The organism is Arthrobacter sp. Soil761 (assembly GCF_001428325.1).
GTDB lineage: Bacteria > Actinomycetota > Actinomycetes > Actinomycetales > Micrococcaceae > Arthrobacter.
Genome location: NZ_LMSF01000004.1, coordinates 1 through 56,327, shown reverse-complemented (window position 1 = coordinate 56,327; position 56,327 = coordinate 1). Strand labels below are relative to the sequence as shown.

At 65.6% G+C, this 56,327-nt stretch carries 55 protein-coding genes, 1 tRNA gene and 1 pseudogene; 20 read left to right on the top strand and 37 right to left on the bottom strand.

Annotation, left to right across the window (positions count from 1 at the left end; translation table 11 throughout):
• Positions 1 to 357: 357 nt before the first annotated feature.
• Complete coding sequence (locus ASG79_RS04875; protein ID WP_018769132.1) at positions 358 to 1,794, top strand: GH1 family beta-glucosidase; 1,437 nt, start codon at positions 358 to 360, stop codon at positions 1,792 to 1,794.
• A gap of 36 nt (positions 1,795 to 1,830) precedes the next feature.
• Here ASG79_RS04875 and ASG79_RS04870 read toward each other — a convergent pair whose 3' ends face one another.
• From ASG79_RS04870 to ASG79_RS04835, 9 genes are all read right to left on the bottom strand, one after another.
• Complete coding sequence (locus ASG79_RS04870) at positions 1,831 to 3,081, bottom strand: Nramp family divalent metal transporter (protein ID WP_026265740.1); 1,251 nt, start codon at positions 3,079 to 3,081, stop codon at positions 1,831 to 1,833.
• Between the two features lie 109 nt (positions 3,082 to 3,190).
• A complete protein-coding gene (locus ASG79_RS24285) occupies positions 3,191 to 3,316 on the bottom strand; it encodes a hypothetical protein (protein WP_018769130.1) in 126 nt (41 codons plus the stop codon).
• 101 nt (positions 3,317 to 3,417) lie between these two features.
• A complete protein-coding gene (tuf, locus tag ASG79_RS04865) occupies positions 3,418 to 4,608 on the bottom strand; it encodes an elongation factor Tu (protein ID WP_056334246.1) in 1,191 nt (396 codons plus the stop codon).
• 257 nt (positions 4,609 to 4,865) lie between these two features.
• A complete protein-coding gene (gene fusA, locus ASG79_RS04860) occupies positions 4,866 to 6,980 on the bottom strand; it encodes an elongation factor G (RefSeq protein WP_056388927.1) in 2,115 nt (704 codons plus the stop codon).
• Between the two features lie 69 nt (positions 6,981 to 7,049).
• On the bottom strand, positions 7,050 to 7,520 hold the full coding sequence (gene rpsG / locus ASG79_RS04855; protein WP_003803829.1) for a 30S ribosomal protein S7: 471 nt from the start codon (positions 7,518 to 7,520) through the stop codon (positions 7,050 to 7,052).
• A 1-nt stretch (position 7,521) separates the two neighbouring features.
• The gene (gene rpsL, locus ASG79_RS04850) at positions 7,522 to 7,896 is read right to left on the bottom strand and encodes a 30S ribosomal protein S12 (RefSeq protein ID WP_009358312.1); all 375 of its coding nucleotides are present in this window, start codon (positions 7,894 to 7,896) and stop codon (positions 7,522 to 7,524) included.
• Positions 7,897 to 8,280: 384 nt separating this feature from the next.
• Positions 8,281 to 12,180, bottom strand: a complete 3,900-nt coding sequence (locus ASG79_RS04845) for a DNA-directed RNA polymerase subunit beta' (protein WP_018769128.1) — start codon at positions 12,178 to 12,180, stop codon at positions 8,281 to 8,283.
• 103 nt (positions 12,181 to 12,283) lie between these two features.
• On the bottom strand, positions 12,284 to 15,793 hold the full coding sequence (gene rpoB, locus ASG79_RS04840; RefSeq protein ID WP_018769127.1) for a DNA-directed RNA polymerase subunit beta: 3,510 nt from the start codon (positions 15,791 to 15,793) through the stop codon (positions 12,284 to 12,286).
• A gap of 309 nt (positions 15,794 to 16,102) precedes the next feature.
• On the bottom strand, positions 16,103 to 16,591 hold the full coding sequence (locus tag ASG79_RS04835) for a hypothetical protein (protein ID WP_321165441.1): 489 nt from the start codon (positions 16,589 to 16,591) through the stop codon (positions 16,103 to 16,105).
• Positions 16,592 to 16,846: 255 nt separating this feature from the next.
• On the opposite strand from ASG79_RS04835, the gene ASG79_RS04830 reads away from it, so the two are divergent.
• Entirely contained in the window at positions 16,847 to 18,046 is a 1,200-nt protein-coding gene (locus tag ASG79_RS04830; RefSeq protein ID WP_026265738.1) for an acetyl-CoA C-acetyltransferase, read from the top strand.
• Positions 18,046 to 18,543 carry an aminoacyl-tRNA deacylase gene (locus tag ASG79_RS04825; protein WP_056388921.1) on the top strand — a complete coding sequence of 166 codons (498 nt, stop codon included), beginning with the start codon at positions 18,046 to 18,048 and terminating at the stop codon, positions 18,541 to 18,543. The genes ASG79_RS04830 and ASG79_RS04825 overlap by 1 nt, the downstream gene beginning before the upstream one ends.
• 72 nt (positions 18,544 to 18,615) lie before the next feature.
• Here the strand turns inward: ASG79_RS04825 and rplL are convergent, their stop codons facing one another.
• The 9 genes from rplL to ASG79_RS04780 all read right to left on the bottom strand — a co-directional run bounded on the left by rplL (position 18,616) and on the right by ASG79_RS04780 (position 25,124).
• Positions 18,616 to 18,993 (bottom strand): 50S ribosomal protein L7/L12, encoded by a 378-nt coding sequence (rplL, locus tag ASG79_RS04820; RefSeq protein ID WP_018769123.1) that lies wholly within the window; start codon positions 18,991 to 18,993, stop codon positions 18,616 to 18,618.
• A 78-nt stretch (positions 18,994 to 19,071) separates the two neighbouring features.
• Positions 19,072 to 19,653, bottom strand: coding sequence for a 50S ribosomal protein L10 (gene rplJ / locus ASG79_RS04815; protein WP_018769122.1), 582 nt, complete (start codon positions 19,651 to 19,653; stop codon positions 19,072 to 19,074).
• 297 nt (positions 19,654 to 19,950) lie between these two features.
• The gene (locus tag ASG79_RS04810) at positions 19,951 to 21,069 is read right to left on the bottom strand and encodes a GNAT family N-acetyltransferase (RefSeq protein ID WP_056388918.1); all 1,119 of its coding nucleotides are present in this window, start codon (positions 21,067 to 21,069) and stop codon (positions 19,951 to 19,953) included.
• 7 nt (positions 21,070 to 21,076) lie between these two features.
• Positions 21,077 to 22,174 (bottom strand): GNAT family N-acetyltransferase, encoded by a 1,098-nt coding sequence (locus ASG79_RS04805; RefSeq protein ID WP_056388915.1) that lies wholly within the window; start codon positions 22,172 to 22,174, stop codon positions 21,077 to 21,079.
• 131 nt (positions 22,175 to 22,305) lie between these two features.
• On the bottom strand, positions 22,306 to 23,013 hold the full coding sequence (rplA, locus tag ASG79_RS04800; protein ID WP_018769119.1) for a 50S ribosomal protein L1: 708 nt from the start codon (positions 23,011 to 23,013) through the stop codon (positions 22,306 to 22,308).
• Between the two features lie 177 nt (positions 23,014 to 23,190).
• Positions 23,191 to 23,622 carry a 50S ribosomal protein L11 gene (rplK, locus tag ASG79_RS04795; protein ID WP_003803853.1) on the bottom strand — a complete coding sequence of 144 codons (432 nt, stop codon included), beginning with the start codon at positions 23,620 to 23,622 and terminating at the stop codon, positions 23,191 to 23,193.
• A gap of 128 nt (positions 23,623 to 23,750) precedes the next feature.
• Entirely contained in the window at positions 23,751 to 24,569 is an 819-nt protein-coding gene (gene nusG / locus ASG79_RS04790) for a transcription termination/antitermination protein NusG (protein ID WP_018769118.1), read from the bottom strand.
• Positions 24,570 to 24,684: 115 nt separating this feature from the next.
• The gene (gene secE / locus ASG79_RS04785; RefSeq protein WP_056388913.1) at positions 24,685 to 24,969 is read right to left on the bottom strand and encodes a preprotein translocase subunit SecE; all 285 of its coding nucleotides are present in this window, start codon (positions 24,967 to 24,969) and stop codon (positions 24,685 to 24,687) included.
• Between the two features lie 82 nt (positions 24,970 to 25,051).
• Positions 25,052 to 25,124, bottom strand: a tRNA-Trp gene (locus ASG79_RS04780).
• A gap of 276 nt (positions 25,125 to 25,400) precedes the next feature.
• On the opposite strand from ASG79_RS04780, the gene ASG79_RS04775 reads away from it, so the two are divergent.
• The gene (locus ASG79_RS04775; protein WP_018769116.1) at positions 25,401 to 26,618 is read left to right on the top strand and encodes a pyridoxal phosphate-dependent aminotransferase; all 1,218 of its coding nucleotides are present in this window, start codon (positions 25,401 to 25,403) and stop codon (positions 26,616 to 26,618) included.
• A gap of 155 nt (positions 26,619 to 26,773) precedes the next feature.
• Here ASG79_RS04775 and ASG79_RS04770 read toward each other — a convergent pair whose 3' ends face one another.
• Both ASG79_RS04770 and ASG79_RS04765 read right to left on the bottom strand, forming a co-directional pair.
• Positions 26,774 to 27,463 carry a LuxR C-terminal-related transcriptional regulator gene (locus ASG79_RS04770; protein WP_018769115.1) on the bottom strand — a complete coding sequence of 230 codons (690 nt, stop codon included), beginning with the start codon at positions 27,461 to 27,463 and terminating at the stop codon, positions 26,774 to 26,776.
• Positions 27,460 to 28,827, bottom strand: coding sequence for an ATP-binding protein (locus ASG79_RS04765; RefSeq protein ID WP_056388911.1), 1,368 nt, complete (start codon positions 28,825 to 28,827; stop codon positions 27,460 to 27,462). The genes ASG79_RS04770 and ASG79_RS04765 overlap by 4 nt, the downstream gene beginning before the upstream one ends.
• A gap of 125 nt (positions 28,828 to 28,952) precedes the next feature.
• On the opposite strand from ASG79_RS04765, the gene ASG79_RS04760 reads away from it, so the two are divergent.
• From ASG79_RS04760 to ASG79_RS04740, 5 genes are all read left to right on the top strand, one after another.
• Positions 28,953 to 30,653, top strand: a complete 1,701-nt coding sequence (locus ASG79_RS04760) for a PspC domain-containing protein (RefSeq protein WP_056388910.1) — start codon at positions 28,953 to 28,955, stop codon at positions 30,651 to 30,653.
• A gap of 1 nt (position 30,654) precedes the next feature.
• The gene (locus tag ASG79_RS04755; protein ID WP_018769112.1) at positions 30,655 to 30,912 is read left to right on the top strand and encodes a hypothetical protein; all 258 of its coding nucleotides are present in this window, start codon (positions 30,655 to 30,657) and stop codon (positions 30,910 to 30,912) included.
• A gap of 3 nt (positions 30,913 to 30,915) precedes the next feature.
• On the top strand, positions 30,916 to 31,173 hold the full coding sequence (locus tag ASG79_RS04750) for a PspC domain-containing protein (RefSeq protein ID WP_018769111.1): 258 nt from the start codon (positions 30,916 to 30,918) through the stop codon (positions 31,171 to 31,173).
• A 238-nt stretch (positions 31,174 to 31,411) separates the two neighbouring features.
• Positions 31,412 to 32,437, top strand: coding sequence for an ATP-dependent 6-phosphofructokinase (locus ASG79_RS04745; RefSeq protein ID WP_018769110.1), 1,026 nt, complete (start codon positions 31,412 to 31,414; stop codon positions 32,435 to 32,437).
• 27 nt (positions 32,438 to 32,464) lie between these two features.
• Positions 32,465 to 33,181, top strand: a complete 717-nt coding sequence (locus ASG79_RS04740; RefSeq protein ID WP_056388907.1) for a GNAT family N-acetyltransferase — start codon at positions 32,465 to 32,467, stop codon at positions 33,179 to 33,181.
• On the opposite strand, the gene ASG79_RS04735 is transcribed toward ASG79_RS04740, so the two are convergent.
• From ASG79_RS04735 to ASG79_RS04710, 6 genes are all read right to left on the bottom strand, one after another.
• On the bottom strand, positions 33,143 to 34,666 hold the full coding sequence (locus tag ASG79_RS04735; RefSeq protein WP_018769108.1) for a DHA2 family efflux MFS transporter permease subunit: 1,524 nt from the start codon (positions 34,664 to 34,666) through the stop codon (positions 33,143 to 33,145). The genes ASG79_RS04740 and ASG79_RS04735 overlap by 39 nt on opposite strands.
• 51 nt (positions 34,667 to 34,717) lie before the next feature.
• Positions 34,718 to 35,149 carry an ankyrin repeat domain-containing protein gene (locus tag ASG79_RS04730; RefSeq protein ID WP_018769107.1) on the bottom strand — a complete coding sequence of 144 codons (432 nt, stop codon included), beginning with the start codon at positions 35,147 to 35,149 and terminating at the stop codon, positions 34,718 to 34,720.
• Positions 35,149 to 36,231 (bottom strand): YgfZ/GcvT domain-containing protein, encoded by a 1,083-nt coding sequence (locus tag ASG79_RS04725; RefSeq protein ID WP_056388904.1) that lies wholly within the window; start codon positions 36,229 to 36,231, stop codon positions 35,149 to 35,151. Before ASG79_RS04725 ends, ASG79_RS04730 begins: the two co-directional genes overlap by 1 nt.
• A gap of 22 nt (positions 36,232 to 36,253) precedes the next feature.
• Positions 36,254 to 36,988: a flavodoxin family protein gene (locus ASG79_RS04720; RefSeq protein ID WP_056388901.1), complete on the bottom strand. Its 735-nt coding sequence runs from the start codon at positions 36,986 to 36,988 to the stop codon at positions 36,254 to 36,256.
• 16 nt (positions 36,989 to 37,004) lie between these two features.
• Positions 37,005 to 37,613 (bottom strand): FABP family protein, encoded by a 609-nt coding sequence (locus tag ASG79_RS04715; protein ID WP_018769104.1) that lies wholly within the window; start codon positions 37,611 to 37,613, stop codon positions 37,005 to 37,007.
• Between the two features lie 173 nt (positions 37,614 to 37,786).
• Entirely contained in the window at positions 37,787 to 38,554 is a 768-nt protein-coding gene (locus tag ASG79_RS04710) for a hypothetical protein (protein WP_043424912.1), read from the bottom strand.
• A 339-nt stretch (positions 38,555 to 38,893) separates the two neighbouring features.
• Between ASG79_RS04710 and ASG79_RS04705 the strand changes: the two genes are divergently transcribed.
• The 10 genes from ASG79_RS04705 (at position 38,894) to ASG79_RS04660 (ending at position 46,726) form a co-directional block, all read left to right on the top strand.
• On the top strand, positions 38,894 to 39,592 hold the full coding sequence (locus ASG79_RS04705; protein WP_018769102.1) for a winged-helix domain-containing protein: 699 nt from the start codon (positions 38,894 to 38,896) through the stop codon (positions 39,590 to 39,592).
• Between the two features lie 34 nt (positions 39,593 to 39,626).
• Positions 39,627 to 40,595 (top strand): mycothiol synthase, encoded by a 969-nt coding sequence (gene mshD / locus ASG79_RS04700; RefSeq protein WP_018769101.1) that lies wholly within the window; start codon positions 39,627 to 39,629, stop codon positions 40,593 to 40,595.
• Positions 40,596 to 40,726: 131 nt separating this feature from the next.
• Positions 40,727 to 42,976 carry an RNA degradosome polyphosphate kinase gene (locus ASG79_RS04695; RefSeq protein WP_018769100.1) on the top strand — a complete coding sequence of 750 codons (2,250 nt, stop codon included), beginning with the start codon at positions 40,727 to 40,729 and terminating at the stop codon, positions 42,974 to 42,976.
• 9 nt (positions 42,977 to 42,985) lie between these two features.
• The gene (locus ASG79_RS04690; RefSeq protein ID WP_056388897.1) at positions 42,986 to 43,954 is read left to right on the top strand and encodes an NUDIX hydrolase; all 969 of its coding nucleotides are present in this window, start codon (positions 42,986 to 42,988) and stop codon (positions 43,952 to 43,954) included.
• Between the two features lie 20 nt (positions 43,955 to 43,974).
• Positions 43,975 to 44,778: a thymidylate synthase gene (locus ASG79_RS04685; RefSeq protein ID WP_018769098.1), complete on the top strand. Its 804-nt coding sequence runs from the start codon at positions 43,975 to 43,977 to the stop codon at positions 44,776 to 44,778.
• Positions 44,775 to 45,359, top strand: a complete 585-nt coding sequence (locus ASG79_RS04680) for a dihydrofolate reductase (protein ID WP_018769097.1) — start codon at positions 44,775 to 44,777, stop codon at positions 45,357 to 45,359. Before ASG79_RS04685 ends, ASG79_RS04680 begins: the two co-directional genes overlap by 4 nt.
• Before the next feature lie 4 nt (positions 45,360 to 45,363).
• The gene (locus ASG79_RS04675; RefSeq protein WP_018769096.1) at positions 45,364 to 45,582 is read left to right on the top strand and encodes an NF038396 family protein; all 219 of its coding nucleotides are present in this window, start codon (positions 45,364 to 45,366) and stop codon (positions 45,580 to 45,582) included.
• A gap of 91 nt (positions 45,583 to 45,673) precedes the next feature.
• Positions 45,674 to 46,000, top strand: a complete 327-nt coding sequence (locus ASG79_RS04670; RefSeq protein WP_156400170.1) for a hypothetical protein — start codon at positions 45,674 to 45,676, stop codon at positions 45,998 to 46,000.
• A 40-nt stretch (positions 46,001 to 46,040) separates the two neighbouring features.
• Positions 46,041 to 46,445: a VOC family protein gene (locus ASG79_RS04665; RefSeq protein WP_056388894.1), complete on the top strand. Its 405-nt coding sequence runs from the start codon at positions 46,041 to 46,043 to the stop codon at positions 46,443 to 46,445.
• A complete protein-coding gene (locus tag ASG79_RS04660; protein ID WP_056388893.1) occupies positions 46,442 to 46,726 on the top strand; it encodes a winged helix-turn-helix transcriptional regulator in 285 nt (94 codons plus the stop codon). Before ASG79_RS04665 ends, ASG79_RS04660 begins: the two co-directional genes overlap by 4 nt.
• A 266-nt stretch (positions 46,727 to 46,992) precedes the next feature.
• Here ASG79_RS04660 and ASG79_RS04655 read toward each other — a convergent pair whose 3' ends face one another.
• Complete coding sequence (locus tag ASG79_RS04655; protein WP_056388892.1) at positions 46,993 to 47,916, bottom strand: phosphotransferase family protein; 924 nt, start codon at positions 47,914 to 47,916, stop codon at positions 46,993 to 46,995.
• Positions 47,917 to 48,166: 250 nt separating this feature from the next.
• On the opposite strand from ASG79_RS04655, the gene asd reads away from it, so the two are divergent.
• Positions 48,167 to 49,297 (top strand): aspartate-semialdehyde dehydrogenase, encoded by a 1,131-nt coding sequence (gene asd / locus ASG79_RS04650; protein WP_056388890.1) that lies wholly within the window; start codon positions 48,167 to 48,169, stop codon positions 49,295 to 49,297.
• A gap of 59 nt (positions 49,298 to 49,356) precedes the next feature.
• Here asd and ASG79_RS04645 read toward each other — a convergent pair whose 3' ends face one another.
• From ASG79_RS04645 to ASG79_RS23440, 10 genes and pseudogenes are all read right to left on the bottom strand, one after another.
• On the bottom strand, positions 49,357 to 49,926 hold the full coding sequence (locus tag ASG79_RS04645) for a hypothetical protein (protein ID WP_082581679.1): 570 nt from the start codon (positions 49,924 to 49,926) through the stop codon (positions 49,357 to 49,359).
• Entirely contained in the window at positions 49,896 to 50,258 is a 363-nt protein-coding gene (locus ASG79_RS23005) for a type IV toxin-antitoxin system AbiEi family antitoxin domain-containing protein (protein WP_082581678.1), read from the bottom strand. The genes ASG79_RS04645 and ASG79_RS23005 overlap by 31 nt, the downstream gene beginning before the upstream one ends.
• A 130-nt stretch (positions 50,259 to 50,388) precedes the next feature.
• Positions 50,389 to 51,492 carry a winged helix DNA-binding domain-containing protein gene (locus ASG79_RS04640; protein ID WP_056388885.1) on the bottom strand — a complete coding sequence of 368 codons (1,104 nt, stop codon included), beginning with the start codon at positions 51,490 to 51,492 and terminating at the stop codon, positions 50,389 to 50,391.
• 72 nt (positions 51,493 to 51,564) lie between these two features.
• Positions 51,565 to 52,632 carry a UDP-N-acetylmuramate dehydrogenase gene (locus ASG79_RS04635; protein ID WP_056388883.1) on the bottom strand — a complete coding sequence of 356 codons (1,068 nt, stop codon included), beginning with the start codon at positions 52,630 to 52,632 and terminating at the stop codon, positions 51,565 to 51,567.
• Between the two features lie 22 nt (positions 52,633 to 52,654).
• Positions 52,655 to 53,929, bottom strand: coding sequence for an MFS transporter (locus ASG79_RS04630; protein ID WP_056388882.1), 1,275 nt, complete (start codon positions 53,927 to 53,929; stop codon positions 52,655 to 52,657).
• 30 nt (positions 53,930 to 53,959) lie between these two features.
• The gene (locus tag ASG79_RS04625) at positions 53,960 to 54,397 is read right to left on the bottom strand and encodes a MaoC family dehydratase (RefSeq protein ID WP_018769086.1); all 438 of its coding nucleotides are present in this window, start codon (positions 54,395 to 54,397) and stop codon (positions 53,960 to 53,962) included.
• A 2-nt stretch (positions 54,398 to 54,399) separates the two neighbouring features.
• Positions 54,400 to 54,861: an FAS1-like dehydratase domain-containing protein gene (locus ASG79_RS04620; protein ID WP_056388879.1), complete on the bottom strand. Its 462-nt coding sequence runs from the start codon at positions 54,859 to 54,861 to the stop codon at positions 54,400 to 54,402.
• Positions 54,862 to 54,927: 66 nt separating this feature from the next.
• Positions 54,928 to 55,152: a DUF3188 domain-containing protein gene (locus ASG79_RS04615; protein ID WP_018769084.1), complete on the bottom strand. Its 225-nt coding sequence runs from the start codon at positions 55,150 to 55,152 to the stop codon at positions 54,928 to 54,930.
• Positions 55,153 to 55,187: 35 nt separating this feature from the next.
• Positions 55,188 to 56,165, bottom strand: a complete 978-nt coding sequence (locus ASG79_RS04610; protein WP_082581677.1) for a DUF2797 domain-containing protein — start codon at positions 56,163 to 56,165, stop codon at positions 55,188 to 55,190.
• Positions 56,166 to 56,192: 27 nt separating this feature from the next.
• A pseudogene (locus ASG79_RS23440) lies at positions 56,193 to 56,327 on the bottom strand (CoA ester lyase); the annotation flags it as partial.

The following is a 56,327-nucleotide window of genomic DNA, read 5'->3' as shown; positions in this document are numbered from 1 at the left end:
GCTGCCCTGTTCACTTACTCGTTGTATGGCTGCCGAAGCATTTGAGGTCGTAACCACCATCCGCCGCACAAACTGAATCCGGATGAATCCGGGTTCCTCACCTTGCCGGCGTAACCGACCCCCGCGGTCGGGCGTGTCGCGCTGGGCGCACATATGAATCCGCAGTTCCATGGGGGTGGGTTATGTTTGGTCTTCAGCTTGGACCCTGCACCCGGCATTATCCGGATCGGGACGCGAAGAAGCGCTTGAACAACTCATCTAGTATGCCGGAAATCCGCGGCAGATGCGAATCGGCTCCGGGTCCGGGCTGGTCACCGGCCATTGCCGCGGACCCGAACGCGCTGGATGATAGGGAGCATGACCCTGGAAGGCACTGAATCGGTGACCGAACTGGCCGGACGCGTTCCGCCGTCGTTCACGCTTGGCGTCGCGGCGGCGGCGTTCCAAATTGAAGGCGCACTCAAGGCCGGGGGCCGTGGGCCATCGGGGTGGGATGCCTTTGCGGAGAAGCCCGGCGCCATCCAGGACGGACACTCCCCCGCCGTGGCCTGCGACCATTACAACAGGTTGCCCGAGGATGTGGCGCTGCTCAAGGAACTGGGCGTTGACTCATACCGGTTCTCGCTGTCCTGGCCACGCATCCAGCCGGATGGCCAGGGCGGCTTCAATCCCGAGGGCCTGGACTTTTACGACCGGCTGATCGACCAACTCCTTGAGGCCGGCATCTCCCCCATGGCAACGCTCTACCACTGGGACACCCCGTTGCCCCTGGAACACCGCGGCGGCTGGCTGAACCGTGACACCGCGGAGCGGTTTGGCGAGTATGCCAGGGCTGCCGGCGAGCGGTTCGGCGACCGTGTGGCGCAGTGGGTCACCCTCAACGAACCGGTCTCGGTCACCCTGAACGGCTATGCCCTTGGAGTGCACGCACCGGGGCGCCGGTTGATGTTTGACGCCCTTCCCGCCATCCATCACCAGCTCCTGGCGCACGGGCTCGGCGTGCAGGCACTGCGGGCCGCCGGCGTGGCGGGCGGCATCGGCCTGACCAACCTGCACTCCCCCGTCAGGCCCGCCACCAGGAAGCTTGGCGACCGGCTGGTGGCCCATCTCTACGACCTGCTCATGAACAGGATCTATGCCGACCCCGTCCTGCTGGGCCAATACCCCTCGCTGCCGCTGTACGCTAAGCCCTGGCTGCGGTCAATCGGCAGGATTTCCGATGCGGACCTCCGGACCATCCACCAGCCGCTGGACTTCTACGGACTGAACTACTACTTCCCCGTCAAGGTGGCCCTGGGGCCGGGCATCACTCCCCTGCCTGCGGATATGCACAAGCAACTCGCCAAGCTGCCCTTCCACGAGGTTGGCTACTCCGAGTTCGACAGCACAGGATTCGGCTGGCCCGTGGCACCAGACCATCTGGGAATCCTGCTGCGGGAAATGCGGGACCGGTACGGAGCGGCCCTCCCGCCGGTGTACATCACCGAGGGCGGTGCCAGCTTCCCCGAACCCGACCGTATCGCCGGCACACTGGAAGACACCGACCGCGTGGAGTACCTTGCCGCACATCTGACGGCAGCGCTTGACGCCACCGCCCCCGGCGGCCACGCCGAGGGCGTGGATCTCCGGGGCTACTACGTCTGGACGCTGATGGACAACTTTGAGTGGGCGGCCGGCTACTCACAGCGTTTTGGGCTGGTGCACGTGGACTTCGAGACACTGGAGCGGACGCCCAAGCGGTCCTTCTACTGGTACCAGGCGTTGTCCAGGGCACGGCGCCACCGGCCACATTAGTGGCGCGCCACCGGCACCGTAGCGGCGGCCGCGGGTTCAGCCGTGTCCCAACACCGTGAGGAAGATCAGCACGCAGTTCAAGCCCACGATCAGGGTGGCGCTGGTCCACCCGGCGATCTTGAGCGGCTTTGAATCGGCGTGGATGCCCATCACCTTGCGGCTGCCGGTGAGCCGGATCAGGGGGATCAGCGCGAACGGGATGCCGAAACTCAGGAGGACCTGGCTCAGGACCAACGCCAGCGTCGGTTCAATCCCTGCGCCCAGGACCGCCAGCGCGGGAATCAGGGTGACGGTCCGCCGGACCAGCAGGGGAATCCGCACCTTGAGGAGGCCGCCCATGATGGTGGCCCCGGCGTAGCATCCCACCGAGGTGGACGCCAGGCCGGAGGCCAGCAGGCCCACAGCGAAAACGACGCCGATCACAGGGCCCAGTGCGGACGTCACGGCAGCGTGCGCGCCGGCAATGGTGTCAGTACCCTCCACGCCGCGAAGGCTGGAGGCAGCCAGCAGCAGCATGGCAATGTTGACGACGCCGGCGAGCAGCAGAGCGCCGGCGACATCCACGCGCGTGGTTCGGATCAGCCGGGTCCTGACCGCCGGATCTTCGGAGAATCCGTGGCGGTCGCGGGCAAGGGCGGAATGCAGGTAGATGGCATGCGGCATAACCGTGGCACCGAGCATGCTCGCCGCGAGCAGCACGGTGTCGGTTCCCTCGAAGCGGGGCACCAGTCCGGCCAGGGCGCCGCCGGCGTCAGGCGGTGCGACGAAGAGGCCCGAAACGAACCCGACAGCAATGACGCCCAGCAGGGTAAGAATGGCAAATTCGAAGGATTTCTGGCTGCGGTGCGACTGGAGCGCCAGCAGCAGCATGGACGCCAGGCCGATAATGACGCCGCCGGTCAGCAGGGGCAGGCCGAACAACAGGTTCAGTGCCACTGCCCCACCGATAACCTCGGCCATGTCAGTGGCCCCGGCAACGATCTCGGCCTGCACCCAATAGGCGCGGCGGCGCCGCGTGCCCAGGCGCTTGCCGAGGATTTCGGGCAGGCTCATGCCGGTGGCGAGCCCCAGCTTGGCTGACTGGTACTGGATCAGTACGGCCATGCCATTGGCTGCAACGAGGACCCAGACCAGGAGGTAGCCGAAGCTGGCGCCGGCGGTCAGGTTGGCGGCGACATTTCCCGGGTCGACGTAGGCAATGGCAGCTACGAATGCCGGCCCGAGCAGGAGCAGGCGGGACCAGATCCTGGGGGTGGCGGATTCTGCCGTCATTGTTGAAACAGCCATTGCGTGTCCTCGTCGTTGCGGGCGTCGATATGACGAGGATACCCCGAATTTAGGTATACCGAAAAGTAGGAGTAAGGACTACCGGCAGATCGCTGTGCTCACGCCGTTGCTACTGGTTTTTGTTTGCCCTGTTGATCCGCTTGGCCCGGTCAATCTCGCGCCGGAAGTACTTCCTGGTCCAGAACACCCCGGCTACAACGGCAACCGCGATGATCAGGAAAATAAGCCATCCCATGATGAACTCCTTTCAGTGGTGCAACAGTACCAGTGGCCCCTTAACGAAAAAGGACAGCCCCGCTGCTACTGCAGCGGGGCTGTCCTTTAGGTCAGCAAGTACTACTTGATGATCTTGGTAACACGTCCCGAACCAACGGTGCGGCCGCCTTCGCGGATTGCGAAGCCGAGGCCCTCTTCCATAGCGATCGGCTGGATGAGCGCAACGGTCATCTCAGTGTTGTCGCCAGGCATAACCATTTCCGTGCCCTCGGGCAGGGTGATAACGCCGGTTACGTCCGTGGTACGGAAGTAGAACTGCGGGCGGTAGTTGGAGTAGAACGGGTTGTGACGTCCGCCTTCGTCCTTGGAGAGGATGTAGACGTTGGCCTCGAAGTCGGTGTGCGGGGTGATGGAACCCGGCTTGACGACAACCTGGCCACGCTCGACATCGTCGCGCTTCAGACCGCGGAGCAGGAGGCCACAGTTCTCGCCGGCCCATGCTTCGTCGAGCTGCTTGTGGAACATCTCGATACCGGTAACCGTGGTCTTCTGGACCGGGCGGATGCCGACGATCTCGACCTCGGAGTTGATGGCGAGGGTTCCACGCTCGGCGCGGCCCGTAACAACGGTGCCACGACCGGTGATGGTGAAGACGTCCTCGATCGGCATCAGGAACGGCTTGTCGCGGTCACGTACGGGGTCCGGAACGGACTCGTCGACTGCTGCCATCAGGTCCTCAACGGACTTGACCCACTCGGGGTCGCCTTCCAGGGCCTTCAGGCCGGAAACGCGGACGACGGGAGCTTCGTCACCATCGAAGCCCTGAGAGCTCAGGAGCTCACGAACTTCCATTTCAACGAGGTCCAGCAGTTCCTCATCGTCAACCATGTCGGCCTTGTTCAGGGCGACCAGCAGGTAGGGAACACCAACCTGGCGAGCGAGCAGAACGTGCTCGCGGGTCTGAGCCATCGGGCCGTCGGTAGCGGCAACCACGAGGATTGCGCCGTCCATCTGGGCAGCACCGGTGATCATGTTCTTGATGTAGTCAGCGTGGCCGGGGGCGTCAACGTGTGCGTAGTGACGCTTCTCGGTCTGGTACTCCACGTGGGAGATGTTGATGGTAATACCGCGCTGACGCTCTTCGGGTGCAGAGTCAATCGACGCGAAGTCACGCTTCTCGTTGAGATCCGGGTACTTGTCGTACAGCACCTTGGAAATGGCGGCCGTCAGCGTCGTCTTACCGTGGTCAACGTGACCAATGGTGCCGATGTTGACGTGCGGCTTAGTCCGCTCGAACTTTGCCTTTGCCACAGGTTCCTCCTAGAACGTTTTCAAATAGCTTGCCCTCCAGCCGCGCTTATCGCGGTAGAACTCAGGCAAGTCTACTTGGGGGGCTTTGGATTGGTGAAATTGCAGATTCAGGAACTAATACTAATCCCCTGAGCCTGTTCGTGCAGGGGCCGGACCGGCTTGCCGGATAAATCCGGCCGGCCCGGCCACCTGCACCGGCTGCGCTGTCCGCTGGCGGACTGCCCAACCGAGGTGTTCGCTTTGAAAGTCCGGAAGGACTACTCGCCGCGGGACTTCTGGATGATCTCGTCGGCAACTGCCTTCGGGACCTCGGCGTAGCTGTTGAACGTCATGGAGTACACAGCGCGGCCCTGGGTCTTGGAGCGCAGGTCACCGATGTAGCCGAACATGCCGGACAGCGGAACGTGCGCACGGATGACCTTGACGCCCTGTGCATCTTCCATGGACTGCATCTGGCCACGGCGGGAGTTGAGGTCACCAATAACTTCACCCATGTATTCCTCAGGGGTGCGGACCTCGACATCCATCAGTGGTTCGAGCAGAACCGGGTTCGCCTTGCGTGCAGCTTCCTTGAAAGCCATACGGCCGGCGATCTTGAACGCCATTTCCGAGGAGTCAACATCGTGGTACGCGCCGTCGATCAGCGTGGCCTTGATGCCGACAACCGGGTAGCCGGCCAGGACGCCGTCGTTCAGTGCATCCTGGATGCCCGCGTCAACGGACGGGATGTATTCGCGCGGAACGCGGCCACCGGTGACCTTGTTCTCGAACTCGTACAGCTCGCCTTCGGCGGTGTCCAGCGGCTCGATGGCGATCTGGATCTTTGCGAACTGGCCCGAACCACCGGTCTGCTTCTTGTGCGTGTAGTCGTGGCGTTCGACGGCGCGCTTGATGGTTTCGCGGTAGGCAACCTGGGGCTTGCCCACGTTTGCCTCGACCTTGAATTCGCGGCGCATGCGGTCCACCAGGATGTCCAGGTGGAGCTCGCCCATGCCGGCGATGATGGTCTGGCCGGTGTCTTCGTTGAGGGACACCTGGAAGGTGGGGTCCTCAGCGGAGAGCTTCTGGATGGCCGTGGAGAGCTTCTCCTGGTCACCCTTGGTGTTCGGCTCGATGGCAACCGAGATCACGGGCTCCGGGAAGCTCATGGACTCAAGCACGATCTGGTTGTTGGCATCACACAGGGTGTCACCCGTGGTGGTGTCCTTCAGGCCAATGGCTGCGTAGATGTGGCCGGCGGTAGCGCCCTCAACGGGCATTTCCTTGTTGGCGTGCATCTGGAACAGCTTGCCGATGCGCTCCTTCTTGCCCTTGGTGGAGTTGACCACCTGGGCGCCTGCTTCCACGTGACCGGAGTACACGCGGATGAAGGTGAGCTGGCCGAAGAAGGGGTGCGCAGCAATCTTGAACGCCAGAGCCGAGAAGGGCTCTTCCGAGGAAGGCTTGCGCGTCAGTTCCTTCTCTTCGTCGCGAGGATCGTGGCCGACCATCGGGGGGACGTCGAGCGGGTTCGGCAGGTAGTCCACAACTGCGTCGAGCATGGGCTGAACGCCACGGTTCTTGAAAGCGGAACCGCAGAAGATCGGGTACAGCTCGGAGTTGATGGTCATCTTGCGGATGCCGGCCTTGAGCTCGTCGATCGAGATCTCTTCACCCTCGAGGTACTTGTCCATGAGTTCCTCGGAGGACTCAGCGACAGTCTCAACGAGGGTCGCGCGGTATTTCTCAGCCTTTTCCTGGAGGTCAGCCGGGATCTCGCGGATCTCGTACTTGGCACCCATGGTCACGTCACCCTTGGCATCGCCGGGCCACACCAGGGCGCGCATGTAGAGCAGGTCAACGACGCCGATGAAGTCGTTCTCGGCACCGATGGGCAACTGCATGACCAGCGGCTTGGCACCGAGGCGGCTGATGATGGTGTCTACGGTGAAGTAGAAGTCAGCACCGAGCTTGTCCATCTTGTTGACGAAGCAGATACGCGGAACGTTGTACTTGTCAGCCTGGCGCCAAACAGTCTCGGACTGCGGCTCAACGCCTTCCTTGCCATCGAAGACGGCGACTGCACCGTCGAGGACGCGCAGGGAGCGCTCAACCTCAACCGTGAAGTCAACGTGGCCGGGGGTGTCGATGATGTTGATCTGGTTGTTTTCCCAGAAGCAGGTCACGGCGGCAGACGTGATGGTGATGCCGCGTTCCTTTTCCTGTTCCATCCAGTCGGTGGTCGAAGCGCCGTCGTGCGTTTCGCCGATCTTGTGGTTCACACCCGTGTAGAACAGGATGCGCTCGGTGGTGGTGGTCTTGCCGGCATCAATATGGGCCATGATGCCGATGTTGCGGACCTTACTAAGGTCGGTAAGCACGTCCTGTGCCACGGGGTCTCCTTTTGGGATGGACTACGCGTTCGCCGCCGGCTCTGTTGAGCCGGCGGCGTCCGGGGAGTATTACCAGCGGTAGTGTGCGAAGGCCTTGTTGGACTCGGCCATCTTGTGGGTGTCTTCGCGACGCTTCACAGCGGCACCGAGACCGTTGGACGCATCCAGGATTTCGTTCTGGAGACGCTCGGTCATCGTCTTCTCGCGGCGGGCCTTGGAGTAGCCAACCAGCCAGCGCAGGGCGAGTGCGGTGGAGCGGCCGGGCTTGACCTCAACCGGAACCTGGTAGGTGGCGCCACCGACACGGCGGGAGCGGACCTCGAGGGAAGGCTTGACGTTGTCCATGGCCTTCTTCAGGGCGGCAACGGGGTCGCCGCCGGACTTGGCGCGTGCGCCTTCGAGTGCACCGTAGACAATGCGCTCTGCCGTGGACTTCTTGCCGTCAACGAGCACCTTGTTGATGAGCTGGGTTACCAGCGGGGAACCGTATACCGGATCCGAAACGAGCGGCCGCTTGGGGGCCGGACCCTTGCGAGGCATATTACTTCTTCTCCATCTTTGCGCCGTAGCGGCTGCGGGCCTGCTTACGGTTCTTCACACCCTGGGTATCGAGGGCGCCACGGACGATCTTGTAGCGGACACCCGGGAGGTCCTTCACACGACCACCGCGAACGAGCACAATGGAGTGCTCCTGCAGGTTGTGGCCAACACCGGGGATGTAGGCGGTAACTTCCACGCCGCCGTTGAGGCGCACACGTGCCACCTTACGCAGAGCCGAGTTCGGCTTCTTCGGGGTGGTGGTGTAGACGCGGGTGCAGACACCGCGGCGCATGGGGCTGCCCTTAAGCGCGGGAGCCTTGGTCTTTGAGACCTTAGGCGTGCGGCCCTTACGGACCAGCTGGTTAATCGTAGGCACTCTCGTGTTCTCCGTTTTATCCGGAGTGGCTGTTTCCGGCCACTCTCCTGTTGCGTTGCCCCGCCGCCCGGGCCTTGAAGAAGATCTCCAGGGCGGCGAAGGCGAAGCCTTAATAGTCGGATCGCATTCCCGGGGGCGACTGGCGTCGGACAAGTCCCTAGGCATGCAAAAATGTGGCATACGTTGCACAAGAACCCTGCAAACCGGAAACGTCGCTCTGGTCCAGCTTTTCAGCTGATACCGGCGCTCTCATCCACTGCCACAATAACAATTGGTAACAAGTCTAGCACGGACAGGCTCCATGCCTTAATCGGGGGGTTAAAGCGGATGGTCCCCCACCTTTCGGTGCGGGACCATCCCCTCGTAAGGCTCTACCGGAGTTGGTTACCGGAAGTCGTTGCCCAGGTCGTAGTCATCCAGCGGGATGGCGTGGAACTCGGGGGCTCCGTCACCGCCCAGGGTGTCGTACGAGAAGTCACTGAATGCGCTGGGGCCGGTGAACAGGTTGGCCTTTGCTTCCTCAGTGGGCTCGACGGTGACCTCGGTGTAGCGCGGGAGGCCCGTGCCGGCCGGGATCAGCTTACCGATGATGACGTTTTCCTTCAGGCCCAGCAGCGGATCGCTCTTGCCTTCCATGGCCGCCTGCGTCAGGACGCGGGTGGTCTCCTGGAAGGAAGCTGCGGACAACCAGGACTCGGTGGCCAGCGACGCCTTGGTGATGCCCATGAGCTCGGGACGTCCGGAAGCCGGAGTCTTGCCCTCGGACACGACGCGGCGGTTCGCTTCCTCAAACCGGCTGCGCTCGGCGAGCTCGCCGGGCAGCAGGTCCGATTCGCCGGACTCGATGACCGTGACGCGGCGCAGCATCTGGCGGACGATAACCTCGACATGCTTGTCGTGGATACCGATGCCCTGGCTGCGGTACACGCCCTGGACCTCGTCCACCAGGAACTTCTGTGCCGCACGCGGACCCATGATGCGCAGGACCTGCTTGGGGTCCACCGGGCCGTTGATCAGCTTCTGTCCGACGGAGACGTGGTCGCCGTCTTCGATCAGCAGGCGTGAACGGCGCAGGACCGGGTAAGCGATCTCTTCCGTTCCGTCATCCGGGGTGATGACCAGGCGCATCTGGCGCTCGGACTCTTCGATGGTGATGCGGCCGGCTGCTTCAGCAATCGGGGCGACACCCTTCGGAGTACGGGCTTCGAAGAGCTCCTGGATACGGGGCAGACCCTGGGTGATGTCGTCGCCGCCGCTGGCGGAAACTGCACCACCAGTGTGGAACGTACGCATGGTCAGCTGGGTACCGGGTTCACCGATGGACTGTGCGGCGATGATGCCCACGGCCTCGCCGATGTCCACGGTCTTGCCGGTGGCAAGCGAACGGCCGTAGCACAGGGCGCAGGTGCCGACGCTGGACTCACAGGTGAGAACGGAGCGGACCTTGACCTCGGTGATGCCTGCCTTGAAGAGCTCGGCGATGACGACATCGCCGCAGTCGGTGCCGGCGGCTGCGAGGACGTTGCCCTCGGAGTCCACGACGTCGACGGCGAGCGTACGTGCGTAGGCGCTGTTCTCGACGTTCTCGTCCAGGACGAGTTCACCGTTGGAGTCGGCGACGGCGATCGGCGTAACCAGGCCACGCTCGGTGCCGCAGTCCTCTTCGCGGACGATGACGTCCTGCGAGACGTCCACCAGACGACGGGTCAGGTAACCCGAGTTGGCGGTACGCAGAGCGGTATCGGCCAGGCCCTTACGGGCACCGTGCGTGGCGATGAAGTATTCCAGCACCGACAGGCCCTCACGGTAGGAGGACTTGATGGGGCGCGGGATGATCTCACCCTTCGGGTTGGCCACCAGGCCACGGATACCCGCGATCTGGCGGACCTGCATCCAGTTACCACGTGCACCGGAGGACACCATGCGGTTGATGGTGTTCATCGGCGACAGGCTGTCACGCATTGCCTGGGCGATCTCGTTGGTTGCCTTGTTCCAGATCTCGATCAGTTCCTGGCGGCGCTCGTCGTCGTCGATCAGGCCCTTGTCGTACTGGCCCTGGATCTTGGCGGCCCGCTCTTCGTACCCGGCAAGGATTTCCGGCTTGGCGGCCGGGACCTCGATGTCGGAGATGGCGACGGTGACGCCCGAACGGGTGGCCCAGTAGAAACCGGCATCCTTCAGGTTGTCCAGCGTTGCTGCGGTGACGACCTTCGGGTAGCGCTCGGCAAGGTCGTTGACGATGCGGGACAGTTCGCCCTTGTCGGCAACAGCCTCAACCCAGGGGTAGTCCTCGGGCAGGGTCTCGTTGAAGAGGACCTGGCCCAGGGAGGTCTGGACGAGTGCGGGCTGACCCGGCTCCCAGCCTTCCGGAGCTTCCCAGCCGGCGTAGGGCACGAAGCCTTCGAGGCGGATCTTGACCTGCGAGTTCAGGTGCAGCTCGCGGGCATCGAACGCCATGATGGCTTCCGAAACCGAACCGAAGATGCGGCCTTCGCCGGCTGAACCGACACGCTTGGTGGTCAGGTGGTAAAGGCCGATGATCATATCCTGCGAAGGCAGGGTGACCGGGCGTCCGTCGGAGGGCTTCAGGATGTTGTTCGAGGACAGCATCAGGATGCGGGCCTCAGCCTGCGCCTCGGGGCTCAGCGGCAGGTGCACTGCCATCTGGTCGCCGTCGAAGTCGGCGTTGAACGCGCCACAAACCAGCGGGTGCAGCTGGATCGCCTTGCCTTCGACAAGCTGCGGCTCGAACGCCTGGATGCCCAGGCGGTGCAGGGTAGGTGCACGGTTGAGCAGCACCGGGTGTTCGGTGATGATCTCTTCGAGCACGTCCCAGACCTGCGGGCGGTAGCGCTCCACCATCCGCTTGGCCGACTTGATGTTCTGGGCGTGGTTGAGGTCAACCAGGCGCTTCATCACGAACGGCTTGAAGAGCTCCAGGGCCATCTGCTTGGGCAGGCCGCACTGGTGCAGCTTCAGCTGCGGGCCGACGACGATGACCGAACGGCCGGAGTAGTCGACGCGCTTGCCGAGGAGGTTCTGGCGGAAACGGCCCTGCTTGCCCTTGAGCATGTCGCTCAGGGACTTCAGCGGACGGTTGCCCGGTCCGGTGACCGGACGGCCGCGGCGGCCGTTGTCGAAGAGGCTGTCAACAGCTTCCTGAAGCATGCGCTTTTCGTTGTTGACGATGATCTCCGGAGCACCCAGGTCAAGCAGGCGCTTGAGGCGGTTGTTGCGGTTGATCACGCGGCGGTAGAGGTCGTTGAGGTCGGAGGTCGCGAAGCGGCCACCGTCCAGCTGGACCATGGGGCGCAGTTCCGGCGGGATCACCGGGACGGCGTCGAGGACCATGCCAAGCGGGCTGTTGTTGGTGGTCAGGAACGCGTTGACCACCTTCAGGCGCTTGAGGGCGCGGGTCTTGCGCTGGCCCTTGCCGTTGGCGATGACGTCGCGCAGCAGGTCGGACTCGGCCTGCATGTCGAAGTTCTCAAGGCGCTTCTTGATGGCTTCGGCACCCATGGAGCCCTCGAAGTACATGCCGTAGCGGTCGCGCAGTTCGCGGTACAGGCCTTCGTCACCTTCGAGGTCGGCGACCTTCAGGTTCTTGAAGCGGTCCCAGACCTGCTCGAGGCGCTCGATGTCGGCGTCGGCACGCTTGCGCACGTTGGCCATCTGGCGGTCGGCGGAGTCGCGGGCCTTCTTCTTGTCGGCAGCCTTGGCGCCTTCGCCTTCGAGGCGTGCGATTTCGCCTTCGAGGTCGCGGGCGATCGCGGCGATGTCGGCATCGCGGTTGTCGATCAGCTGCTTCTTCTCGATGTCGTGCTCAACCTGCAGGTTGGGCAGTTCCTCGTGGCGGGCAGCTTCGTCGACGCTGGTGATCATGTAGGCGGCGAAGTAGATGACCTTTTCGAGGTCCTTCGGGGCCAGGTCAAGCAGGTAGCCCAGGCGGGACGGAACACCCTTGAAGTACCAGATGTGCGTGACGGGGGCGGCCAGTTCGATGTGGCCCATGCGCTCACGGCGGACCTTGGCGCGGGTGACTTCAACGCCACAGCGCTCACAGATGATGCCCTTGAAGCGCACGCGCTTGTACTTGCCGCAGTAGCATTCCCAGTCCCGGGACGGGCCGAAGATCTTCTCGCAGAAGAGGCCGTCCTTCTCGGGCTTGAGCGTGCGGTAGTTGATGGTTTCCGGCTTCTTAACCTCGCCGTACGACCAGCCGCGGATGTCTTCCGCGGTGGCGAGGCCGATCTGCATGAGGCCGAAGGAGGATTCGCTGGACATATGGTCCCTGTTCTCTCTTGTTCTCTAAATTCTGAAGTCTTGGTGCGGGATGAGGGAGGGGGCGTACGACGGCGGGTGGTCACCCGCCGTCGCAAACCTCCTGCTAGACCTCTTCTACGGAGCTGGGCTCTGCGCGAGACAGATCGATGCCCAGTTCCTCCGCAGCCGTGAAGACTGCGTCATCAGAGTCACGCATTTCAATTGTGGTTCCGTCCGTGGAAAGGACTTCCACGTTCAGGCACAGCGACTGCATTTCCTTGATCAAGACCTTGAAGGATTCGGGAACGCCCGGCTCGGGGATGTTCTCGCCCTTGACGATTGCTTCGTAGACCTTCACACGACCGTGGATGTCATCCGACTTGATCGTGAGGAGTTCCTGGAGCGTGTAGGCGGCGCCGTAAGCTTCGAGCGCCCACACTTCCATTTCACCGAAGCGCTGGCCACCGAACTGTGCCTTACCACCCAGCGGCTGCTGCGTGATCATGGAGTACGGGCCGGTGGAGCGTGCGTGGATCTTGTCGTCCACCAGGTGGTGGAGCTTCAGGATGTACATGTAGCCGACCGAGATCGGATCCGGGAACGGCTCGCCGGAGCGGCCGTCAAACAGGCGGGTCTTGCCGGAGGAGTTGATCAGGCGCTCACCATCGCGGGTCACGTTGGTGGAATCCAGCAGGCCCGTGATTTCCTCTTCGCGGGCACCGTCGAACACCGGCGTCGCAACAGTGGTGGGGCCACTCTCGCGCGGCAGGTTCGGCAGCTGCTTGACCCACTCAGGCTCGCCTTCGATCTTCCAACCGGTCTTGGCAACCCAGCCAAGGTGGGTTTCGAGCACCTGCCCCACGTTCATACGGCCCGGAACACCCAGCGGGTTCAGGACGATGTCAACGGGGGTGCCGTCGGCAAGGAAGGGCATGTCCTCAACGGGGAGGATCTTGGAGATAACACCCTTGTTGCCGTGGCGGCCGGCGAGCTTGTCGCCGTCGGTGATCTTGCGCTTGGCGGCCACGTAGACGCGGACCAGCTGGTTCACGCCCGGGGGCAGCTCGTCGTCGTTGTCGCGGTCGAAGACGCGGACGCCGATGACGGTGCCGGACTCGCCGTGGGGCACCTTCAGGGAGGTGTCGCGGACTTCGCGGGACTTCTCACCGAAGATGGCGCGCAGCAGGCGCTCTTCCGGGGTCAGTTCGGTTTCACCCTTCGGGGTGACCTTTCCAACCAGGATGTCCCCTGCTTCAACCTCGGCACCGATGTGGATGATGCCGCGCTCGTCCAGGCCTGCCAGGACTTCCTCGGACACGTTGGGGATGTCACGGGTGATCTCCTCGGCACCAAGCTTGGTGTCGCGGGCATCGATCTCGTGCTCCTCGATGTGGATGGAGGAAAGGACGTCCTCGGCAACGATGCGCTGCGAGAGGATGATGGCGTCCTCGAAGTTGTGGCCTTCCCATGACATGAATGCCACGAGCAGGTTCTTGCCCAGTGCGAGCTCGCCCTGGTCCGTTGCCGGGCCGTCGGCGATGATGCCGCCAACTTCCAGGCGCTGGCCTTCGTTCACCAGGACGCGGTGGTTGTAGCAGTTGCCCTGGTTGGAGCGGGCGAACTTGTTGATGCGGTAGTTGGTCTCGGTGCCGTCGTCGTTGAGCATGATGACGAGCTCGGCGGAAACCTCGGTGACCACACCGGCCTTCTTGGCGATGACAACGTCACCGGCGTCGACGGCGGCAGCGCGCTCCATGCCGGTGCCCACGAACGGGGCCTCGGAACGGACCAGCGGCACAGCCTGGCGCTGCATGTTGGCACCCATGAGTGCGCGGTTGGCGTCGTCGTGCTCCAGGAACGGGATCAGGGCGGTAGCCACGGACACCATCTGGCGCGGGGAGACGTCCATGAACTCAACGTCCGCGGCCGGAACCAGGACGGGCTCGCCCCCACCACCACGGGCACGGACCAGCACGGTGTCTTCAGCGAACTTGTTGTTCTCGTCCAGCGGCGCGTTGGCCTGGGCGATCAGGACCTCGGCCTCGTCGTCGGCTGTCAGGTACTGGACGTCGTCGGACACGACGCCGTCCTTGACCAGGCGGTACGGGGTTTCGATGAACCCGAACGGGTTGATGCGTCCGTAGGATGCCAGCGAACCGATCAGGCCGATGTTGGGGCCTTCAGGGGTTTCGATGGGGCACATACGTCCGTAGTGGGACGGGTGCACGTCACGGACTTCCATGCCGGCGCGGTCACGGGACAGACCACCGGGGCCAAGGGCCGACAGGCGGCGCTTGTGGGTCAGGCCCGAGAGCGGGTTGTTCTGGTCCATGAACTGCGACAGCTGGGAGGTTCCGAAGAACTCCTTGATGGCTGCGACCACGGGGCGGATGTTGATCAGGGTCTGCGGCGTGATGGCCTCGACGTCCTGGGTGGTCATACGCTCGCGGACAACGCGCTCCATGCGGGACAGGCCCGTGCGGACCTGGTTCTCGATGAGCTCGCCGACGGCGCGGATGCGGCGGTTGCCGAAGTGGTCGATGTCGTCGATTTCGACGCGCAGGTCCACTTCCTGGCCATCGCGGGTGCCCTTGATGGTCTTCTCGCCGGCGTGCAGCGCGACGAGGAACTTGATCATGGCGACGATGTCTTCAACGTGCAGGACAGAAGCTTCCTTGTCGCCAAGGGAGCGGTCGATGCCCAGCTTGCGGTTGATCTTGTAGCGGCCAACCTTGGCCAGATCGTAGCGCTTGGAGTTGAAGTACAGGTTGTCCAGCAGGGACTGGGCAGCCTCGACGGTGGGCGGCTCGCCCGGACGCAGCTTGCGGTAGATGTCCAGCAGGGCGTCTTCGCGGGTCTCGGTGGCGTCCTTCTCCAGGGTTGCCCGCATGGAGTCGTACTGGCCGAACTCTTCCAGGATCTGGCCTTCGGTCCAGCCAAGGGCCTTCAGCAGGACGGTGACGGACTGCTTGCGCTTGCGGTCGAGGCGGACACCGACCTGGTCGCGCTTGTCGATCTCGAGCTCAAACCAGGCACCGCGGGACGGGATGATCTTCGCGGTGAAGATGTCCTTGTCGCTGGTCTTGTCAGCGGCGCGCTCGAAGTAGGCGCCCGGGGAACGGACCAGCTGGGAGACGACGACACGCTCGGTGCCGTTGACGACAAAGGTGCCCTTCTCGGTCATCAGCGGGAAGTCACCCATGAACACGGTCTGCTGCTTGATTTCGCCCGTGTTGTTGTTCATGAACTCGGCCTTGACGTACAGCGGAGCCGAGTACGTTGCGTCCCGGTCCTTGCATTCGGCCATGGTGTACTTGGGGTCAGCGAACTCCGGATCGGAGAAGCTCAGGGACATAGTGCCCTGGAAATCCTCGATCGGGGAGATCTCTTCGAAGATGTCCGACAGGCCGGACGTGGTGGCGACGCTGAGATCGTTTTCTTCGACAGCCTTTGCCACGCGTGCCTGCCAGCGCTCATTGCCGACCAGCCAGTCAAAGCTGTCCGTCTGCAGGGCAAGCAGATTCGGAACGTCAAGAGGTTCGTGAATCTTTGCGAATGAGAGCCGGCGAGTGGCACCATCAGTGCTGTCGGCAGTGTTAGCGGTTTCGTTATTAGAGGTGCTCGAGGCGACCAAGAGGGATCCTTCCACAGACCTTCAGGCGTTTTCAGATCTCCCCCGCTGTGCACCCTGCGGAGTGACTCCGCAGCGCTACCATCCGGTTCCGCTATATGACCCGGGACCTGATACTGACTATGCTGTGACCGTTGTTACGGCACGTTCATTGCCAGCTGCCAGGCAAAGCCCACCGCTATATGAAGGCTGAAGGTAAACAGGGAAGACGCAAATATCTACGATACGGCAAAATAACCTACGTGTCTACCCCACATCCGGCCGGATTGCAAGCACCTGATTTTTGGGGACCCCTAGGGCGCCGCCCGGATGCTAGAGCCTGAGCGTGACGCCCGCCGCCGTGCAAGCCGCGGAGTTGGCGAAGACGGCGTCCCGCACCGCGTCCTGGGACTCCGACGCCGGCTTGGCTCCGGCCTCCGCCGCGGATGAGTGGTCGATGGCCAGCAGGCTCAGGGAGGCAAACAGTCCCTGCAGATCCCCGGAGACAGTGTTCTTGGCGTCCTGGGCCTTCAGGTACACGTCCTCATAGCCCTTGGAGTCAGTGGGTGAAACAGAGGAGTAATCCGCCACCAGCCTGTTGAAGAGCTCGCAGGCTTCCCGGGTTCCGCCTGCCCTGGCACCCTGGCTTGTGCCGCCGGTGGCCAGGGGGCCGCTTCCGGCCGCATCCCGGGTCTGCTCCGGCGATGCGGTCGACTGGACCGATTCCGCCGGCGCCGGGGTGGACACCGAGCAGCCTGCCATCATTCCGCCCGCCAGTAAGGCCGTGGAGGCCGTGGCTGCCGCGATAGATGTCGTCTTCACTGTGTCGCTCCGTCCGTCCCGGCTCCGGACCATCTGTCCCCCTGCAAAGCATGTGCCCCTGCAAAGCCTCGCCGTCCACCCTACGCAAGAGGCCGCCGTCGTGCACAACGCTGCCGATGGGGACCTCTCCCCTGCCGCGTGTGGAACGAACTGATTCAGGAATGCACATAGGGGTTCCAGCGTTTGAATAGTTGGGTGACCAGGGTCACGATAGCCTTGGTGGCTTACACCGGAACCGGACTGAAAGTGAAAACCATGGGCAACTCTCCCGACAACAGTGACGTTGTCATCCTCGGGGCAGCACGGACTCCGCAGGGCCGGATCAACGGCCAGCTCTCGAGTCTCACCGCCGTGGACCTTGGCGCCCACGCCATCAAAGCCGCACTGGAATCCAGCGGCGTCGGCACCGGCGACGTGGAGGCCGTGATCATGGGCCAGGTGCTTCAGGCCGGTGCGGGGCAGAATCCAGCGCGGCAGAGCGCCGTCGGCGCCGGCATCGGCTGGAACGTCCCCGCGGTCACAGTCAATAAGGTGTGTCTTTCAGGCCTGACGGCGGTGATCGACGCCGCCCGGATGATCCGTGCCGGCGAGGCCGCGGTGGTGGTGGCCGGCGGCCAGGAGTCGATGAGCCGGGCGCCGCACCTGCTCCCGGGGTCCCGCCAGGGATGGACGTACGGCTCCATCCAGGCGCTGGACGCTGCCGCCCATGACGGCTTGACCGATGCCTTCGACGGCCAGTCCATGGGCCTGTCCACGGAAACACGGAACCTCACGCTGGGCATTGACCGCACGTCGCAGGACAACGTTGCCGCCCAGTCCCACCAGCGCGCGGCGCTGGCGGCAAAGAACGGAACGTTCGACGGCGAGATCGCACCCATCAGCGTGAAGCAGCGCAAGGGCGAGCCCCTGGTGGTGGATTCCGACGAGGGCGTCCGCCCCAACACCTCGGTGGAGTCGCTGGCAGGCCTGCGCGCAGCGTTCGTCACCGATGGCACCATCACCGCCGGTAACTCCTCTCCCCTGTCCGACGGCGCCGCCGCCCTGGTGCTCGCATCCCGAGGCTACGCGGAGGAGAACGGGCTGGAGTACCTGGCCGTGGTGGGAAAGCCGGGACAGGTGGCCGGCCCTGACAACTCGCTGCATTCCCAGCCGTCAAACGCCATCATGAACGCCTTGGGCAAGGCCGGGTGGAGCACTGCGGACCTTGACTTCATCGAGATCAACGAGGCCTTCGGGTCCGTGGCGGTACAGTCCCTGAAGGACCTGGACTATCCCCTGGAAAAGTGCAACATCCACGGCGGTGCCATCGCGCTGGGACATCCGATCGGGGCCTCGGGCGCACGGCTGGCGGCCCATGCAGCCCATGAGCTGAAACGGCGCGGAACGGGCAAAGCCGCCGTGTCCCTCTGCGGCGGGGGCGGGCAGGGCGAGGCCCTCCTGCTGTACCGCGACTGATGGCGGGCGCATCCGGAAACGGAACGGACGGCGTCGGACGGGAACGCTTCCTGGCCGACGCCGCGGCCCGCGGCCTGCAGGTTGACGTGGTGCAGCGCCCGGCAGCAAAGAGCCTCGAAGAGGCCGCCGGCATCCTGGGCATCAGCCCGTCCGACATCGTCAAATCCCTGGTGGTCAAGCACAAGGACGGCACCTTTTTGTTCGCCCTGGTCCCGGGCGACCGGCAGATCTCCTGGCCCAAGCTCCGCGCCCTGGTAGGCGTCAACAAGCTGTCCCTCCCGCCCGCCGCTGCCGCGCTGGAGGCAACCGGCTATGAGCGGGGCACGATCACTCCGCTGGGGAGCACCACCGCGTGGCCGGTCTATGCCGACGCCACGATCACTGGGCGACGGATCTCCATGGGGGCCGGCGCCCATGGCTACAGTGCGTTCGTTGACGCCGATGCCCTGACCGCAGCCCTGGACGCGGTTGTGGCGGATATCAGCGACCCCGCGTAACGCGGGAGACCCGTTTAAGGCAGAAAACCCCGCCCACCGGAGTGGACGGGGTTTTCTGAGGAAAAGGCGTTGTTACTTGAGGGTAACGGTGGCGCCTGCAGCCTCGAGCTGCTCCTTGGCCTTCTCGGCAGCTTCCTTGTTGGCGCCTTCGAGGACAGCCTTGGGGGCACCGTCAACCAGGTCCTTGGCTTCCTTGAGGCCGAGGGAGGTGATGGCGCGAACTTCCTTGATGACTGCGATCTTCTTGTCGCCGGCAGCTTCGAGGATGACGTCGAAGTCGGTCTTCTCTTCAACCTCTTCAGCAGCTCCGCCACCGGCGGGGCCGGCAACTGCAACAGCAGCGGCGGTAACTTCGAAGGTCTCTTCGAAGAGCTTGACGAACTCGGAGAGCTCGATGATGGTCAGTTCCTTGAAAGCTTCAATGAGCTCTTCGTTGCTGAGCTTCGCCATGGTAGGCGTCCTTCCTGTTGTGGTGTCCGCAATGGCGCATGGCCTGAGGGGCACCGGAGTCTGGTGGGGGTAAGAGAATCAGTTCTCTTCGGCAGCGGGAGCTTCAGCGGCAGCTTCAGCTTCAGCGGCGGGGGCTTCTTCAGCGGCGGGCGCTTCGGCAGCTGCCGGTGCACCGTTCTCTTCTTCAAGCTTGAGGCGCAGTGCGTCGATGATGCGTGCAGCTGCGGCGGCCGGTGCCTTGAGGACACCTGCAACCTTGGCGAGCTGCAGCTCACGGGACTCGAGGGCAGCAAGTGCGGCAACCTCGGTGGCGTCCAGCGCCTTGCCCTCGAAGTAACCGGTCTTGATGACCAGCTGCTTGTTGGCCTTGGCAAAATCCGTCAGGCTCTTGGCAGCGGCAACTGCGTCACCCTTGATGAACGCGATTGCAGTGGGGCCGGCAAGCTGGCCGTCGAATGCTTCGACGCCGGCTTCCTTGGCTGCAATGGCGGTCAGGGTGTTCTTGACGACCGCGAACTTGGTGTCCTGGCCGAGAGAAACACGCAGCTGCTTGAGCTGTGCAACGGTGAGCCCGCGGTATTCGGTCAGGACAGCGGCGTTCGATTCCTTGAAATCGTTAGTGATCTCAGCTACTGCTGAAACCTTGGTAGGCGTTGCCATAACCCTCCTTCCGGGGATAGTGCCGGTATTCGACGGTCCCCGCTCAAGAGAGCTAAAACTAAAAACGCCCCGCGCAGATGCACGGGGCTTGGCTCAACACGGCTGAACCGCGGAGCTTTGCTTCGTTCACCTGCGCCGGCCGCCCTGCGTTGAGGGTCCTTCGTCCGGAAACCCACTGTGGCCTCCGGAGCACAACTGCAGAGTTGAGCCATGTTCAGGAGAGTGGATTTCCAACAACCGACGGTCTTTGGTACTCCCAGCTTACGCGAGGCGTTGCCGCTCCGCCAAATCGGGGGCTCAGCTGGTACTGGTGTGCAACGTGGGGAGCTCTTTTTGCCAGATCCCGGTGACGCCGGCCGTCTGGAAGCCGAGCTGCCTGTTGACGGTCAGGAGGTACCGGTTCTCCGGCGCGTTCCAGGTGTAGATGATGCGGGCGTCAGGAAACTGCTCGCTGAGCCGCTCCATGTTGGCCACCTTAATCAGCAGGCCCAGCTTGTTGCCGCGGTGTTCCTGCAGCACCAGGGTGTCGTCCTGGAACACGACGTCGGCCCGGTGCGCCAGCACGGTGATGGTGGTCAGTCCCACCAGGGCTCCGGTGGCGATGTGCTCGACGGCGGTGACCACCGTTCTGCGGCCCTGCGCGATGGCGACGTCCTCCGCCTCCCGCAGGATGCCGCCGTCGAACACCATCTCCTGCTCAACGGGCGCGTCCAGCGAGGGATCCAAATCGGCCCCGGCCTGGTTTTCCAGGACGGCCACGGCCTCCAGCCAGCGTTCCGGGCAGCGGTCGGTCCAGTGGTGCAGCCTGTACCTGCCGTTGTTTGCTTCTTCGGCCTCAGCCTGGAGGTCCGCCACCAGCTTGCTGTCCAGCGGCAAGCGGCAGGAGCTGAACTGCTCGATGTGCTGCAGCGTGTATCCGGTCTTCTGCGCGAACTCCACTTCGCGGCTCTCCAGCGGCACGAACCCCTGGCCGGTACCGGGAACCAGCAGGGCCTGTTCAAACTCAGACAGGGACGCGCCGGGGTGGTTGGTGTCCACCAGGATCATGCTGCGCCCTTCCCCCCTTGCCAGTTGTTCGGCTGCCTCCAGCAGCCGCCGTCCCACGCCCTGCCGCTGGTACTCGGGGAGGATGTCCAAAGTGAGTTCGGCGAGGTCCAGGTGGTCAGTCAGCGGCAGTGCGATGTCCACCGTTCCCACAATGGTGTCATCCACCTTGGCCACGAGGATCAGCTGGCGCTCATACGGATCCGCGAACTCAAGCAGCTTCTCCAGTGGACCGTAAGCCAGATCGTCGCTGCCCCACGTGGCCATCCGCACCTTGCGGCCGACTTCGACGGCGGCAAGGAAGTCCGCTGCGTCGGGGGTGTCCAGTGAGTCGGGGATCCAAAGCTGCTCGATCTTTACGTCTATTGCCATTCGGGCATCATCCCAGCCGTTTCTGCCACTCACCTTCATAGCCAGCGGGCCTGAATCCAAGTGCGGTATTTATCGCCAGCATATGCTGGTTTTCGCTGGCATTCCATGTCAGGACCGAGCGCGCCCGGGGCCACTTTTCCTGTGCGCGGCGGAGGTTGGCCACCTTGACCAGCATGCCCAGCCGGTGGCCGCGGTGTTCCTCCGACACCAGGGTGTCCTGCTGGAGCAGCGACCCCGGCACCAGCGGCCGCCAGGTCAGGACGGTATAGGCCACCAGCTCACCGGTGCGGCGGTGCAGGGCCGCCGCCACGGATGAGTGCACGCCGCTCCTGGCCAGCGCCTGCTCGTCGTCCCGCACGCGGGCGGCGTCCCAGTCCTCGCGTTCCCAGTCCATCCCGGCGGTGGGCGCATCGGTGCTCATTTGTGCCCGCAGGGCGGCGTACCGGGCGATCAACGGGTCCGGACAGTGCACGTCCCAGGCCGTCAGCCGATAATCGCCGGCGTGGCTGAGGGCATCAGCCTCCAGCCGCGCCAGCAGTTGTCCCGGAACGGGGAGGTCGAGCCGGCTGGAACGCTCCACCTGTTCCAGCCGGTACCCGGCGGACAGGGCGAAGGAGGTGGCCGGGTCAGCCAAAGGAAGTCCCCCGGCCCCCGACATGGCAGGTACCAGCGGACCCGCGTCATCCACCAGGCGGGCAGGGAGTTCAAAGTAGCCATCCAGCGACGTCCGGTTGTTGGCGCGGGCCACCTTCTCCGCGTGGTCAAGGAGCCGCCGCCCCAGCCCGCGCCGCCGGAAGGCCGGCGCCACCAGGACGTTGATCCCTGCCGTGGCGGTGTTCTCCCGCAGGGGCAGCGTCACCGAACACATGCCCACCGGTTCCTTGCCCAGCCGGGCGACAAAGAGGTGCCGCGCCTCGTAAGCGGTGCCGCGCCAGTGTTCCACCTCCTCCGCGTAGGTGTAGCCACGGTCAAGGTCGCCCCATGTCTGCAGTTCGTGCGCTTCCCGCATTGACCGGCAGTCGTTGAAGTCCTGAAAGTCGCTGCCGCCCTCGGTTGACGGAGGAACAACGACGGCGGAAATCACCAGGGCGTTCGGCTGCGTCATTCCCCAAGCGTAGCCAGCCGTGGACGGCTGTCGAGGGTGCGCAAGCGGCGTTAACGCCTGAAGGGACCGCCCGGCTGGTAGCCGGACGGTCCCTTCAGAAGTGCCGGAAGGCACGGGACGCTGCTGAGGATTTACGCCTCGGTGAGCACCTTGGTGACGTTGGGGTCAACGGAGATGCCCGGGCCGAACGTGGTGGCCACGGTGGCCTTCTGGATGTAGCGGCCCTTGGATGCGGACGGCTTGAGGCGAAGGACCTCTTCCAGTGCGGCTGCGTAGTTCTCGGCCAGCTTCACGGCGTCGAAGGAAACCTTGCCGATGATGAAGTGCAGGTTGGAGTGCTTGTCGACGCGGAAGTCGATCTTTCCACCCTTGATGTCGTTGACGGCCTTGGTGACGTCGGGGGTCACGGTGCCCGTCTTGGGGTTCGGCATCAGGTTACGCGGACCCAGGACCTTACCGAGGCGGCCAACCTTGCCCATGAGGTCAGGGGTGGCAACGGCGGCGTCGAAGTCGGTCCAGCCGGCGGCGATCTTTTCGATCAGGTCGTCGGAACCAACGAAGTCGGCGCCGGCTGCGATTGCGGCCTCAGCCTTGTCGCCCGTGGCGAAGACCAGGACGCGGGCCGTCTTACCGGTGCCGTGGGGCAGGTTGACGGTGCCGCGGACCATCTGGTCGGCCTTGCGGGGGTCAACGCCGAGGCGGAAGGCAACCTCAACCGTGGCGTCGAACTTGGACGGGTTGGTGTCCTTGGCCAGCGTTACTGCCTCGAACGGTGCGTAGTGCTTCTCCGCGTCGATCTTGGCGGCTGCTGCCTCATATGCTTTGCTGCGCTTTGCCATGCTGCTTATTTCTCCTTGTGCAGTTGTGGTCTGCGGACCGCGCTGGCCCTGCCACAGTCGGTGATCCGGTTCGTTATCCGGCCCGGATGACCAACATTTCAATGTGTTTGGTGCCGGTGTCCCGGCGGTGCCGCCCGTCGTCGTCAACTACCTGACGCTGGACAGCGGGAAGGGTGGTTAGCCCTCGACGGTGATGCCCATGGAGCGGGCGGTGCCGGCGATGATCTTCGCTGCGCCTTCGAGGCTGGTGGCGTTGAGGTCTTCCATTTTGGTGGAGGCGATCTCGTTGACCTGGGCCTGGGTCAGCTTGGCAACCTTGACGGTGTGCGGGGTTGCTGAACCCTTGGCGACGCCTGCAGCCTTCTTGATGAGTTCTGCAGCCGGCGGGGTCTTGGTAATGAACGTGAAGGAACGGTCTTCGTAGACCGTGATTTCCACGGGGATGACGTTTCCGCGCTGGGCTTCCGTCGCAGCGTTGTACGCCTTGCAGAATTCCATGATGTTGACACCGTGCTGGCCAAGCGCAGGACCGATCGGCGGGGCCGGGTTGGCGGCACCTGCCTGGATCTGCAGCTTGATGAGGCCGGTGACCTTCTTCTTGGGAGCCAATGTAGGGTCCTTCTCTCAATAACGTCCTGGGGCACAGGAGCGTGCCTCAGGTTTTTGGCCGCCATGGCAAGGCGGCCGGCCGTTCCGGTGCAGCTAAGCGGGCGGCGCCGGGACGAATTCTAGGATTCTCAGATCTTGGTGACCTGGTTGAACGCCAGGGTGACGGGCGTTTCGCGCTCGAAGATGGAGACCAGCACCACGAGGGTCTGGGACTCGGGCTTGATCTCGGAGATCGTGGCGGGAAGGGTCTCGAAGGGACCTTCCTTGACGATGACGGATTCACCGACCTCGAAGTCGACGGCCACGGGAGCCTGATTCTGCTTGTTGACCGGCTTGCCCTTCTCGGCCTGTTCCTCTTCGAATACAGGGGCGAGCATGGAGAAGACCTCGTCAAGGCGCAGCGGGACCGGGTTGTGGGCGTTGCCCACGAATCCGGTGACGCCGGGGGTGTGGCGGACGGCGCCCCAGGAGGCGTCGGTCAGGTCCATGCGGACCAGGACGTAGCCGGGGATGCGGACGCGGTTGATCACCTTGCGCTGGGCGTTCTTGATCTCCACGACTTCTTCCATGGGCACCTGGATTTCGAAGATGTAATCTTCCATGTCCAGGGTCTGGATGCGGGTTTCAAGGTTGGCCTTCACGCGGTTTTCGTAACCTGCGTACGAGTGGATGACGTACCAGTCACCTTCCTGACGGCGCAGCTTGGCCTTGAACTCCTCAGCGGGATCCACGGCTGCAGCTGCTGCCGCGGCGGCGAGGGCGTCGGCGGACTCGTCTTCCCCGTCAGCGTCTGATGCATCGCCTTCGGCAGCAACTACCACGTCGGAGGCGGCGTCGTCGGATTCGGGCGTGGAGGACTCAACCTCGGACTCTTCACCGGCTTCTGCCGTGACGTCCGGGGATTCTTCCAGCCCCGTCTCGGTTACCTCGAGCTCCTGCTCAGACACTTGGTCTCCTGCTTCCTCATTGCCTAACATGCCTATTTAAATGGCTCAATCCCGCACACCGGCGCATCCCTTCCGGTTTCCCGGATGGAACACGCGGCCTGCGGACTGTGCAGCCTTAGCTGTCCTTGGGGCCGGTACCGCCGAAGATCCAGCTGACAGCGGTTCCGAAACCAATGTCCAGCAGGCTGACGATGACCATCATGATGGCCACGAACACCAGCACCACGAGCGTGTAGTTGATCAGTTCCTTGCGGGTGGGGGCAACAACCTTCTTCAGTTCGCCGATAATCTGGCGGACAAAGAGTGCAATGCGGGCGAAGAAGTTTGCCTTGGCTTCCTTCTTAGCTGGGCGGCCCTTGGAGCTGCTGGCAGCTGTTTCGGTCACCTGGTCCTCGCTCATCTTTGCAATGGTGGATTACCCGGCCCTGATCAGAACCATGGTTGCTGCGCCTGCCCCGGGCTTTCGCCCGGAGCAGCTTGCGCAGGGCAGACAGGACTCGAACCTGCAACCTGCGGTTTTGGAGACCGCTGCGCTACCAATTGCGCCACTACCCTATGGAGTGAATTCCACTCTTTGACGACCCAACACCAGCTTGAACTGGGGCGCACGTCATCATCCGTGTTTCAACACCGGTGAACCAGTCTACGCAAGAACTTCGCGTAGGTAAAACCAGCCCGGCCCGGTCCGTCCGAAGTCCGGCCTGAAAGGTGCTGCGCAGGGCAGTCATAAATCAAAACCGGCTCCCCGGAGGGTCCGGTGAACAGCATAGAGTAGAACTCGTCGAATCCCACATTCCAGCCACCCGGCTGCAAGCGAAGAACGGACCTGCCATGTCTGCCGCCCGCGTTTCCCAACGCATTTCCGCAATTGCCGAATCCGCAACCCTGGCCGTCGATGCCAAGGCCAAGGCGCTGAAGGCAGCTGGCCGGCCCGTTATTGGCTTCGGCGCGGGTGAACCCGACTTCCCCACCCCGGACTACATCGTGCAGGCGGCAATCGAGGCTGCGGGGCAGCCCAAGTTCCACCGCTACTCCCCCGCCGGCGGCCTGCCCGAGCTGAAGAAGGCCATCGCCGAGAAGACCCTCCGCGATTCCGGCTACCAGGTGGACCCCTCCCAGGTCCTGGTCACCAACGGCGGCAAGCAGGCCGTCTACAACACCTTCGCCACCCTGGTGGATCCGGGCGACGAAGTCATCGTTCCCACCCCGTTCTGGACCACGTACCCGGAGGCCATCCGGCTCGCCGGCGGCGTCCCCGTGGAGGTTTTCGCCGGCCCCGAACAGGACTACCTGGTGACCGTCGAACAGCTCGAAGCAGCCGTGACGGACCGCACCAAGATCCTGCTGTTCGTCTCGCCGTCGAACCCCACCGGCGCCGTCTACTCCCCTGAGCAGGTGGCGGAAATCGGCAAGTGGGCCGCCGCCAAGGGCCTGTGGGTGGTCACGGACGAAATCTATGAGCACCTGACCTACGACGGCGTGCCGTTCACGTCGATCGCCACCGCGGCCCCCGAACTGGGCGACAAGGTGGTCATCCTCAACGGCGTTGCCAAGACGTACGCCATGACCGGGTGGCGCGTGGGCTGGATGATCGGCCCGGCCGACGTCATCAAGGCTGCCACCAACCTGCAGTCGCACGCCACCTCCAACGTGTCCAACATCATGCAGATCGCCGCCCTCGCCGCCGTGTCCGGTCCGCTGACCGCCGTGGACGAAATGAAGGTTGCGTTCGACCGCAGGCGCAAGGCGATCGTGGCAGGACTGAACGCGATCGACGGAGTGGAATGCCCGACGCCGAAGGGCGCCTTCTACGTGTACGCGGACGTCCGTGCCCTGCTGGGCAAGGAATTCCCGACCGCGTCCGGTACGGCCACGCCGCAGACCTCCGCGGAACTGGCCTCGCTCATCCTTGACGAGGTTGAGGTGGCAGTGGTTCCCGGCGAAGCCTTCGGCCCCTCGGGCTACCTGCGCCTCTCGTACGCCCTGGGCGACGACGACCTCGCCACGGGCGTCCAGCGCCTGCAGGACTTCCTGGGCAAGGCCCAGTAGTCGCTCCATCACCTTCCGCAGGAACAACCCAAACGCCCCATCACCTGGTGATGGGGCGTTTGGGTTTAAGGCGCAGGATCTGATGGGGCGTTTGGGTTTAAAGGCCGAAAGATGATGGGGCGTTTGGTTTAAAGGCGCAGGATCTGATGGGGCGTCTACAGGAGGCGGCGCTCGGCTGCCCATTTGGTCAGTTCGTGGCGGCTTGAGAGCTGGAGCTTGCGCAGCACGGCTGACACGTGGGTCTCCACCGTCTTGATGCTGATGAAGAGCTCCTTGGCCACCTCCTTGTAGCTGTAGCCGCGGGCGATGAGGCGCATGACCTCAAGTTCCCGGGCGGAGAGCTTGTCCAGCTCGTCATCGGCAATATCCGCAGGAGCGGTGCCGAAGGCGTCCAGGACGAACCCGGCAAGGCGTGGGGAGAAGACCGCGTCGCCGCCGGCCACCCGGAACACGGCGTCGGTGATCTCGGCGCCGGAGATGGTCTTGGTGACGTATCCGCGGGCACCGGCGCGGATGACGGCCACCACGTCCTCCGCAGCGTCGGAGACGCTTAATGCCAGGAAACGGGTGGTGGACAGGAGCGCGGCGGAGCCGGCGATGACTTCCCGGCCGCCGCCGCCCAGTCCTCCGGGCAGGTGGACATCGAGAAGAACGACGTCGGGCCGCTGCTGGGCGATCACGGCAATGGCCTGTTCAACGGTGGCGGCCTCCCCCACCACCTGGATGCCGGCGTCGAGGTCAGCTTTCAGCCCGGACCGGAAGATGGCGTGATCGTCCACGATGACCACCCTCACGGAGTTTGCCGGCCGGGCGCTTCCGGTACTTGTCCCCTGGGTCGTGTTCATGATTTTCCTTCCGCGTGTTCTGCTGCAGCCGGCAGCCTCAGGCGGACCTCGGTACCGTCCCCCGTGCTGAGGATGGCCGCCGAGCCGCCATGCCGCTTCATCCTGCCGATGATCGATTCCCTGATACCGAGGCGGTCCGCCGGGACGTCCCCCAGCTGGAAACCGGGTCCCCTGTCCTTGATGAAGATCTCAGCCTGCCCGTCCGATGCCTCAAGGTAGACCGAGACGGTTCCGCCACCGTGCCGCGAGGCGTTGAGCATGGCCTCCCGGCTTGCCTGGACCAGGGCTTCGTGCGCCTCGGTCATGGCGGCGTCACCCACGGTGACCACCTCCACGGCGTTGCCAAGCAGGTCCTCCACCTCCGCCGCAACAGCCTTGATCCGGTCTGAAAGCTGTCCGCTTTCACGGCCGGGGTCCTGGAACAGCCAGCCGCGCAGCTCGCGTTCCTGGGCACGGGCCAGGCGGACCACGTCATGCTCGTTGCCGGCGCGCCGCTGGATCAGTGCCAGTGTCTGCAGCACGGAATCGTGGAGGTGGGCAGCGATCTCCGCCCGTTCCGTCTCCCGGATCCGGCCGGCGCGTTCCGATTCCAGGTCCCGCCAAAACTTCAGCGCCCACGGCAACAGGACCAGCACCACGCCGCCCAGGACGGCCACGGACGCCAACAGCGCCAGCCAGGTCTGTTCCCAGGAGCCCGAGCCGGACACCATCACCAGGACCCCTGCTACCACCAGCGCCAGTCCTGCAGCGAGCCTGCCCCACCCGCCGGCCTGGTCCGCTTTGGTCTTGTCCACCAGCCCTGCGCGGCGCGTCTCATCCAGCTGCATCCAGGCGATCGACGCGCCGCCCAGCACAGCTGCAGCCGGGATCAGCGTCCCCAGGGACACGTCCACGCCCAGCATCTGGGCAATCATGATGCCGGCCACCAGCAGGAGCCCGCAGCCCAGCAGGATTTCCTTGCCGTACCGCATCCCGCGCGCCCGGAACCAAGGGGGCTCTCCGGAGGCTCCCGCTCCGGCCGGAACGGGCCCATCGGCACCTGCTGGTGCTCCGCCGTCGGACGCCGTCTCCTGCGCCGGCTGGGCCTGCTGCGGCTGGCCCGGTCCCAGCTGGCTGACGGCGGGAGCAATGGGCGACGCCGGCCGGCGGGCGTTGCGGCGCGCGGCCTCGTCCGCGGTGGGCACCATGATCCAGAGCCATGCGTAGAAGACCAGGCCGGCCCCGCCTGCGAAGGAGGCGAGGACCATGCCCAGCCGGACATTCTTGACCGGCCAGCCCAGGTGCGCGGCGAGGCCGGAGCAGACGCCGGCGATGACACGGTCGCTGCTCCGTGCCAGGGGCGGGCGCACCGGGAGGGTTGTCATGGATCAATCCAAACACGGATCAGGGTTGCCCGGACCGTATCCGGCCGCTTACCGGGGACAGCTCAGGGGCCGTTCAGGGTATCCCCCAGTAGAGCGGCGACGGGCCCGGACGGGAGGATCAAGGTATGAACTCGCAGACCCCCTCCCCTGACGACGAACACCCTGCCGGGGCCATCCCCGGATCCGACAGCGAGCGGCCCACGGAGCCGCTGCCGTCCTCCCCTGCAACGCCTCCGGAGCCTGAGGTTGGCCCGGGTGCCGGTCCCGCGGCCGGCCCGTCAGGTGGTCTTGGCGCCGGTCCCTCAGCTGATCCGGGTGCCGGACCGGGCCCTGATCCCGCTGATAACACCCAGGGCTATGCCTACCGCAGCAGCCCCACCGCCCCAACTCCTTCCACCGACTTCTTCGGCTGGATCCGCAGCAACGGCATTTACCGGGGCAACGACCGTTGGGTCGGCGGCGTCTGCAGCGGAATCGCCCACCGGCTGAACGTGGACCCGATCATCATCCGCGGCGCCTTCATTGTCCTCACTCTCCTGGCCGGCATTGGCGTGTTCTTCTATGGCTTGGCATGGGCGTTCCTGCCGGAACCGGACGGCCGGATCCACGTCCAGGAAGCCGGCGCCGGACGCTGGTCCAGTGGCATGACGGGCTCCCTGATTGCCACGGTCCTGGGTCTCACCGGCCTGGGCGGAGGCTTCTGGGGCTGGAGCCATAACGGCCTCAGCGGACTGCTCTGGACCGTCTTCTGGGTGGCCGGCGCAATCTATTTGGTCTACTACCTTTCCCAGCGCAACAAGTCCCACCCCACCATGGCAGGCCACACGCCGGCAGCCCCCGGCGCGGGCCACCCGGCCGGACGCCCGGGCGCGGACTACACCTCGTCGTTCTCCGCAGGCACGCCCTCCGGGCCGGCGCCCGGCTTCCCGGCGGCGCCCCGGTACAGCGGCGGCCCCACCAGCTCAGCGTCCACCGGTATCTATGGCCCGGGCGGACACGGCACTCCTATCGGAACCGGTGTTCCCGTCGGAGGCACCTCCGCCGGCCCAAACGGCTCCGGTTCAGGCAGCACAGGCCCAGGCGGGCCGGGCACAGGCGGGCCGGGCAGCGGCGGGCCGGGCACAGGCGGGCCGGGCAGCGGCGTTCCCGGTGGAAGCAGCTACCCCGCACCGTGGGTGCCCCCGCAACCGCCAAAGCCCCGGCCGTCCGGCCCCGGCGCTCCCGCCGTCGCCATCGCCACGGGCTCGGCCCTGGTGGTGGGCGGTGGCCTCAAGGCGCTGGATGCCGCAAACATCATCGACCTGGGCGGCTCCGCCAACGCCATCGTGTGGGCCAGCGCGGCAGCAGTGCTAGGCCTGGGCATCCTGGTGGCGGGTTTCCGCGGCCGCACCTCCGGCGTCCTGAGCCTCTTTGCCGTAATCGCCCTGGTTACCGGCGGCATCTACAACACGCTGGACGACGGCCGGATGCGTTTCCAGCAAGTGGACTGGAACCCGGCAAGCATTGAGGAGGCACGCGGCGGCATCGACATCACCGCCGGGCGGGGCACCGTGGACCTCACGGGCCTGTCACCCACCGCCCCCCTGACGTCCGACGTCGTGGTTCCCCTGGACATCACCGCCAGCAACGTGACCGTGGTGATCCCGCAGAACCTGCCCGTCGACATCAAGGCGGACATGACCATGGGAAACCTTAACGAGGCCACCGGCCAGCGCGGCGGCACCACCACCCGCGAAAGCAGCTACAACGCGGACAAGCCCGGCAACCACCTGGTGGTGCGGATCGACGGCACGTTCAGCAACGTCACAATCCAGGAAGGCAACTGACATGGACAGCAGCAACATTCCGACGACGGCGGGCCAGGACCCCGCCGGACCGGCACCGGCGAGGGTGGGGACGGTGGTGTGGGGACTGATCGTCCTGGCGCTGGCCGCACTCATCATCGTGGCGCAGTTGGGCATCGTGACACTCAATGGCACCTACGTCCTGATCGGCCTCATGATCGGCGCAGGTGTGGCCCTGGTGGCCGGCGGCCTGCTCTCAGCCCGCAAACGTGACAACGCATCAACTACAGGGAAGTCTTGAACCATGGATAAGTTCTTCAGCATTGTCAGGGGCCTTGGCCTGCAGCGCGGCCCACAGCGGTGGCTCGGCGGAGTGCTGGGCGGCATCGCGGCCAAGCTCAACGTCGACGTCGCCTACGTCCGCATCGCATTCCTGCTGTTCTGCCTGCTCCCCGGACCTGCCGTGATCTTCTACCTCCTGGCCTGGGTGATCCTCCCGGACCAGCGCAACGAGATCCTGCTCCAGACGTTCCTGGACCGCCGGTCGCTCAACCGGCCCTGACCAGCCAAGTCGCCGGCGCCGGACACACTGGCGCCGGCACCATAAATCGGCCACGACCACGGCCCCTGCTTTCGCGGACACTCCCCGACAGCAGGGGCCTTTCCTGTCCCGGCACTGCCCGGCCCGGGCACCCCCATGTAACCGGTTTGTGTCGTACCCCACACACCCCATTACACTTCTAGGTGAGCTCAGCGTGGCGCTCTGCCTGTAAACCTTCTCTCCAGGATTTGAGCCGAACATGAAAATTGGAATCCTCACCAGCGGTGGCGACTGCCCCGGACTGAACGCCGTGATCCGAGGCGCAGTGCTTAAGGGCATCGCCGTCCACGGCCAGGAATTCGTCGGATTCCGCGATGGATGGCGGGGTGTGGTGGAGGGGGACATCATCGACATCCCCCGCACCATGGTCCGCGGCATCGCCAAGCAGGGCGGCACCATCCTTGGCACTTCCCGCACCAACCCGTTCGAAAACGGCGGCGGCCCGGAGGCCATCAAGGCCCACATGGACCGGCTGGGCATCGACGCCATCATCGCCATCGGTGGTGAGGGAACACTCGCCGCCGCCAAGCGCCTGACCGACGCCGGACTCAAGATCGTCGGCGTCCCCAAGACCGTTGACAACGACCTTGACGCCACCGATTACACCTTCGGGTTCGACACTGCCGTGCAGATCGCCACCGAAGCCATCGACCGGCTCCGCACCACCGGCGAATCCCACCACCGCTGCATGATCGCCGAAGTGATGGGCCGGCACGTGGGCTGGATCGCCCTGCACGCCGGCATGGCCGCAGGCGCGCACGCCATCCTGATCCCGGAGCAGAAGGTCAGCATCGAGCAGATCACCGAATGGGTCAAGGAAGCCCATCATCGTGGCCGCGCGCCCCTGGTGGTGGTGGCCGAAGGCTTCGTACCCGAACACATGGAAAGCCCGCACTCCGAGCGCGGCCTGGACACCTTCGGCCGTCCCCGGCTGGGCGGCATCGCGGACCAGCTCGCCCCCGAACTGGAGGCACGCACCGGCATTGAAACCCGCGCCACCATCCTGGGCCACATCCAGCGCGGCGGCGTCCCGTCGGCCTTCGACCGGGTCCTGGCCACCCGGCTTGGCATGGCTGCCATCGATTCCGTGGTGGAAGGCTACTGGGGCACCATGGTGGCGCTCAAGGGCACCGACATCCGGCACGTTGCCTTCGAAGAGGCCCTGGGCCAGCTGAAGACCGTCCCGCAAAACCGCTACGACGAAGCCGCGGTCCTGTTCGGCTAAGTCAGTGGGCCGCCCTAGGCTGGGACCATGACACTCGATCCCGGCTCAGCGGCCATCATCCAGCTGGCGTGGGCACGCCGGCTGGGCCTTGACGACGACGCGTTCGGGGACGCCCTGGTCTCCGGGGCACGGATCGTCCGGGCGGACGAATCGGCCCGGACCGTCGAGTTCGTCCGGTTGTTTGGCAGTTCCGCGCTGGTGGGCCCGCAGAGCGTCATCGAAGCCGCAACGGACATTCCGGACGAGGAGATGGCCCAGCACGTCACGCTGCTGAAACTGACCAGGGACCGGGGCGGCCATGGGCTCGGCGCTGCCGCCCTGTTCTTCGCCGACGACCTGCCGCTGCAGCAGCCCTCCGGGGAACTCACGGTCTCGCACGGGAACCCGGAGGCCATTGAACTGGAGGGCCGCTGCCCGCCGGACGACGTCAACGAAGTGGGGCTCTCCGACCTCGAAAACCGCTACACCATCGTGCATGAGCAGGACGGCAGGCGCATGCCCCTGGCCTGCGGTGCGTACGGCGAATGGGAGGGCCTGCTGGCCAACATGGGTGTACTGGTGGACCCGGAATGGCGGCGGCGCGGCCTGGGCTCGCTGGCCGCATCCATCGCGGCGCACGAGGCCCTCGCCGCCGGGCTGACGCTGCAGTGGCGTGCGGACGTCAGCAACACCGGCTGCCTGGCACTGGCCAGGCAGCTTGGCCTCTCAGCCGGCGGAATCCAGACCAGCGTCCACCTTCGCTGACGCCTGGTCCTGGCCCTGCGTCCCCCAGCCCTGGACCGGCTGCGGCTTGGCGAAGAACAGTGCCACCGCCGCCCCCACCAGGATCACTCCGGCGGGCAGCAGAATGGACTGGCCCATCGCGGTCGAGAATCCGGCGTGCAGGAACCCGGGCAGCGAGCCACCCATTGCCAGACCTTCCCCGGCGGACCCGCCCGGCCCTCCCGAGGGAAGCTCGGCGGCCAGCCGCGACTGGATCAACACAGCGATGGCCGCACTGCCCAGCACCGCGCCGATCTGGCGGGTGGTGTTGTACACGCCCGAACCGGCACCCGCCTGGCGCGGCGGCAGGTTCCTGGTGGCAGTGGTGCTCAGCGGGGCCCAAATGCCGGCGTTGGCGAAGCCCAGGACGGCGCTGGGCAGCAGGAACATCAGGATGGGCGTATCCGGCTGCATCAGGACCGAGTTCCACAGCAGCGCCACCGCCATGAGCACCAGCCCGGTGGCCGTGATGAACTTCGGGTTCACGCGGTCCACCAGCTTGCCCACCACGGGTGCAAGCCCGCCGGAGATCAGTGCCATGGGCACCATCATGAGGGCGGACTGTGTGGGGGTTAGGCCCCGGACCAGCTGGTAGTAGAAGATCAGCGGCAGGCTGAAGGCGGTCACCGTGAAGCCGACGGTGGTGATCCCGATGTTGGCCAGCGAGAAGTTGCGGTCCCGGAACAGCGCCAGCGGCAGCAGCGGCTCGCCCTTGTTGAACCGCTGCCACAGGACGAAGACAGCCAGCACCACGATGCCGGCGATTATCAGGCCCCACACGCTGATGGGCCCGGTGATGGTGCCCCAGTTGTAGGTTTCGCCCTCCTGGATCCCGAACACCAGAAGGAACAGCCCGACGGCGCTCAGCAGGACGCCGGGAATATCGAAGCGGTGCGGATGGGTGCTCAGGGCCGGGACGTTGCGCAGCGCCAGGATGAAGCCCACGACGCCGATGGGCACGTTGATGAAGAAGATCCACTCCCAGCCCAGGCCGTCCACCAGGACGCCGCCAAGGATGGGCCCGACGAGCGTCGCCATGCCCGCTGTTGCGCCCCAGACCGCCATGGCTGAGCCGCGGCGGTCCGGCGGGAAGATCCGGGTGATCACGGCCATGGTCTGGGGCGTCATCATCGCGGCGCCAAGGCCCTGGAGGACACGGGCGGCGATCAGGATCCGGACGTCGCCTGAGAGGCCGCACCACAGCGAGGCGAGGGTGAAGACCACCAGGCCGGAGAGGTAGAGCTTCTTGGGCCCGAACCTGTCGCCCAGCCTGCCGGTGATGAGCAGCGGGACGGCGTAGGCCAGCAGGTAGGCGCTGGTCACCCAGATGACCGAGTTGATGTCGGCGTCCAGCCCCTCCATGATGCGGGGGTTGGCCACGGACACGATGGTGGTGTCGATCAGGATCATGAAGAACCCGATCACCAGGGACCACAGTGCCGGCCAGGGCTTTGCTACGTTTTCCACTCGGTCATCCTTCAGGAGTTTTTGTTGGTGCCGGGCGGAACCCGGGCAGAGCTAGCCCAGCAGGTCCAGGATCTCCGTGCGGGCAAACATTTGCGCCGCGGCGCGTGCCGAGGGCGCACCGGCGTCCGGATCCGCTCCGGCGTCAAGCAGGACCCGGGCCACGTCCGTGTAGCCCTTGAATACGGCGCCTGCGAGCGGGGTCTGGCCCCGGTCGTTGGCGGCGTTGGCGTCGGCGCCGTGTTGCAGGAGCAGCCCAACGGTGCCGGCGTGGCCGTGGTAGGCGGCCAGCATGAGCAGGGAGTCACCGGCGGAGTTGGTCATGGTGGCGGGAACCCCGGCGTCCAGGTAGGCACCCAGCAGGGCGTCGCTCCCCTCACGCGCAGCCTCGAAGAGCGCCTGCGCCAAAGCCAGCGCGTCGTCGTCGTGCCCTTCCGCTGCCGTCGTCCCAACGCCGGCAGGCGTGGTCCCGGTGTGCTCGGTCATCAGCGTGGCCCCCTCAGGAATCCGGTCTGGCGCCCCACCACCTGGCCGGCATCGGGGGCAACAATGATTTCCTGGACGGCCGCATACGGCTCATCGCCGTCCAGGACGGTCAGTATCTCATCCGCGGCCACGGAACGTTTTATGACTGCCAGGGCCACAGGACCCATCTCGTAGTGCTGCGCCACGGAGGTGACGGTCCCGACTTTCCGGTCCCCTGCCATGACCGGGCTGCCGGCGGCGGGGAGGGTGTGCTGCGAGCCGTCCAGCTGCAGGAACACCAGCCGGCGGGGCGGGTGGCCCAGGTTGTGGACTCGGGCGATGGTCTCCTGGCCTTTGTAGCAGCCCTTGGCCAGGTGCACCGCAGTGCGCAGCAGGTCAAGCTCGTGCGGGATGGTCTTGTCATCCGTCTCGGCACCGATTCGGGGGCGCCAGGCGGCGACCCGCAGGGCTTCCGCGGCGAGGACACCGGCCAGAGACCGCCCCGCGACGGCCTCTTCCAGTTCGGCGGCCGGGATGAGGTACTCGAACCAGGGGCGCTCCAGCCCCGGATGGTTCTCCTCCGACACGGTGGCATAGGAGTATCCGCCGGCGGATACGTGCGGCCACGGGTCCTGCCAGGCGAGGCGGCCGGACCACTCCGGGACGGCCCGGGTGCTGCCCACTACTGCCCAGTCGGACGAGACGTCGGCGATTTCCACCCGCAGCATGAACTTCATCCGGTTGAGGTACTCCGCCAGCGGCGCTGCCTCGGCGGCCTCAACGATCAGCCACGTGGTCCCGCCGTCGTCGACAACCCGGGCGTCAAAGTCGATGCGGCCCTGGACGCTGAGGAGCAGCAGCTCGCTGGACTCCCCCGGCTTCAGCGCGGCCACCTGCTGGGAGGACAGGGTATTAAGCCAGCTCAGCCGGTCCGGGCCGGTGACGGTGACCACGCCGCGGTGGGAAAGGTCGACGACGGCGGTTCCGGCAGCGAGCGCGCGCTGCTCGCGCAGCGGCTCGCCGTAGTGGGCGGCGACTCCGGCGTCAGGGCCGCCGGCCTCGACGGCGCCGGGGCGCGACAACAAGGGGCTGGGCGTAGTCATATGAAGTAGAAGTCCTTGGAGGCTAACGGTATTCCGGATTTTCGAAATCGAAATGGGTACCGGCGTTCCATTCGTTGGGCAGGTTGCCGTAGGCCGGGTAGCCGCCCGCATCCTTCAGCATCTTTGCCAGGTGCAGGAGGTTCCAGGTCATGAAGGTGGTGTTGCGGTTGGTGAAGTCGCTCTCCGGGCCGCCGGAGCCTTCATCCAGGTAGCTTGGGCCCGGACCAACCGGCCCGATCCAACCCGCGTCGGCCTGCGGCGGGATGCTGAAGCCGATGTGCTGAAGACTGTAGAGGATGTTCATGGAACAGTGCTTGATGCCGTCCTCGTTGCCGGTGATCAGGCAGCCGCCCACCTTTGGATAGAAGGCCCACTGGCCCCTGTCATTGAGCTGGCCGGAGTGGGCGTAGAGGCGCTCGATAAGTTTCTTGGTCTGCGACGAGTTGTCACCGAGCCAGATGGGGCCCGCCACCACCACGATGTCAGCTTCCTGGACAGCGGGATAGAGATCCGGCCACTCGTCCGTGGCCCACCCGTACTGGGTCATGTCCGGGTAGACACCGCTGGCGATGTCGTGGTCCACGGTACGGATCACCCTGGTGCTGACACCCTGCTTTTCCATGATGCGGCGGCTGATGGCAATCAGCCCGTCCGTGTTGGATGTCTGCGGCGACTTCTTCAGGGTGCCGTTGAAGAAGACGGCCTTGAGGTCGCCGTAGCCGCTGGGCTTTCGTGCTTGATCCGTGCCGTCTTCCATGAGGTTTCTTTCCTGTTCAGGAGACTCTATGCAGGAACGCGGAGGCGTGGGCTTCAAGGCCCTTGCCGGTTTCGCCGCCTGTCGCCACGTCCCACCGCCACAGGAGGTTGCCGTCCACCAGGCCAAAGATCCGCGTGGCCGCACTGTACTCCTTGGAGTGGCTGCCACGCATCACCATGTCGGTGGTCAACTGGATCTGCGGGCCCTTGATCTGGCCGTAGTACAGCTCGGTGATGCCGCCTGGGTGGGCGATGGACACCGAGATGTCGAAGCCGCCGTCCTTGTTGCGCAGCGCCTCCACCTCATCGGCACTCTTCAACACCGGGACGATGTCGGCAGGCACCAGGCCCGGGCCGCCGTCGGCATCCAGCTGCTTGCGTTCAAGCGCCCAGAAGCCGGTCTCAACGGTGAGCGGCCGCAGGCGCGTGCCCTCGTCGTCGGTCAACCAGCTCTCGGCCCGGTACTGCAGGTACGGCAGGCCGTTGTGGGTGAAGGAGACGTGCTGCAGGAAGTGTTCCGAATCCTCGTCGCCGCTGCCCAGCCGGCCGCGGCCCTCCCACTCGCCAATGAGCCACGAAAGGGGGACGAGTTCAGGGGTCAGATCTGTAGGAATCTCAATGGGCATTTGTACTACCTCGAGATACGGCCGGCTCCGGAAGAGGGGTGGCTACTTCTGGCCCTTGAAGAGGCGGTAGACCACGAATCCGGCGAACCAGGCCATGGACAGGCTCGCGATGCCGAGCAGGACAAGGAAGAAGATTTCAAAAGCAAGTACGGACATGGTGCCATCCTAACCCGTTAGTAGATGAGTAGTTTGTCTATGAAGTAAGCGAGGGATCCCACCGCTGAGACGGGGGCCAGGCCCATGCTCAGTGCGGCCGCAAAATTCAGCGGGGCGCCGCGGAGCGTGGCCAGTCTGCGGAAGCTTGCCAGGACCGCGCCCACCACCACGCCGAAGACCGCGGCCGGCAGGACGGCGATGTCCGACAGGACCAGTCCGGCGAGCGGCCCGGCCAGGCCCGCCAGGACAATGCCCAGCGGAGCAATGATGCTGTCCGGCCAGCGGATAAGGCCGGCCAGCAGGGCCACCGCGGCACTGATTGCCGCCACCAGCAGCATTTCGCGGACGCCGTTGAACCGCGCTCCGGCAACCCAGCCGGCGCCGAGGCAGGACAGCAGGACACCGGCGCAGCAGCCCAGTGTGGACTCCAGCCGCTGGGCCTGTCCCGTACCGCGGACCAACTGCACCACAAACACCGCCATCATTCCCAGCGCCACGAAGGCCGGCGTCCAGTCCAGGTAGCCCGGGGCCGGCGCCACGCCGGCCGCCACGGCAGCGCCTGCGCCCGGCAGGGCGATGACGGCGGCAAGGGTCTTCTTGGCGGGGATGCGGAGGAAATGCGGCCACCCGATCCCCACTGCGGCGGCGATGGCGACACCGACGGCGACGAGTGCTTCAGGCGAGGCATAGACCCCGGCGATGATGGCGGCCAGGCCGGCGATGCCGACAACGCCGATGGTCCAGGAACCCAGCGAACGCACGGGTGCCTGCAGGTCCGCCGTCATGCAGGGCCCGGCCTGTGCTTCGTCGGTGCACTCACTGCGCTGTTTTCCCATCCTGGCGTTGGCCGGAAGGCTGGTCCGCCCCCTCATGGCAGGGCTGGTCCGCCCTGCTTCAATCCTGCCTTATGTGAAGGGCATATGTCGCAAAACGCTCCCGTCCGCGGCCTGGATCTGTGGCCTGGAGGAGGCCGCCGGGTATACTCAAGGTTCAGCTACGCTCCCTGCTGAGGTAGCTGGCCGGCGGCGTGCTGACGGCCCAGAGCCTCGTGCAGGAAGCCAGTACCGGCCGGTGAGAATCCGGTTCAGTCGCCCAATGATGCGCGGACGGCCCTTGGAGGAACAATGTCGCACATCCTGTTACTGACCAACAGCACCGGTTCTTCGGTGGACATCCTGCCTGCCCTCGAATTGCTGAACCACAGGGTCCACATCCTCCCGGCCGAGCCCACGGCCCTCCTTGAGACAGACCCCTGCGACATCGTCCTGCTGGATGCCCGCAAGGACCTGGTGGGCGCCCGTTCACTCACGCAGCTCCTGAAAGCCACCGGGCTGAGCGCTCCCCTGGTCCTGATCCTCACAGAAGGCGGCATGGCCGCCGTTTCCTCCGCGTGGGCCGTTGACGACATCGTCCTCGATTCCGCCGGACCCGCCGAAGTGGAGGCGCGTATCCGGCTGTCCGTTGCCCGGGCAGTCCCCGAGCAGGAAGACGCTCCGAGTGAGATCCGCGCCGCCGGCGTCATCATCGACGAGGCAAGCTACACGGCACGCGTCAACGGCGCCCCGCTGAACCTGACGTTCAAGGAGTTCGAGCTCCTGAAATACCTGGCCCAGCATCCAGGCCGCGTGTTCACCCGGCAGCAGCTCCTCACCGAAGTCTGGGGCTACGACTACTACGGCGGCACCCGCACCGTGGACGTCCACGTCCGGCGCCTCCGGGCAAAGCTCGGCGCGGACCACGAGAACCTGATCAGCACGGTCAGGAACGTCGGCTACCGCCTCACCCTCGTCCGGCAGCAGGAAGACGAACTCACCGAGGCCTAAGCCCCGGCGCGCCATTGACGTATAGCCTTGGCTCATGACTCCAGCGCATCCGCAGAAGTGGCCCGTCCATGTCGTCCGGGGCGGAGTTGACCAGCAACTCCTGAAGGACTGCCGCGACCTCCTGGCCGCGGCTGAGGAATCGGATGGAAACCCTTCCATCTCCGAGCAGACCCTGGTGACCATGCGCGCCGGGGACTCCGCGGAGCACACCCTGCTGACGCTGGCCCTGTATGCACCCGACGAGGACTCCGATCCGGCGACCGGACAGGACCTGGCGGGCTTCGCCGTCGTGGTTGAGGAGCCGGACGGCCACGGCATCCTGGAGATCGCCGTCCACCCCTCCTACCGGAACCAGGGCGTAGCGGACCGCCTGGTGGGGGCCCTCAAGGAGGTCCGGGGCTTTGGCGGGCTGAACGCCTGGTCCCACGGCAACCACGAGGCAGCTGCCGACCTTGCTGCGCGGTACGGCTATGCGCCGGTGCGTGAGTTGTGGAAGATGCGGATGACGACGGCGGGCGCGGAGCTTCCCGACGCCGGCCTCCCGGACGGGGTGGCCATCCGCACCTTCGTGCCGGGCAAGGATGAGGACGCCTGGCTGGCCGCCAACAGGGCCGCCTTCGCCCACCATCCGGAACAGGGGAACCTCACCCGGGCGGACCTCGAGGCGCGCATGGCGGAGGACTGGTTCGATCCGGCCGGGTTCTTCCTGGCGGAGGACCGGGCCGGCCGCCTTCTGGGCTACCACTGGACCAAAGTCCACCCCCGGCACGGCTCGCACCCAGCCATCGGCGAGGTGTACGTGGTGGGCGTGACACCCGAAGCCCAGGGCATGGGCCTGGGCAAGGCATTGACCATCGCCGGCATCAGGCACCTCCGCGACTCCGGGCTGAACGGGGTCATGCTCTATGTGGACGCCGACAATGCCGCGGCCGTTGCCCTCTACCGGCGGCTCGGCTTTACGCGCTGGGACATGGACGTCATGTATGGCCCGGCGGCGGGGTAGGCAGGACCAGCCGGAAGAATCCCCCGCCCGCGTGAAACAGGGGCCGTGGCGTGGGTGAATGCTTGTAAGGTTGAAAGGGAACCGCGCGGGGCGGAAGCGCCGGCACCAACGCGCCAGCTAAAGGAGAAGCCATGAACCCGGAACCCTCCGGAACAGCTACGTCCCAGGATGTTGCGGCGCCTGTACGGGCACGCTTCGGCTCCTCCGAGGTACCGGCCTCCAGGGCCACCCAGGACCGCATTGACATCCCTGAATTCGCGCCGAACCTGCAGCCGGAAGGCGACATCCGGCCTGACCGGTTCCTGGACCGCGAGCTGAGCTGGCTCGCGTTCAATTCGCGGGTCCTGGAACTGGCCGAGGACCCCACCCTGCATCTGCTGGAACGCGTCAGCTTCCTCTCCATTTTCGCGTCGAACCTGGACGAGTTCTTCATGGTCCGCGTGGCTGGCCTCAAGCGCCGTATCGCCACGGGACTCGCCGTCCCCTCCCCCGCCGGCCTGAGCCCCGTCGAGGTGCTGGAGCGGATCAGCGAGGAAGCCCACCGGCTCCAGGCACGGCACGCCCAGGTGTTCGCTGACCAGATCCGCCCGGCCCTGGCCTACGAGCACATCCACCTCATGCACTGGGACGAACTGGACGACGCCGCCAAGCAGCAGCTGAGCGTGATGTTTGCGGAAAAAGTCTTCCCCATCCTCACCCCGCTGGCCGTTGACCCTGCCCACCCCTTCCCTTACATTTCGGGCCTGTCACTGAACCTGGCCGTGGTGGTCCGGAACCCTGTCAGCGACAAGGAGCTCTTCGCCCGCCTGAAGGTGCCGGACCAGTTGCCCCGCCTGATCTCCATCGACGGCCCCCGCGCCGGCGCGGTGCCCGGGCGGGTGGCCCGGTTCATTGCGCTGGAGGAAGTCATCGCCGTCCACCTGGACAAGTTGTTCCCGGGCATGGAGGTGCTGGAACACCACACCTTCCGGGTCACCCGCAACGAGGACCTGGAGGTGGAGGAGGACGACGCCGAAAACCTCCTGCAGGCCCTGGAGAAGGAACTCCTGCGCCGCCGCTTCGGCCCGCCCGTCCGGCTGGAGGTGGCCAACGACATCAACCCCAACATCAGGGCCCTGCTGATCCGCGAGCTGGGCGTGGAGGAATCCGAGGTCTACTCGGTGCCGGCTCCACTGGACCTTCGCGGCCTGTCCGTCATCGCCGGAATCGACCGCGCTGACCTGCATTACCCCAAGCACGTGCCGCACACGTCCCGGTACCTGAATGAGTCCGAGACCTCCAAGGCGGCGAACGTCTTTGCCGCCATGCGCCGCCGCGACATCCTGCTGCACCACCCGTACGATTCGTTCTCAACTTCGGTGCAGGCGTTCCTGGAACAGGCCGCGGCGGATCCCAAGGTGCAGGCCATCAAGCAGACCCTGTACCGCACCTCCGGCGACTCCCCCATCGTTGACGCGCTGATTGATGCCGCCGAGGCCGGCAAGCAGGTCCTGGCCCTGGTGGAGATCAAGGCGCGCTTCGATGAGCAGGCCAACATCTCCTGGGCCCGCAAACTGGAGCAGGCCGGCGTGCATGTGGTGTACGGGATCGTGGGCCTGAAGACGCACTGCAAGCTGTCGCTGGTGGTCCGCCAGGAAGTGGACGGGCTCCGCCGCTACTGCCACATCGGCACCGGCAACTACCACCCGCGGACCGCCCGCTACTACGAGGACCTGGGCCTGCTGACGGCGAACGAACAGGTGGGCGAGGACCTGTCCAAGCTGTTCAACCAGCTTTCCGGCTACGCACCGAAATCGACCTTCAAACGGCTCCTGGTGGCACCCCGTTCCGTCCGGTCGGGACTTATCGACCGGATCGAGACCGAGATCCGCAACGCCAGGGCCGGCGTGCCGGGACATGTGCAGATCAAGGTGAACTCCATGGTCGATGAGGCCATCATCGATTCCCTCTACCGCGCCTCGCAGGCGGGGGTCAAGGTGGATGTGGTGGTCCGCGGCATCTGCTCGCTGCGCCCCGGCGTTCCCGGGCTGAGCGACAACATCACTGTCCGGTCCATCCTGGGCCGGTTCCTGGAGCACTCCAGGGTGTTCGCTTTCGCCAACGGCGGGGATCCCGTGGTGTACATCGGTTCGGCCGACATGATGCACCGCAACCTGGACCGCAGGGTGGAGGCGCTGGTCCAGCTGGCCAGCGCGGACGACATCGCCTATGTCCTGGACCTCATGAAGCGCTACATGGCGCCGGAAACATCCAGCTGGCACCTGGACAACGAGGGCCGCTGGAACCGGCACCACCTGTCCGAGGACGGGAAGCCGCTTGAGGATGTCCAGTCCTGGCTGTTGGCGTCCCGGCCGCGTCAACGCAGCCTGAGCCGGCGATAGGCAGCCGCGTTGTCGAGCGATGCACTCGTAGCCGACCAGACTGACCACCCGGGGGAACCCGTAGCCGTAACCGCTGCGGGCGCCATCCCGTGGCGGGTCAACAAGGACCTCCTGGAAGTCGCGCTGATCCACCGCCCGCGCTATGACGACTGGTCCTGGCCCAAGGGAAAGATCGACAACGGCGAGACCATTCCCGAATGCGCCGTCCGTGAGGTGTGGGAGGAGATCGGCCTCCGCGCGCCCCTGGGCATACCGCTGCCGCCTATTCACTACCACGTGGCGTCGGGCCTCAAGAAGGTCTACTACTGGGCGGTCAAAGTCAACGGCGACACCTTGGTTCCGGACGGCAAGGAGGTGGACAGCGTCATGTGGTGCGCCCCAGAAAAGGCGGCCGGCCTGCTGTCCAACCCTTCCGACGTCGCGCCCCTTGAACACCTGCGGGACGCGCACGAAGCGGGCACCCTGGACACGTGGCCGCTGCTGGTGCTCCGGCACGCCAAAGCCAAGCCGCGCTCATCCTGGAGCAAGGCAGAGGGCGAGCGTCCGCTTGCGGCCACAGGCAACCGCCAGGCACAGGCCGTCGGCCGGCTCCTGGATGTGTGGAAGCCCATGCGGGTGGTCACCAGCCCATGGCTGCGCTGCGTGGCAACCGTGGCCCCCTACGCGCGGGCGGCGGGGGCCAAAGTGAAGCTGGCGGAAGGCCTGACCGAACACAAGCACCAGCGCAGTCCCAAGAAGACCGCGGCCGTCATCGAATCCCTTTTCGACAAGCAGCGGCCCGTGGTTGTCTGCACGCACCGGCCGGCACTGCCCACCGTCCTCAAGCAGGTGGCCACCCATACGCCGGCACCCTTGGCGAAGCTCCTGCCCGGCCGCGAGCCCTACCTGTCCCCCGGCGAGGTGGTGGTGTGCCATGTGGCCAACGGCGGAATGAAACGGGTTGTGGCGGTGGAGCAGTTCAAACCCTTCGACGACTAGGCAGCCAGTAGACTTGGGGCGTGAGCATCCCTACTCCCTATGAAGACCTCCTGCGCGATGTCCTGGCCTCCGGCACCCATAAGTCGGACCGCACGGGAACCGGAACCACCAGCGTTTTCGGCCGCCAGATGCGCTTTGACCTGGCCAAAAGCTTCCCGCTGATCACCACCAAGCGGGTCCACTTCAAGTCCGTTGCCGTTGAACTCCTGTGGTTCCTGCGCGGTGAAACCAACATCAAGTGGATGCAGGACCAGGGCGTCACCATCTGGAACGAATGGGCGGACCAGGACGGCGACCTGGGCCCGGTCTATGGTGTGCAGTGGCGCAGCTGGCCCACACCGGACGGCGGGCACATCGACCAGATCGCCGAACTGATCGAGAACCTCAAGTCCAACCCGGACTCCCGGCGGCACCTCGTGTCCGCCTGGAATGTCTCCGAACTCAACGACATGGCGCTGCCGCCCTGCCACGCGTTCTTCCAGTTCTACGTGGCCAACGGCAAGCTCTCCTGCCAGCTCTACCAGCGGTCGGCGGACATGTTCCTGGGCGTCCCGTTCAACATCGCCTCCTATGCACTGCTCACCTGCATGGTGGCCCAGCAGGTGGGGCTTGAGCCCGGCGAATTCATCTGGACCGGCGGCGACGTGCACATCTACGAGAACCACATGGACCAGGTCCTCAAGCAGCTGGAACGCGAGCCGTACGAATACCCGCAGTTGAAGATCACCCGCAAGCCGGCATCGATCTTCGACTACACGCTGGAGGACTTCGAGGTGGTGGGCTACAAGCACCACCCCACGATCAAGGCACCGATCGCCGTATGAGCACCGAAAACTTCACCGATCCCCAGTCCTTCACGGAGGAGCTCGCCGCCTCCATCACCGGCGTCGGCCTGGTCTGGGCTCAGACGTCCGACGGCGTCATCGGCAAGGACGGGGACATGCCCTGGCACCTGCCCGAGGACCTGAAGCACTTCACCCGCCTCACCACCGGGCACCCGGTCATCATGGGCCGCAAGACCTGGCTGTCCTTCCCGGACAAGTACCGCCCCCTGCCCGGCCGCACGAACATCGTCATCACCCGGCAGAAAAGCTGGGCCAGTACGCCTGAGGCGGAGGGCGCCGTCGTGGTTCCCTCGCTGGATGACGCGCTCCTTGAGTCGCAGTTTGTCGACGGCGGCGAAACGGTCTGGATCCTGGGCGGTGGCGATGTTTTCCGCCAGTCCACGGACCTCGCCAACGTTGCCGTGGTCACCACCATCGACATGAAGGCCGACGGCGACACGTTCGCTCCCGAGCTTGGTCCCAGTTGGGTGGCGTCCGCCTCCGTCCCGCCGGACGGCTGGCTGACAGCCGCCAACGGCACGCGTTACCGATTCACCAAATGGTCACGGACCGAGGGCTAGGAACATGCTGAAGAAACCCGAAACCCTGTTTGTCCTGGGCTACATGCTGCTGCCCCTGCTGGCGCTCCTGTCCGCGATCGTCGGCCTGACCATGATCCTGGGCGGCAACAAGATCGCCGGTGCAATCGTGCTGGTTGTCGTCACCCAAGCCTTCGCCTTCGGCGCGTTCTTCGCGCTGCGGGCCCGGAAGGCTGCCGTGCTGGAGGAGTCGGACCGGGGTTAGTGCATACTGCCGTGCATGGGCAGGACAACCCAACGCGGCCGTTGTGATCCTGCCTGAGGCTGGGGCCTGCAGAGCGCTGAACTGCTGCGGGATGAAAATTGGGGGAATCCTGGTGGCAGGGACTTTGTGGGGCGCCGACGTCGATCCACTGCGCACCCTCGCGCAGCACTTCAGCAAAACCGCGGACCTGCTGCAGCAGCAATCGACACAGCTGGGCAGCCAGATCAACAACAATCCGGCGTGGAAAGGCGCGGACTGGCTCACTGATCCCGAAGCCAACCTCATGGTTATCAAGCAGCACCTTGGCAGCAACCTAGAGGGCGGCGTCACTCTTCGCCCGCCGCGAGGATCCCACCGTACAGACCCTTTACGTGAAGAATGGCGGCGACGGATCATGGACCACTATCTCCACACATAGAGGCTTGACGATGTACTTGCATTTTGCAAGCATGAGCCGCATGAGCCTTTTCATCACCTGCCCGGTTGAGAGCGTCGAGCGCGCAACCGCCTTCTACACCGCCTTGGGCTGGACCCTTAACGCCGAGATGTCCGATCACAACGTGTCATGTTTCCAGATTGCGCCCGAGCAGTACGTCATGCTCGGAAGCCGCGAGATGTACGCAAGCGTCGGCGGCGCCGAGGAGCTGGTCGGCGGACCCGACACTCCTTCGAAGATCACGGTCTCATTCGACCTCGGCAGCCGCGAGGCGGTCGACGAGCTCACCGAACGCGCCGGCGCAGCCGGCGGGCGGATCGGTGACACCGACGACTACCCCTTCATGTACCAGCGCCAGTTCGACGACCCCGACGGCTACCACTACTCGCCGTTTTGGATGAAGCCGGACACCGACCCGACCGAGTGAGCGACCTCGCCGCGGCCCTCGACGTCGTCGGAGCACGGTGGGCCCTGCTCATCGTAGAGCGGCTGCTCGACGGGCCACAGCGCTACGGCGATCTGCAGCGCGACCTCGGAGTGCCGACCAACATTCTCGCGACCCGCCTGCGCGAGCTTGAGGCCGCCCGCGTACTGTCCCGTCTGCCCCTCCGGCACAACACCCGGGCCTATGCGCTGACCGACCGGGGGCTCGCCTTGCGCGAGGCGATCGTCGCGCTGGCACGCTGGGGCGGCGAGGAAGTAATTTAGGTGTGGCGAGGAATCGCGATGCGCTCCACAAGCTCGGTTATGCCAGGGTTGTGAGTTGCAGCGGGAGCCCTGAAAGCGGTCCCGGCACAGCGGCGAGTAGGCGATGCCTCTGGTTGTCTGCCGTGAAGACCTTCATCCGCGAAAAAAGAAGTGGCGTCGGCGCCGCTCACATCATTGACTTGGTGCTGCCCGCAAGGGGCCGGTGGCACCGAGCGGAATCCGGAGCGCGCCTTACGCCGCGTACCACGGACCGACGCAGGTTGCTGTCAAACGAGCAGCGCCTCGAGCTCCGGAAGTCGGGCGAACAAGTCGGGGAGGCCGCGCACCCCGTTGCGCACAGCCTCGTGCGACAGCGCGAGGTCAGGGCCGGTGCCCGCCTCGACACCGGCGAGGCACCGGAGGATGTTCCACCTTGTGTGCCCCAGCCAGCCGCCGATCATGAATACAAACCAGCTTGGACCTGAAGGCGGCAGGGTTCCGTCCCCCGCGACATAGCCGTCGAGAACCGAGCGGAAAATGCTGGGCTTGATGTCGTCGAAACCACACCCCTTCGCGATGCTCAGCGCGGTCGAGCCGAGCTCACCGGACAGGTCGAGCATGCCGGAGAGCTCCCAGTCGAGCACCACCGGCCGACGCTCTCTAGTGAGCAGGTTCCATGGTTGGATGTCCCTGTGGGTCAGTACGACGGGGCCTGGCCGTTCGCAGGTGTCGACGAAGCGGGCAATCTCGAGGAACGTCTCGACGTGAGAAGCGAGCTCGTCGGCCCACGGTTGTCCGGTCGCCGCCGCCCGCACTGCGAGTTCGGGCCAGTCCCGTGGCGCCGGGCCCTCGACCGGCACCTGCGTCCACGGGATGTCGAGTGGATGGACGCGCGCGAGGATCTCACCGATCTCAAACGCGTACTCCGCCGACACCGGCGCTTCGGGCAGCTTCTCGCCTTCGACCCATCGGTGAACGAGTGTATGGTGGCTGGCCGAGATCGGCTCTGGCATCGGAATGCCGGCAGCGAACGCAGCCCGCTCAAACCTGAACACATCCTCGACGCGATAGGTCCAGCGGCGGTCGACGAGGTTCAACTCCTTCACCGCGAACGACCCCTGGTCAGTGTCGAGTCGGTACACCCGGTTGGCGAACCCGCCGTGGACGCGAATCATCGGCCCGATCGGCGCGCCGAGATGCGAAAGGTTCACCCACTGATTCTAGGAGCTGGCAGTTCCTTGATACACCGAACTTTCCCGGCCGCTTGCCGGGACCAGGCCAACGAGCTGCGCAAGGAGCGGCAGGCACCCGAACCTGGAGCAGGACACGTCAGCAAATGACCCGCAAGGCGTAGCCGGGACAACGGGCCCCTCACGCAGGCCGCCGTCGTACCTTTCCGGGCTGCCGGCGGCGTGACGTAACCGACTGCGACCTGCCGGTTCCGAAGTCTAAACTGGACCAATGACTACAGCAGCTACCCCTTCCGTCGGCCTGGTCGGATGGCGCGGCATGGTCGGTTCCGTCCTGATGCAGCGCATGCAGGACGAGGGCGACTTCGCCAACATCAACCCGGTGTTCTTCTCCACCTCCAACGCGGGAGGTGCCGCGCCTTCCTTCGCTGAAGGCGCCGGCAAGCTCGAGGACGCGTTCGACGTCGACACGCTGGCAAAGCTGCCCATTATCGTCACCGCACAGGGCGGCGATTACACCAAGCAGGTCCACGGCGAACTGCGCAGCCGCGGCTGGGACGGCCTCTGGATCGACGCCGCTTCCACCCTGCGCATGAGCGACGACTCCATCATCGTGCTGGACCCCATCAACCGCGACGTCATCGACAAGGGCCTGGTCAACGGCACCAAGGACTTCATCGGCGGCAACTGCACCGTTTCCTGCATGCTGATGGGCCTCGGCGGCCTGTTCAAGAACGGCCTGGTGGAGTGGGGCACCTCCATGACCTACCAGGCGGCGTCCGGCGGCGGTGCCCGGCACATGCGTGAGCTGCTCAGCCAGTTCGGCACGCTCAACGCCGAGGTCAGCACGGAACTGGACGACCCGGCGTCGGCCATCCTGGACATTGACCGCAAGGTCCTGGCCCACCAGCGCACGGACATCGACGCGACCCAGTTCGGCGTTCCCCTGGCCGGGTCCCTGATCCCCTGGATCGACGCCGATCTGGGCAACGGGCAGTCCAAGGAAGAGTGGAAGGCCGGGGTGGAAACCAACAAGATCCTGGGCACCTCCGAGGATAACCACGTGATCATGGACGGGCTCTGCGTCCGCATCGGCGCCATGCGCTCCCACTCCCAGGCTTTGACGCTCAAGCTCCGTGACGACCTGTCCGTCGCCGAAATCGAAAAGCTCCTGGACGAGGACAACCAGTGGGCCAAGGTCATTCCGAACACCAAGGAAGCCTCCATGGCGGACCTGACCCCCGTGGCCGCCTCCGGCACCCTGGACATCCCGGTGGGCCGCATCCGCAAGATGGAGATGGGCCCGCAGTACATCAGCGCCTTCACCGTGGGCGACCAGCTCCTTTGGGGCGCCGCCGAGCCGCTGCGCCGCATGCTCAACATCGCCACCGGCAACCTGTAAAGGCGTACAGCTGCCCACGAGCGGCCCCTGCCCGCATGAACGGTGCTCCCCAGCGCCGTTCATGCGGGCAGGGGCCGTTTGTGTGTTCCGGGCTGTCCGAGGAACGCCGTCAGCCGGGCACGGAGCTCCCCGGGCCGGTCCAAGTGATTCCAGTGCAGCCTGAAGACCCGCCACCCGGCCTCCACAAGCGCATTTTCCCGCCAACGCTCCGCGAGCAGCACTTCCTGTGTCGGTTTGTGGTCCGTGTATTTGACGGCGCCGTCAAATTCGACGATCACCCGGGTTTCAGCATCGGCGAAGTCTGCCCGGAAGAGGCCCGCAGTCGTCGTGATCTCCACCTGTGGCTTGAATGTGGCCAGACCGAACGAGCAGAGCAGCAGCCTGGTCCTGGTCTCCCCGGCCGATTCCGATCTCGCATCCAGAACCTGCAGCAGGTCCGAAGCGCGCCTGCCCCCGCGCGTGACATGGCTTTCCTCCAGCAGCCGCCGCATGGTGGCCAATGATGCGCCCTTGCGGAGGGCGTGGTCGCCGATGACGGCAGCCTTGTCGAGGGGCAGGGTCCGGGCGCAGTCCAGCACGGTCCTTTCGATGGAAGTGGTCAGGATTTCGCGTCCGTCGGGCGTCCACAATGAAGCCAGTTCTTCTTCTGTGAGCGGGATCCGGCGTTCCACACATGGCAGCCGTGCAGCCGTGCCGCGCTCGCATGGCTGTACCGGGCCCGTCCCGAGGTCGACTCAAAGTGCGCCATGATTCGGAGCTGGTCCCGGTCCCACGGTTTTATGGTGTTCCAGTGTGCGGCAAGGACATATGCTCCCCGCCGCACGCGGAGCAGGGCACCGCTCTTCACTGCTGCTGTCACCACCCGGTCATCCAGCCCGGCAGCGGCCAGCTGTGCGGTGGAGGCAACGGCTCCTTCAGGCCAGCGATCGTGAACCAGGGCACGTACTGTCTCGGCTTTCATCGCTCAAGCGTCGCTGGCGTGCAGGCATGGTGACAGCCGCCCCCACCGCCATGTGGATTGTCGGTAGCCTGAGCGGCCCTTGCCCGCAATACCGTTGCTGCCCAGCACCGGTTATGCGGGGCAGCACCGCTCACGTGGCAAGGAACGTTAGATACCGCCGGGCGGCCCTTGTGAGGGCTGCCTGGGCTGCCGGCCCCAGCTGCCGGGTCTCGTCAAAGAGTTCGGGCACGACGGCGGCACTGCTGCCCGTGCCCTGGAGCGCCCAGGTGCCCACCACCTTTCCCGCCGCAACCACCGTCTTCTTGAAGACTCCGTTGCCGCCGGGAACTATCAGGTCCGAATGCTCCGGCGCCAGGACGGGAGTCCGGTCCGTGTAGCCGAGGACGAACTCATCGAACCCGGGCAGCAGGTGAAGGGAGCGGCCTCCGGGAACACCGGAATCCAGGAGGGATGCCACCTCCGGTGAGAGCCAGTAGCTGGTGCCATCGATGTCCAGCTCCACCAGTTGGCCCTGCACGTGCTGGAACGCGGCGCGCACCTCGGTCAGCGGCAGCTGGGTCCACCAGGCAAAGTCGCGCACGGTGGCCGGGCCATGGCTCCGGAAGTACCGAACCATGAACTCACCGATGGCCTCCTCGCGCCCGGGAAAGCGTGACGCCGGAATCCACTCGTCGAAAGCCGCGATCAGCTGCTGGTTACCCGAAAGCGGCCCCGGCACCAGCCAGCCGTGCCGGCACAGCGTACCCAGGAGATGGATGCCGCGCTGGCCCTGCGTTGGCTGGCCACCGGCATCGAAAACCTCGAACAGGCCGGAACGGCTGACGGGACCATCGGCCAGGATGCGGTCCAGCGCCAGGTCGCGCGCCTTCTCAACATCAGCCCAGGCAATCTCCAGCTGCCGGTGCCTGGCCGCAATGCTCCGGGTAAGCCGCTCGGCGGTGAGGTCCAGCATCCAGCGCAGGTCCTCGGGGGCAACCAGGTGCAGCGTTCCACGCATGGGCCACGACCGGACCACACTCCCGGAATCGATGGCAGTGCGGACGTCGGCGATCCCCGCACCGGGTACCCGGACCCCCACTGCCCACAGCGCCGCCGGCAGGTCCTGCGCCTGCATGGCGGTCATCCACCGGACCAGTTCCGGTACTGAGGCGGCACCGTCCCCGGTGAGACGCTGCGACACCAGCCGGAGCCTGCCGATCATCCTGTGGTCGCGCACGGAACCAGATGCAGCCATGCGCCCATCCTAGGCCGGGGACCGCGGTGGCGGGATGCCTACAGTTCCAGCGCGCCTACAGTTCCGGGATGCCTACAGTTCCAGTCCGATGAGCAGCGGCTCCGGGTGCAGCTGGATGCCAAAGCGGCGTTCGACGCCGGCCCGCACCTCCCGTGCCACAGCCACCATGTCGGCGGCGCTGGCTGAGCCGCGGTTGGTGATGGCCAGGGTGTGCTTGGTGGACAGTGAGGCGCGGCCACCGGCCACGCCATCCGGTTCCAGGCCAAAGCCCTTGCCGAACCCAGACTGGTCGATCAACCACGCGGCAGAAAGTTTCACCAGGCCGTCCTGGCCTGCCGGATACCGCGGCGCTGCTTCGGGCAGCGTGTCCGCGACAGCGGCCGGGACGATGGGGTTGGTGAAGAAGGAACCCGTGGAATACGTATCACGGTCGGCGGCGTCCCACACCATGCCCTTGGAGGCACGCAGCCGGAGCACTTCACGGCGGACGTCGTTGGCGTAGGCGCGCTTGCCCACCTCCACCCCGAGGGAACGGGCCAGTTCGGCGTAGCGTATGGGCGCGCTCATCCGTCCCAGCGGCAGCTGGAATTCCACAGTGAGCACCACGTACCGGGGCGAGCCGTTGACGGTGGTCTGCTTGAGGATGGAATCCCGGTAGCCGAACTTCAGTTCGGAGTTGGTGAAGGTCTGCACGGCGTTGCGTTCCCGGTCCCAGGTGCGCACGGCGGCAATGGTCTGCGAGACCTCAGAGCCGTACGCCCCCACGTTCTGGACCGGCGTGGCACCCGTTGAGCCGGGGATCCCGGACAATGTCTCAATCCCGGACCACGCGTGGCGGACGGCGTGCTCCACGAGCTTGTCCCAGTTATGGCCGGCCTGGACCACCACTGCCACGCCACCGCACGAGTCCTCGGCGTTGACCGTGAACCCCTCCGAGGCGATCCTGACAACGATCCCGGGGAACCCGTCGTCGGACACCAGGAGGTTGGACCCGCCGCTGATGATCAGAACCTGCTCGCCGGCCGCGTCCGCGGACCGGACGGCGTCGATGATCTCTGCCTCGCTCCGGGCCTCAATGAACTTGCCGGCGGGGCCGCCGACGGCGGACGTGGTCAGGGAGGAAAGCAGGGTGGGAGTCACCCATCAACAATACTAGGGAAACCTAGGCGGGCTTCCGGGCCACCGGGGACAGCACGAAGCTCACGGCCAGCATCACCACCACGGCAAGGAGCGAGTGCAGGATGCCCACGTGTTCGGCCAGCAGGCCCAGCAGCGGCGGCCCGCACAGGAACGCCCCGTAGCCGATGGTGGACACCACCGATACCCGGGCCGCTGCCTTCGCGGGATCGTCGGCTGCTGCGGACATGCCCACCGGGAAGCCCAGGGACGCACCCAGGCCCCACGCGGCGAGGCCAACATAGGCGAGCCACGGCGCCGGAGCGAACACGAAGACGGCCAGGCCAAGGACAGCCATCGCAGCGCACCAGCGCATGACGGGTACCCGCCCAAACCGGTCCAGCAGCGGCGTCCCGGCGAACCGGCCGATGGTCATGAACGTGACAAACAGGCCGTATCCGGCGGCGCCGGCGGCATCGCTCTGGTCGTGGCCGTCCGCCAGGGCCAGGGCCACCCAGTCCCCCGCGGCGCCTTCGGCAAGGGCGAGGCCGAGCACCAGGACGCCCAGCAGCAGTGTCCGGCGGTCCCGCCACGCCTGCGCGATCTTGCGCTTGTTGTCCAGCGGCGCCTCCGCCGTGCTCCCGGCGCGGATCAGGGGGACGGGGCCCGTGATGGGGTCTTCGAAGTTGTCCGGGGAGTAGGTGCGCTCCCCCGCCACCGGGGTGACGTCGGCGCGGAACCAGGACGCCGCCGTCGCCACCGACACGGCCACCACGGCCCCCGCCGCCGCAAGGTGCCAGAACACTGGCAGGGACACTGCCGCCGCAGCGGCACCAAGACCCGCACCCACCACCGTGCCAAGGCTGAAGGCACCGTGGAGCCGGGGCATGATGTGCCGGTCCACTGCACGTTCCACGGCTGCGCCTTCCACATTGGACGCGGTGTTCCAGCTCCCCGTCCCCAGGCCGATGATGGCCAGGCCTATGGCCGTTGCCACCGGGCTTGCCAGCACGGTTGTGCCAAAACCGGCGGTCAGCAGCCCGGCCCCCACCATGATGCTGCCGGTGCGGATGGTCCGTTTGGACCCCAACCGCAGGACGATCAGCCCGGACGCCGAGACAGAGGCGAACGAGCCCAGCGTCATGCACAGCAGGATCACGCCGATGTTGCCCGGGCTCAGGTCCAGCGCGTCCCGGATGGCGGGCAGCCGGGACACCCAGGAGGCGAACGCCAGGCCGCTGGCGCCGTAGGCCACCACGACGGCGTTGCGCCAGTGGGTGACCTGGGCGGCGGTAGCCTCGGTTTTGGGAGCGGAGGTCAACGGGTGCTGCCCATCATCACCAAGCGCGCATCAGGACAGCTTGACGAGGGCCTGGGCCTTCATCAGGACCTTCTGCCCTGCGGAGACAACGGTGAGGTCAACGCGGGCGGTGCGTGCGTCGGCGTCGAGCTTTCCGATGGTGCCGCTGACTTCGATGGTGGCGCCGGGCTGGTCCGTTCCGGTGGTGTCCGCGACCAGGACCGGCTTGGTGAAGCGGGTCTGGAAATCGACGACGGCGGCGGGGTCGCCTGCCCAGTCGGTCACCAGCTGGACGGCTGAGCCCATGGTGAACATGCCGTGTGCGATGACGCCCGGCAGCTCCACGCTGGTGGCGAAGGCCTCGTTCCAGTGGATGGGGTTGAAGTCGCCGGAGGCACCGGCGTACTTGACCAGGTCCGTGCGGGTGACCTCGATGGTGCGGCTCCCGATTTCCTGGCCGGCGCTGAGTTCATTGAAGCTGGGGCTCATGGTTACTGTCCCTCTCCGCGGACCAGGATGGATGACGTGGTGGTGGTGACCGGTTCCCGTGAATCGCCGGAACCGAGGGCGAAGATCTCCGAGCGGGTGGTGATCATGGCACCGCCGCCCATGGCCCGGACGCCGTCGACATGCAGTTCCGCGACGAGGCGGTCCCCGGCAATGATGGGCCGGTGGTGGGTGAAGCGCTGGTCCGCGTGGACCACGCGGGAGAAGTCGATGCCGGATTCCGGATCCTCGATGAGCTGGGCGTCGGCCCGCTGGGCGATGATGATCGCGAAGGTGGGCGGCGCCACCAGGTCCGTGTGGCCCAGCGCCTCGGCGGCGTCGACGTCGAAATGCGCGGGGTGGGTGGCCTTCACGGCGCGGGCGAACTCGCGGATTTTCTCGCGGCCAACGTCGTACACCTCTGCGGCAGGGTAGCTTCGGCCCTGCAGATCCGGATTGATAGTCATGGATTCCAGCCTATCGCCCGCGTGTTGGCGGGCAGAAAAGGCCCGCCGCAACCGTTACGGCGGGCGCTACCGGCGCAGGTTCTTCCGGATGGCCTGGCCGCGGACCACGATGCCCACGACGTGCAGGACAAGGCCCAGTCCGATCAGCGGCAGGGAGGCCCAGGCCAGCGTTTGGTTGCCGCCGGTGTTGCCGATGATGTTCAGGATGATGCCGACGGCGATCAGTCCCATCGCGCTGAAGACCAGGACTTTGTAACGGGTTGGCGCGGTGGCCCAGAATTCGTTCAGCACCGTGCAAGTCTACCCGCCGGGCCTGCCGGATCCCGCTAGAACAGGGATTCCTGCACCGCCGGGACCTCCGAGGCGTAGCCGCCCAGGATGATGGTCCGGGCGGCCAGTTGGGAGAGGTTGACCACGAACGCGGCGTCCGTTCCGTCCAGCCGGACCAGAGCATTTGCCCCGCTCAGGGCAGTGACCGTGAAGCCGTGCTGCCCCTGGTCCAGCGCGTGCGGGTAGGCATGGCGTTGGGCGGGCCCGTAGAGGGCTTCAGCGTGCGCCGGCGTCGCCCACTGCTCCTCCACAGTTACAAAACCGTCGACGGCGGTGCGTGCCAGCAGTGTGCGCACCTCGCCGGCCGCGCGGGCGTTGGCGGACTGCAGGTCCCGTTCCGGGAGCGGTTGCAGGAGGGCGTCCGCTTTGGCTGCGGACCGCACCTGCTGCGTCAGGCCCACCTCGGCTGTCACCAGGTCCTCCAGGATCCGCACCACCCGGCCGCCCCGAGCCCGGGCAACATAAGCGGCCGCAGCGGCCCCCTGCTCCGCGAGCCTGTTCCACTTCCGCGGGCCGGAGGCCGTTCCCACCTTGGTGGCACCGCCCGCGAACGTGGCAATGTACAGCCAGTGTTCCTGCATCAGGTAGTCACGGAGGCCCGGAGTGACCCTGCCGCCCCGGTGGAAGTCGTGCATGAGCCGGGACTCGTCCAGCACAAAGCACCGCTCGCACTGCTTTCCCCGCAGGGCCGGGGCAGCGGAGGCGCAGAGGACGTGGCTCCGCGAGGTTGCCGACTGGACCCGGATGTGGCCCAGGCAGGACCTGCCCGGTTCCACCACCTCGAAGCCGAGGCGCCGGCCGGGGCTGAGGCTGAGCTGACGGAAGTCCCCCTCCGGTGACTGGAGGCGCAAAACCGCGCCGCCGCCGTCGTCCGCGGCTCTGGAGCCCTCCGCGGCCCTGGAACCCTCCGGCGCCTTGGAACCCGGCAGCGCATCCCAAAAGACCCCATGGACCAGATAGCGGGTATCGGTCACGGGGTCTCCTGAAGTGGCGGGTGGGTCTTACAGCGCGGGCTGCACCCCGAAGGCTACGGCGAGCTTCATGATCTTCTCGGCGCGGCCAAGGCGGGGCAGGTCGGAGCCGTCACGGATGACGCGGCCGTTGGCTTCGAAGTCGTTCATGAAGTCGGTGGCCCA

Bases quoted from the DNA above. Each gene is read 5' to 3' on its own strand.
- ASG79_RS04755 (WP_018769112.1), top strand. From the start codon at position 30,655: ATGGACAGCAGCAACATTCCGACGACGGCGGGCCAGGACCCCGCCGGA.
- ASG79_RS04725 (WP_056388904.1), bottom strand. From the start codon at position 36,231: ATGACTACGCCCAGCCCCTTGTTGTCGCGCCCCGGCGCCGTCGAGGCC.
- mshD (WP_018769101.1), top strand. From the start codon at position 39,627: ATGACTCCAGCGCATCCGCAGAAGTGGCCCGTCCATGTCGTCCGGGGC.
- ASG79_RS04760 (WP_056388910.1), top strand. From the start codon at position 28,953: ATGAACTCGCAGACCCCCTCCCCTGACGACGAACACCCTGCCGGGGCC.
- ASG79_RS04845 (WP_018769128.1), bottom strand. From the start codon at position 12,180: ATGTCCAGCGAATCCTCCTTCGGCCTCATGCAGATCGGCCTCGCCACC.
- rplA (WP_018769119.1), bottom strand. From the start codon at position 23,013: ATGGCAAAGCGCAGCAAAGCATATGAGGCAGCAGCCGCCAAGATCGAC.
- ASG79_RS04730 (WP_018769107.1), bottom strand. From the start codon at position 35,149: ATGACCGAGCACACCGGGACCACGCCTGCCGGCGTTGGGACGACGGCA.
- ASG79_RS04680 (WP_018769097.1), top strand. From the start codon at position 44,775: ATGAGCACCGAAAACTTCACCGATCCCCAGTCCTTCACGGAGGAGCTC.
- ASG79_RS04720 (WP_056388901.1), bottom strand. From the start codon at position 36,988: ATGGAAGACGGCACGGATCAAGCACGAAAGCCCAGCGGCTACGGCGAC.
- ASG79_RS04625 (WP_018769086.1), bottom strand. From the start codon at position 54,397: ATGAGCCCCAGCTTCAATGAACTCAGCGCCGGCCAGGAAATCGGGAGC.
- ASG79_RS04875 (WP_018769132.1), top strand. From the start codon at position 358: ATGACCCTGGAAGGCACTGAATCGGTGACCGAACTGGCCGGACGCGTT.
- ASG79_RS04830 (WP_026265738.1), top strand. From the start codon at position 16,847: ATGGGCAACTCTCCCGACAACAGTGACGTTGTCATCCTCGGGGCAGCA.
- ASG79_RS04775 (WP_018769116.1), top strand. From the start codon at position 25,401: ATGTCTGCCGCCCGCGTTTCCCAACGCATTTCCGCAATTGCCGAATCC.
- ASG79_RS04805 (WP_056388915.1), bottom strand. From the start codon at position 22,174: ATGACGCAGCCGAACGCCCTGGTGATTTCCGCCGTCGTTGTTCCTCCG.
- ASG79_RS04675 (WP_018769096.1), top strand. From the start codon at position 45,364: ATGCTGAAGAAACCCGAAACCCTGTTTGTCCTGGGCTACATGCTGCTG.
- ASG79_RS24285 (WP_018769130.1), bottom strand. From the start codon at position 3,316: ATGGGATGGCTTATTTTCCTGATCATCGCGGTTGCCGTTGTAGCCGGG.
- ASG79_RS04670 (WP_156400170.1), top strand. From the start codon at position 45,674: ATGAAAATTGGGGGAATCCTGGTGGCAGGGACTTTGTGGGGCGCCGAC.
- ASG79_RS04620 (WP_056388879.1), bottom strand. From the start codon at position 54,861: ATGACTATCAATCCGGATCTGCAGGGCCGAAGCTACCCTGCCGCAGAG.
- ASG79_RS04715 (WP_018769104.1), bottom strand. From the start codon at position 37,613: ATGCCCATTGAGATTCCTACAGATCTGACCCCTGAACTCGTCCCCCTT.
- ASG79_RS04770 (WP_018769115.1), bottom strand. From the start codon at position 27,463: ATGAACACGACCCAGGGGACAAGTACCGGAAGCGCCCGGCCGGCAAAC.
- ASG79_RS04745 (WP_018769110.1), top strand. From the start codon at position 31,412: ATGAAAATTGGAATCCTCACCAGCGGTGGCGACTGCCCCGGACTGAAC.
- ASG79_RS04665 (WP_056388894.1), top strand. From the start codon at position 46,041: ATGAGCCTTTTCATCACCTGCCCGGTTGAGAGCGTCGAGCGCGCAACC.
- rpsG (WP_003803829.1), bottom strand. From the start codon at position 7,520: ATGCCTCGCAAGGGTCCGGCCCCCAAGCGGCCGCTCGTTTCGGATCCG.
- ASG79_RS04695 (WP_018769100.1), top strand. From the start codon at position 40,727: ATGAACCCGGAACCCTCCGGAACAGCTACGTCCCAGGATGTTGCGGCG.
- ASG79_RS04710 (WP_043424912.1), bottom strand. From the start codon at position 38,554: ATGACGGCGGACCTGCAGGCACCCGTGCGTTCGCTGGGTTCCTGGACC.
- ASG79_RS04870 (WP_026265740.1), bottom strand. From the start codon at position 3,081: ATGGCTGTTTCAACAATGACGGCAGAATCCGCCACCCCCAGGATCTGG.
- ASG79_RS04810 (WP_056388918.1), bottom strand. From the start codon at position 21,069: ATGGCAATAGACGTAAAGATCGAGCAGCTTTGGATCCCCGACTCACTG.
- secE (WP_056388913.1), bottom strand. From the start codon at position 24,969: ATGAGCGAGGACCAGGTGACCGAAACAGCTGCCAGCAGCTCCAAGGGC.
- rplL (WP_018769123.1), bottom strand. From the start codon at position 18,993: ATGGCGAAGCTCAGCAACGAAGAGCTCATTGAAGCTTTCAAGGAACTG.
- rplJ (WP_018769122.1), bottom strand. From the start codon at position 19,653: ATGGCAACGCCTACCAAGGTTTCAGCAGTAGCTGAGATCACTAACGAT.
- ASG79_RS04740 (WP_056388907.1), top strand. From the start codon at position 32,465: ATGACACTCGATCCCGGCTCAGCGGCCATCATCCAGCTGGCGTGGGCA.
- ASG79_RS23005 (WP_082581678.1), bottom strand. From the start codon at position 50,258: ATGAAAGCCGAGACAGTACGTGCCCTGGTTCACGATCGCTGGCCTGAA.
- ASG79_RS04750 (WP_018769111.1), top strand. From the start codon at position 30,916: ATGGATAAGTTCTTCAGCATTGTCAGGGGCCTTGGCCTGCAGCGCGGC.
- ASG79_RS04825 (WP_056388921.1), top strand. From the start codon at position 18,046: ATGGCGGGCGCATCCGGAAACGGAACGGACGGCGTCGGACGGGAACGC.
- ASG79_RS04705 (WP_018769102.1), top strand. From the start codon at position 38,894: ATGTCGCACATCCTGTTACTGACCAACAGCACCGGTTCTTCGGTGGAC.
- ASG79_RS04765 (WP_056388911.1), bottom strand. From the start codon at position 28,827: ATGACAACCCTCCCGGTGCGCCCGCCCCTGGCACGGAGCAGCGACCGT.
- asd (WP_056388890.1), top strand. From the start codon at position 48,167: ATGACTACAGCAGCTACCCCTTCCGTCGGCCTGGTCGGATGGCGCGGC.
- ASG79_RS04640 (WP_056388885.1), bottom strand. From the start codon at position 51,492: ATGGCTGCATCTGGTTCCGTGCGCGACCACAGGATGATCGGCAGGCTC.